Annotated in this window: 41 protein-coding genes and 2 pseudogenes; 15 read left to right on the top strand and 28 right to left on the bottom strand. The window is 73.4% G+C overall.

What is annotated here, in order from left to right; all coding sequences use genetic code 11:
* Positions 1-349: 349 nt before the first annotated feature.
* Positions 350-771: pseudogene (locus tag PV342_RS18625) on the bottom strand (ATP-binding cassette domain-containing protein); the annotation flags it as partial.
* A gap of 353 nt (positions 772-1,124) precedes the next feature.
* Positions 1,125-1,709 carry a DinB family protein gene (locus PV342_RS18620; protein ID WP_400797614.1) on the bottom strand — a complete coding sequence of 195 codons (585 nt, stop codon included), beginning with the start codon at positions 1,707-1,709 and terminating at the stop codon, positions 1,125-1,127.
* 518 nt (positions 1,710-2,227) lie between these two features.
* On the opposite strand from PV342_RS18620, the gene PV342_RS18615 reads away from it, so the two are divergent.
* On the top strand, positions 2,228-4,033 hold the full coding sequence (locus PV342_RS18615; RefSeq protein WP_500317936.1) for an AMP-dependent synthetase/ligase: 1,806 nt from the start codon (positions 2,228-2,230) through the stop codon (positions 4,031-4,033).
* Here PV342_RS18615 and PV342_RS18610 read toward each other — a convergent pair.
* From PV342_RS18610 to betA, 13 genes and pseudogenes are all read right to left on the bottom strand, one after another.
* The gene (locus PV342_RS18610) at positions 4,012-4,551 is read right to left on the bottom strand and encodes an NUDIX hydrolase (protein WP_500317934.1); all 540 of its coding nucleotides are present in this window, start codon (positions 4,549-4,551) and stop codon (positions 4,012-4,014) included. The two genes, PV342_RS18615 and PV342_RS18610, sit on opposite strands and share 22 nt — an antisense overlap.
* A gap of 17 nt (positions 4,552-4,568) precedes the next feature.
* Positions 4,569-5,771, bottom strand: a complete 1,203-nt coding sequence (locus tag PV342_RS18605) for a globin domain-containing protein (protein WP_500317933.1) — start codon at positions 5,769-5,771, stop codon at positions 4,569-4,571.
* 89 nt (positions 5,772-5,860) lie between these two features.
* The gene (locus tag PV342_RS18600) at positions 5,861-6,310 is read right to left on the bottom strand and encodes an RrF2 family transcriptional regulator (protein WP_018560413.1); all 450 of its coding nucleotides are present in this window, start codon (positions 6,308-6,310) and stop codon (positions 5,861-5,863) included.
* Positions 6,311-6,372: 62 nt separating this feature from the next.
* The gene (locus tag PV342_RS18595; RefSeq protein WP_386997341.1) at positions 6,373-6,966 is read right to left on the bottom strand and encodes a sarcosine oxidase subunit gamma; all 594 of its coding nucleotides are present in this window, start codon (positions 6,964-6,966) and stop codon (positions 6,373-6,375) included.
* A complete protein-coding gene (locus tag PV342_RS18590; protein WP_500317931.1) occupies positions 6,959-10,042 on the bottom strand; it encodes a sarcosine oxidase subunit delta in 3,084 nt (1,027 codons plus the stop codon). Before PV342_RS18590 ends, PV342_RS18595 begins: the two co-directional genes overlap by 8 nt.
* A 12-nt stretch (positions 10,043-10,054) precedes the next feature.
* Positions 10,055-11,287: a sarcosine oxidase subunit beta family protein gene (locus PV342_RS18585; RefSeq protein ID WP_386997345.1), complete on the bottom strand. Its 1,233-nt coding sequence runs from the start codon at positions 11,285-11,287 to the stop codon at positions 10,055-10,057.
* Positions 11,288-11,505: 218 nt separating this feature from the next.
* Positions 11,506-11,826 (bottom strand): annotated as a pseudogene (locus PV342_RS18580) (serine hydroxymethyltransferase); the annotation flags it as partial.
* 60 nt (positions 11,827-11,886) lie between these two features.
* A complete protein-coding gene (locus PV342_RS18575) occupies positions 11,887-14,328 on the bottom strand; it encodes a GcvT family protein (protein ID WP_500317928.1) in 2,442 nt (813 codons plus the stop codon).
* Between the two features lie 266 nt (positions 14,329-14,594).
* The gene (locus tag PV342_RS18570; RefSeq protein WP_386997347.1) at positions 14,595-15,602 is read right to left on the bottom strand and encodes an ABC transporter substrate-binding protein; all 1,008 of its coding nucleotides are present in this window, start codon (positions 15,600-15,602) and stop codon (positions 14,595-14,597) included.
* A gap of 19 nt (positions 15,603-15,621) precedes the next feature.
* Entirely contained in the window at positions 15,622-17,607 is a 1,986-nt protein-coding gene (locus PV342_RS18565) for an ABC transporter permease subunit (protein WP_500317926.1), read from the bottom strand.
* Complete coding sequence (locus PV342_RS18560) at positions 17,607-18,707, bottom strand: quaternary amine ABC transporter ATP-binding protein (RefSeq protein WP_500317924.1); 1,101 nt, start codon at positions 18,705-18,707, stop codon at positions 17,607-17,609. Before PV342_RS18560 ends, PV342_RS18565 begins: the two co-directional genes overlap by 1 nt.
* A gap of 20 nt (positions 18,708-18,727) precedes the next feature.
* Positions 18,728-20,197, bottom strand: coding sequence for an aldehyde dehydrogenase family protein (locus PV342_RS18555; protein WP_400797587.1), 1,470 nt, complete (start codon positions 20,195-20,197; stop codon positions 18,728-18,730).
* Positions 20,198-20,337: 140 nt separating this feature from the next.
* On the bottom strand, positions 20,338-22,002 hold the full coding sequence (betA, locus tag PV342_RS18550) for a choline dehydrogenase (RefSeq protein ID WP_500317922.1): 1,665 nt from the start codon (positions 22,000-22,002) through the stop codon (positions 20,338-20,340).
* 209 nt (positions 22,003-22,211) lie between these two features.
* On the opposite strand from betA, the gene PV342_RS18545 reads away from it, so the two are divergent.
* A complete protein-coding gene (locus tag PV342_RS18545) occupies positions 22,212-23,009 on the top strand; it encodes an IclR family transcriptional regulator (protein ID WP_500317921.1) in 798 nt (265 codons plus the stop codon).
* On the opposite strand, the gene PV342_RS18540 is transcribed toward PV342_RS18545, so the two are convergent.
* From PV342_RS18540 to PV342_RS18530, 3 genes are all read right to left on the bottom strand, one after another.
* Entirely contained in the window at positions 22,997-24,130 is a 1,134-nt protein-coding gene (locus tag PV342_RS18540; RefSeq protein ID WP_386997357.1) for an aromatic ring-hydroxylating oxygenase subunit alpha, read from the bottom strand. The genes PV342_RS18545 and PV342_RS18540 overlap by 13 nt on opposite strands.
* Positions 24,131-24,212: 82 nt before the next feature.
* Positions 24,213-25,382 (bottom strand): NAD(P)/FAD-dependent oxidoreductase, encoded by a 1,170-nt coding sequence (locus PV342_RS18535; RefSeq protein ID WP_500317919.1) that lies wholly within the window; start codon positions 25,380-25,382, stop codon positions 24,213-24,215.
* A complete protein-coding gene (locus tag PV342_RS18530; protein WP_500317917.1) occupies positions 25,379-25,741 on the bottom strand; it encodes a bifunctional 3-phenylpropionate/cinnamic acid dioxygenase ferredoxin subunit in 363 nt (120 codons plus the stop codon). The genes PV342_RS18535 and PV342_RS18530 overlap by 4 nt, the downstream gene beginning before the upstream one ends.
* Before the next feature lie 275 nt (positions 25,742-26,016).
* Between PV342_RS18530 and PV342_RS18525 the strand changes: the two genes are divergently transcribed.
* The 3 genes from PV342_RS18525 to PV342_RS18515 all read left to right on the top strand — a co-directional run bounded on the left by PV342_RS18525 (position 26,017) and on the right by PV342_RS18515 (position 30,835).
* Entirely contained in the window at positions 26,017-26,742 is a 726-nt protein-coding gene (locus PV342_RS18525; protein WP_400797573.1) for a response regulator transcription factor, read from the top strand.
* A gap of 196 nt (positions 26,743-26,938) precedes the next feature.
* Entirely contained in the window at positions 26,939-29,722 is a 2,784-nt protein-coding gene (locus PV342_RS18520; protein WP_500317915.1) for a SpoIIE family protein phosphatase, read from the top strand.
* Between the two features lie 75 nt (positions 29,723-29,797).
* Complete coding sequence (locus PV342_RS18515; RefSeq protein WP_500317913.1) at positions 29,798-30,835, top strand: helix-turn-helix domain-containing protein; 1,038 nt, start codon at positions 29,798-29,800, stop codon at positions 30,833-30,835.
* A gap of 67 nt (positions 30,836-30,902) precedes the next feature.
* Here the strand turns inward: PV342_RS18515 and PV342_RS18510 are convergent, their stop codons facing one another.
* Positions 30,903-32,327, bottom strand: coding sequence for a sensor histidine kinase (locus PV342_RS18510; RefSeq protein ID WP_500317912.1), 1,425 nt, complete (start codon positions 32,325-32,327; stop codon positions 30,903-30,905).
* 98 nt (positions 32,328-32,425) lie between these two features.
* Here PV342_RS18510 and PV342_RS18505 point away from each other — a divergent pair, with 98 nt between their 5' ends.
* Complete coding sequence (locus PV342_RS18505; protein ID WP_386997369.1) at positions 32,426-33,370, top strand: D-2-hydroxyacid dehydrogenase family protein; 945 nt, start codon at positions 32,426-32,428, stop codon at positions 33,368-33,370.
* A gap of 183 nt (positions 33,371-33,553) precedes the next feature.
* Here PV342_RS18505 and PV342_RS18500 read toward each other — a convergent pair whose 3' ends face one another.
* From PV342_RS18500 to PV342_RS18480, 5 genes are all read right to left on the bottom strand, one after another.
* Positions 33,554-34,183 (bottom strand): MBL fold metallo-hydrolase, encoded by a 630-nt coding sequence (locus PV342_RS18500; RefSeq protein WP_500317911.1) that lies wholly within the window; start codon positions 34,181-34,183, stop codon positions 33,554-33,556.
* Positions 34,183-35,268: an S-(hydroxymethyl)mycothiol dehydrogenase gene (locus tag PV342_RS18495; RefSeq protein WP_018560434.1), complete on the bottom strand. Its 1,086-nt coding sequence runs from the start codon at positions 35,266-35,268 to the stop codon at positions 34,183-34,185. Before PV342_RS18495 ends, PV342_RS18500 begins: the two co-directional genes overlap by 1 nt.
* Before the next feature lie 204 nt (positions 35,269-35,472).
* On the bottom strand, positions 35,473-37,776 hold the full coding sequence (locus PV342_RS18490; RefSeq protein ID WP_500317910.1) for an ABC transporter permease: 2,304 nt from the start codon (positions 37,774-37,776) through the stop codon (positions 35,473-35,475).
* Positions 37,777-37,781: 5 nt separating this feature from the next.
* Entirely contained in the window at positions 37,782-38,555 is a 774-nt protein-coding gene (locus PV342_RS18485; RefSeq protein ID WP_400797543.1) for an ABC transporter ATP-binding protein, read from the bottom strand.
* Positions 38,552-39,058 carry a PadR family transcriptional regulator gene (locus tag PV342_RS18480; protein WP_026251263.1) on the bottom strand — a complete coding sequence of 169 codons (507 nt, stop codon included), beginning with the start codon at positions 39,056-39,058 and terminating at the stop codon, positions 38,552-38,554. Before PV342_RS18480 ends, PV342_RS18485 begins: the two co-directional genes overlap by 4 nt.
* Before the next feature lie 169 nt (positions 39,059-39,227).
* Here PV342_RS18480 and PV342_RS18475 point away from each other — a divergent pair, with 169 nt between their 5' ends.
* From PV342_RS18475 to PV342_RS18450, 6 genes are all read left to right on the top strand, one after another.
* Complete coding sequence (locus PV342_RS18475) at positions 39,228-40,505, top strand: ABC transporter substrate-binding protein (protein WP_500317908.1); 1,278 nt, start codon at positions 39,228-39,230, stop codon at positions 40,503-40,505.
* 252 nt (positions 40,506-40,757) lie between these two features.
* A complete protein-coding gene (locus PV342_RS18470; RefSeq protein WP_400797536.1) occupies positions 40,758-42,443 on the top strand; it encodes a glycoside hydrolase family 13 protein in 1,686 nt (561 codons plus the stop codon).
* A 52-nt stretch (positions 42,444-42,495) separates the two neighbouring features.
* Entirely contained in the window at positions 42,496-43,827 is a 1,332-nt protein-coding gene (locus PV342_RS18465; protein WP_018560440.1) for an ABC transporter substrate-binding protein, read from the top strand.
* 9 nt (positions 43,828-43,836) lie between these two features.
* Positions 43,837-45,189, top strand: coding sequence for a carbohydrate ABC transporter permease (locus tag PV342_RS18460; RefSeq protein WP_329184317.1), 1,353 nt, complete (start codon positions 43,837-43,839; stop codon positions 45,187-45,189).
* A 92-nt stretch (positions 45,190-45,281) separates the two neighbouring features.
* Positions 45,282-46,112 (top strand): carbohydrate ABC transporter permease, encoded by an 831-nt coding sequence (locus PV342_RS18455; RefSeq protein WP_500318039.1) that lies wholly within the window; start codon positions 45,282-45,284, stop codon positions 46,110-46,112.
* A gap of 173 nt (positions 46,113-46,285) precedes the next feature.
* On the top strand, positions 46,286-47,557 hold the full coding sequence (locus tag PV342_RS18450) for an alpha-L-fucosidase (RefSeq protein ID WP_500317906.1): 1,272 nt from the start codon (positions 46,286-46,288) through the stop codon (positions 47,555-47,557).
* Positions 47,558-47,627: 70 nt separating this feature from the next.
* Here PV342_RS18450 and PV342_RS18445 read toward each other — a convergent pair whose 3' ends face one another.
* The 3 genes from PV342_RS18445 to PV342_RS18435 all read right to left on the bottom strand — a co-directional run bounded on the left by PV342_RS18445 (position 47,628) and on the right by PV342_RS18435 (position 49,844).
* A complete protein-coding gene (locus PV342_RS18445; RefSeq protein WP_500317904.1) occupies positions 47,628-48,239 on the bottom strand; it encodes a DUF3159 domain-containing protein in 612 nt (203 codons plus the stop codon).
* A gap of 106 nt (positions 48,240-48,345) precedes the next feature.
* A complete protein-coding gene (locus PV342_RS18440; RefSeq protein ID WP_329184321.1) occupies positions 48,346-49,422 on the bottom strand; it encodes an adenosine deaminase in 1,077 nt (358 codons plus the stop codon).
* Positions 49,419-49,844, bottom strand: coding sequence for a VOC family protein (locus PV342_RS18435; RefSeq protein ID WP_392617016.1), 426 nt, complete (start codon positions 49,842-49,844; stop codon positions 49,419-49,421). The genes PV342_RS18440 and PV342_RS18435 overlap by 4 nt, the downstream gene beginning before the upstream one ends.
* 269 nt (positions 49,845-50,113) lie before the next feature.
* On the opposite strand from PV342_RS18435, the gene PV342_RS18430 reads away from it, so the two are divergent.
* Entirely contained in the window at positions 50,114-50,596 is a 483-nt protein-coding gene (locus PV342_RS18430; RefSeq protein WP_386997382.1) for a DUF3592 domain-containing protein, read from the top strand.
* On the opposite strand, the gene PV342_RS18425 is transcribed toward PV342_RS18430, so the two are convergent.
* Positions 50,583-51,254, bottom strand: a complete 672-nt coding sequence (locus tag PV342_RS18425) for an ABC transporter ATP-binding protein (RefSeq protein ID WP_500318038.1) — start codon at positions 51,252-51,254, stop codon at positions 50,583-50,585. The genes PV342_RS18430 and PV342_RS18425 overlap by 14 nt on opposite strands.
* Before the next feature lie 302 nt (positions 51,255-51,556).
* Here PV342_RS18425 and PV342_RS18420 point away from each other — a divergent pair, with 302 nt between their 5' ends.
* The gene (locus tag PV342_RS18420) at positions 51,557-54,892 is read left to right on the top strand and encodes an FtsX-like permease family protein (RefSeq protein WP_500317902.1); all 3,336 of its coding nucleotides are present in this window, start codon (positions 51,557-51,559) and stop codon (positions 54,890-54,892) included.
* 1 nt (position 54,893) lies between these two features.
* Positions 54,894-57,668, top strand: coding sequence for a hypothetical protein (locus PV342_RS18415; RefSeq protein ID WP_500317901.1), 2,775 nt, complete (start codon positions 54,894-54,896; stop codon positions 57,666-57,668).
* Positions 57,669-57,671 lie beyond the last annotated feature (3 nt).

Below are 57,671 nucleotides of genomic sequence, written 5' to 3'. Positions count from 1 at the left end.
GCGGTCAGCTCAGTGGTTCGCCCGAGCGTGGTGCGCCGCCCCCATCCCCGACCGGTCCTGCCGAGGCCGGGGGCACAGACAGTGGTCCGGCCTCCTCTGCGGCGGGACGCCCTGGGACACGGACACGGCGTGGGGACGGATATGGCGCTGCGCAATGGGTCTTCTCCGCGACGTCGGGCTCCCGATCGGGGCCGTCAACCCGTCACGCGTCCATGATGCGCGTAGTGCTCCCCCCTACAAAGTGACAGGTAAGTCGCTAACTTTTAATAAGTAGCCTTGACGGATGTGGTGCTGCCCGCGTGCGGGCGCTCCGGTCATCTGATGCCCGAGCGCCGACGATGCGTCCGCCTCAGATGGAGTCGGCGAGGGTGCCGTCGCGCAGTTCCAGGACCCGGTCGGCCAGGGCCAGGAGTTGGGGGTCGTGGGTGGCGACGAGGCGGTGACGCCTTCGCTGTGGACGACGGCGCGCAGGGGTTCCATGACGGCGCGGCCTGTGTCGGCGTCGAGCCGGCCGGTGGGGGCGATGATCAGGGCTGGCAGTTGGCCAGGGCGCGGGCGATGGCCGCGCGTTGCTGATGGCCGCCGGACATCTCGCCGAGGCGCTGGCCGGCGTGGCCTTGCAGGCCGACCAGGGACAGCAGGGGGCGACGCGTTCCCCGCGTTCGTGGCGGGGGTGTTGCGCAGCCGCAGGGGGACGCCGACGTTCTCGGCGGCGGTGAGGAGGGGCAGCAGGCCGAAGGACCGGAAGACGAAGCCCGTCCGGTCGCGGCGCGATCGACCGGGTTCGGCCCCGTCAGCGATCCCCGCTGAGGCGCGAACGGAGGCCGCGCCGACGATCGCCGAGGTCCGGTCCACCTCACCCCGGGCTCGGAGTTCGTCAGCACCACCCGATGCATCCGATGCCACAGCCGACCCCGGTCCGTACCGTGAAGCGGCGATGCGCGGTGGCGGACACGGCCCGCTCGTCGCGCGGAGCGGTACCGCGACCTTGCGGTCGAGCGGCGAACGACGGCGGTAACGGGGCGACCAGCTCCCAGAGCTCATCAAGAACGAGACGCTTGGACAGATCAGCGCTCACGGCCGCCATCATGCCGCTCGAACAGCACGTCACATGGCACAGCCTTCTATGCCGTGACTGATGCGGCCGATCTGGCGGCCTGCTCGATCTTCGCGCAGTAGACGGCACGGGCATCTTCATCGATCTGCATCTCGTGTTCGGGGCGCATCCCGACTCGGCCGTCGACGCCTTCGCGCAGGATGTCGGCGTGCCCGGCGTGCCGGTTGGTCTCACAGAGGACGTGGACCATGATGGCGAACAGGTTCGTGTTGGAATAAGGCTCCGGCCACCACGGCACGTGGCCGGGGGCGTCGAGGGCAAGCCCGTCGATCGTCGCGTCCGAGTGTTCCCACGTGCGCCGGTAGGACTCGATGATCTGATCGCGCGTCTCGTCCTCGGTTGCCCACAGATCGCTGCCGTCGTGGTCCTGCCACCGGGGCAGCGGTTCCGGGGACGGGCGGTCGAAGACCTCGCCGAAGTACCTGGCCTCGACGCTGGCCACGTGTTTGACCAGGCCGAGGAGGTTGGTCCCGGTCCCTGTCAAAGGTCGGCGGGCGTCATATTCGGACAGGCCGTCGAGCTTCCAGAGCAGCGCCTTGCGGTCCCGCCGCAGTCTCCCGTGCAGGTTGTCCTTCGCGAATTCATCGATCATGCGGCGTGAGCCTGCCATGGGCTGCTCGTGGCCTCAAGATCCCGTACGCGGACAGCAAGCGTCCCTGAAGCGAATCGTGTACGGGTGCGGGCAGCGGGTCGGCTTGGCGCATTCGCAGTCCTTGAAGAAGGACCCCATTCCGCGGGCGAGCTCGTCGGGGCACGCATAAGACCTTCCGGGTGGGCTGCGGAGTTGACCCCGGCCGGGTCACCCCCCGGTTTGCTGACCTCATCCCGGCAACCACGCCGTTGACCCGTGCGAATGACCAAGCGTTAGGTCTAGGACTTGGACATGGTGCGCAGCACGGCTCACACTCCTGACGCGAAGGGTCGCGTCCCGGGCGGGGTACGCGCCTGATAGGGCCATGGTGGTCGGCGCGAACCGCACGCCCGGAGGCACCCGTTCACGTCAGTCGCTGCCGTTTCCGCCCCACCTCTAGGCAAGTGGCGCAAACGCCGGATATCTTCCCTGCCTGCCGTCTCGCTGCGGCGGGGCACCGGCTCGCGGAAGGGGGCGTCGTGCGCGAGTTCAGCCTTCCGCCCCGGGCGGCGGAGTTGCGGTCGGGGGGGCTCGCCGACTCGGTGTACGAGACGGCCGACAGGCGCCCGGAAGCGGCCGTGCTGGCCCGGCGCGACGGGGCCGGGGGCGACCGCTGGCGGGAGGTCGGCGCCGCGGCCTTCCGGGACGAGGTGGCCGAACTGGCCCGGGGCCTGGTGGCGGAGGGGATCCGCTTCGGCGAGCCGGTGGCCGTGATGGCCCGCACCCGGTACGAGTGGACGCTGTTCTCCTACGCACTGTGGTCGGTGGGCGCCCGGATCGTTCCGGTGTACCCGACTTCATCGGCCGAGCAGGTCCGATGGATCCTGGCCGACTCGGGGGCGGTCGCGATCGTCGTCGAACACGAGGACCACGCCATGACGGTGGGCGCCGTGTGCGACACGCTGCCCGCGCTGCGCCGGATCTGGCAGCTCGACGCGGGGTGCGTACCGTGGCTGGCGGCGCTCGGCCGGCAGGTCCATCCGGTGCTGCTGGACCAGTTGCGCTGGGCGGTCGAGCCGCAGTCGGTGGCGGTGATCGCCTACACCTCGGGCACCACGGGACCGCCCAGGGGCTGTCTGATCACCCACGCCAACCTCGCCGCGGAGTGCGACACCCTGCTGGCCGGGTACGGCTCGATCTTCGCCCCGGCGGGGGTGCGGCCGTCGGTGCTGGCGTTCCTGCCCATGTCGCACATCTACGGGCTGATGGTGACCACCTGCGCGGTGCGCGGGGGCGTGCTGCTCGGCCACCAGCCCGACCTGGCGCCGGGCGAACTCCTCCCGGCGTTCGGCTCCTTCCGGCCGACGATCCTGCTCGCCGTCCCGTACGTCTACGAGAAGATCATCCAGGGCGCGCGGAACGCCGCCGCCCGCGGCGGCAAGGGCCATGTCTTCGACCGTGCCGCCGATGTGGCGGTGCGCTACGCGGAGGCCGTGGAGCGGCACGCGCTGGGCTCCGGGCCGGGGCCGGGGCCGCTGCTGCGGGCGGCGCACTCGGCGTTCGAGCGGCTGGTCTACGCGCGGATCCGGGAGGTGCTGGGCGGGCGTGTGAACTACACGGTCTCGGGCGGGTCCCCGCTCGGCCGGGAGCTGTCGCTGCTGTTCGCGGGCGCGGGGCTCACCATCCACGACGGGTACGGGCTCACCGAGACCACGGCCGCGGTGACCGCTCAGCCGCTGGGGAAGGTGCGCTTCGGCACGGTGGGCCGTCCGCTGCCGGGCAGCGCGGTGCGGATCGCGCCGGACGGCGAGGTGCTGGTGCGCGGGGCGACGGTCTTCGCGGGCTACCACGCCGACCCGGTCGCGAACAACGAGGTGTGGCGCCGCGGCGGCTGGATGGCGACCGGCGACATGGGCTCGCTCGACCCGGACGGCTACCTGACGATCACCGGACGCAAGAAGGACATCATCATCACCAGCGGCGGCAAGAGCGTGGCGCCGCTGGTGCTGGAGGAGCGGCTGCGGGCGCATCCGCTGGTCTCGCAGTGCATCGTGGTGGGCGACAACAGGCCCTTCGTCGCGGCGCTGATCACGCTCGACCGGGAGGCGGTCCTGCTGCGGACCGCGATGGCCGAACCCGACGTGCACGCCGAGGTGCAGCGGGCGGTGTCGATGGCCAACGCGGCGGTGTCGCGCGCCGAGTCGATCCGGGCGTTCCGCATCCTGCCGCACGAGTTCTCGGTGGAGAACGGAATGCTGACGCCCTCCCTCAAGCTCCGCAGGAACAGCATCGTCAGCGAGTACGCGGCGCAGATCGAGTCGATCTACGCCTCTCCGGCCTCCTGACCGTCTCCGGCCGCGCCGCCCCCGTCGAGCAGCAGGCGCAGCCGGTCCAGGAACGTCCGCTGTGCGGAGAGGATCTTCCCCTGCGCGGCCGGGCCGAGCGGGAACCACGCGGCGCGGTCCACCTCGGGGAACTCACGGACCCGGCCGGAGCCCCGGGGCCACTCCATGGAGAAGGTGCCGGGCACCACGAGGCCGGTGTCGAGGTCGCCCTCCAGCGCCCAGACGGTCACGACCTTCCCGTTGGGCTGCCGGTTGTCGCCGAGCGGCAGCAACTCGCCCGCGGGCACCGGCAGGCCCAGTTCCTCCAGGAACTCACGCCGTGCGGCCGCCTCGGCGGTCTCACCGGGCTCGTACTCGCCCTTGGGGATGGTCCACGCCCCGGCGTCCTTGGACGACCAGAACGGGCCGCCCATGTGGGCCAGCAGCACCTCGGGCGCGTGGCCCGAGGTGCCGCGGAAGAGCAGGATCCCCGCGCTGCGCTTGACCGCCCTATCCGCCTTGTCCGCCTTGTCCGTCACCCGACCAGTGTGGCCGGTCAGTCGCGGGCGAGCCACAGGTCGGGGCCGAAGACCTCGTAGTGCACGGCCGAGGCGGGCACACCGCGCTCCAGCAGCTGGGTGCGGACGGCGCGCATGAAGGGCAGCGGGCCGCACAGGTAGGCCCGCAGGCCGTCGGGCAGCTCGACGCCGGACAGGTCGACCCGGCCGGCGCGGTCGCCGGGAGCGGCGCCGGTGCCCGGGTCCTCGTACCAGAAGTGGGTGCTTCCGCCGGGGAGCTTCTCGGCCAGGGCGCGGTGGTCGGCGGCGTGGGCGTGGTGTTCCGGTGTGCGGTCGCCGTGGACGACGGTCACGGGCGCGGCGTAGCCGTCGCCGGCGAGCCGGTGCAGCATGGCGAGCATCGGGGTGCAGCCGATACCGGCCGAGGCGAGCAGCAGGGGTCCGCCGTCGTCGGCGAGGACGATGTCGCCGTAGGGGGCCGACAGCTCGACGCGGGCGCCCTCGCCCACGTGGTCGTGGAGGTGGGCCGAGACCTCTCCGTCCGGGTCGCCGGCGAGGCCGCGCTCGCGCTTGACGGTGATCTGCCGGGTGGTGTCGCCGGGGGCGCCGGAGAGGCTGTACTGCCGGATCTGCCGGGCGCCGTCGGGGAGTTCGACGCGCACCGAGACGTACTGGCCGGGGCCGAAGTCGGGCAGCGGCAGGCCGTCCGCGGGGCGGAGCCGGAAGGAGACGACGTCCTCGGTCTCCCGCACCTTCCCGGCGACCTCCCAGGGGCGCCAGGCGTCCCCGGCCAGGACGCCGCGCTCGGCGTACAGCCGCTGCTCGATGGCGATGAGGGCGTTCGCCATCAGCCAGTAGACCTCGTCCCAGGCGGCGGCGACCTCCTCGGTGACGGCGTCGCCCAGCACTTCGGCGATGGCGGCGAAGAGGTGCTTCTGCACGATGTGGTACTGGCCGGGGCTGATGCCGAGGGAGCCGTGTTTGTGGGCGATGCGGGAGAGCATCGCGTCGGGCCGCTGACCGGGGTGTTCGACCAGGACGGTGGCGAAGTGGGCGATCGCTCCGGCGAGGGCCTCGCGCTGGGTGCCGGCCGCCTGGTTGCCGCGGTTGAACAGGTCTCGCAGCAGCTCGGGGTGGGCGTCGAAGAGCCGGTCGTAGAAGAGCGCGGTGATCTCGGAGATCGCGCCGCCGACGGCGGGCAGGGTGGCGCGGACGGTCGCTGCGGACTTCTCGCTGAGCATGGACGTGCTCCCTAATTTGGTATCTGGAATTCGCATTAAAGGACGTGCGGAGGCCGCCCTCGACAGGCGGTCGGTGCGGGGTGGCCGGATCAGTCCCGCGGGCCGGGCGGGCCGGAGCCGACCAGCCCCACCAGGACGGGCCCGGTGGGTGCGGCGGTCAGGTCGGCGACCGTCAGCGGGTCCAGGGAGGCGTAGAAGGCCTCCTGCGCCCGGCGCAGCGCGCCGCGCAGCCGGCAGGCACCGGCGAGCGGGCAGGGCGTCTCGCCCTCGCAGTCCACGACGTCGCCGACCCCCTCCAGCTCCCGCACCAGCCGGCCGACCGAGGCCGTCCGTCCGGCGGGGGTGAGTTCGAGGCCGCCGCCGCGGCCGCGGCGGGTCTCGACGACTCCCAGGTGCTGCAGCCGGGCCACGACCTTGGCGAGGTGCGAGTACGGGACCCGCATCGCCTCGGCCACGTCCCGGGCGGTGGACGGCTCGTCCTTGACTGCCAGGGCCATCACCGCGCGGAGCGCGAGGTCGGTGGACTTCGTCAGGCGCATGCCCCGAGGCTAGATAATGCGAAGGGCAGATTCAAGTTAAGAGGGGGTGTGTGCGGCCCACGTCACACGTACTCCGTGGCGGCGTCCAGGAGCCAGTCCGTGAGGTAGCCGGCGAAGGAGGAGTGGACCAGCACCCAGAAGCCCGCCCTCGTCTCCTCCCTGGCCACCAGCACCACCTGGGCGCGGGCCAGGGCGGTCCGCGCGCAGGCGCCGGGGCCGAACACCTCCGGGTGCAGGTCGAGCGAGCAGCCGTGCGCCAGCAGGTCGCGGGCGCGGGGTCCGGAGACCAGCAGGGTGGTGCGCTGGGCGGAGACGTCGGTGACCGAGACGTGCGCCTCGCCCGCGGCCTTGCGCAGACGGGCCTCCAGGTCCTCCTGGGCGCCGGGCGGCCCCACCACGAGCCACTGGTCGGGACCGAGCCACAGGACGGCCAGGTCACCGGTGCGGACGGAGGTGCACGGCTCCAGGGGAAGCGGCGCGCCCAGGGCGAGCCCGGCGGCCTCGGCGGCCGGGCCGCCCGGGTCCAGGCGCAGGTCGATCTGCGCGAGGAAGGGCAGTTCGGCCAGGCGCAGTGCGCCTCCCGAGGCCCGGGTCACGGCGGTGAGGCGGCCGGCCGCGGCCGACAGCGGACTGAGGCGGGTGTCGGTGTCAGCCATCGCGGCGGGCCCCCTCGGGGTCGTAGAGGACGGGGGAGGCGACGGTCACGGGCACCAGGCGTCCGCCGACGGGCGCGTAGAGCCTCTCCCCCACCCGCTCGCGGCCCCCCTTGACCAGGGCGAGCGCGAAGGTGCGGCCGAGGGCGGCGCTGCGGTAGCTGGAGCTGACGTGGCCGAGCGCCGTGACGGGGGGCCGGGGCGGCAGCGGGCCCGCGACGAGGTGGGTGCCCTCGGGAAGCAGCAGCCCCGGGTCCTCGGGCAGCAGCCCGACCAGGTGCTTGCGATCGGGGCGGGCGGTGTCGGCGCGGGTGTGCGACCGCTTGCCGACGAAGTCGCGCTTCTTCTTCGACACGACCCAGCCCATGCCGAGGTCCTGCGGCGTGACCGTGCCGTCGGTGTCCTGGCCGACGATCGGATAGCCCTTCTCGGCGCGCAGCACGTGCATGGTCTCGGTGCCGTACGGGGTGGCGCCGGCGGCCCGCACCGCCTCCCAGAGGGCGGTCGCCCGCCAGGGCAGGACGTTGATCTCGTAGGCCAGCTCCCCGGAGAAGCTGATCCGGCACACCCGGGCCGGCACCCCCGCCACCGTCGCGTCGCGCCAGGCCATGAAGGGGAACTCGGCCCTGCCCACGGCGAGTCCGGGGGCGAGCGCGCCCAGCACCTCGCGGGAGCGCGGGCCCACGAGGGCGACGGTGGCCCACTGCTCGGTCACCGAGGTGCAGTGGACGCGCAGTTGCGGCCACTCGGTCTGCAGCCACTCCTCCATCCAGTCCAGGACGGCCGCGGCGTTGCCCGTGGTCGTCGTGGCCAGGAAGCGGTCCTCCGCGAGGCGGATCACGGTGCCGTCGTCGAAGACCATGCCGTCCTGGCGGCACATGACGCCGTAGCGGATCATGCCCGGGCACAGGGTGGACATCACATTGGTGTAGAGCCGGTCGAGGAACTCCGCGGCGTCCGGGCCCTGCACGTCGATCTTCCCGAGGGTCGAGGCGTCCATGAAGGCGACGTCCTCACGGGCGGCCCGGCACTCGCGCAGGACGGCGGCCGCCATGTCCTCGCCCGCGCGCGGGTAGTGACGGGGGCGCTTCCACTGGCCCACGTCCTCGAAGACCGCGCCGTCGGCGACGTGGAGGCCGTGCAGCGCCGTCACCCGGACCGGGTCGTGGAGCGCGCCCCGGTCGCGGCCCGCGAGCGCGGCAAAGGACACGGGCGCGTACGGGGGGCGGTACGTCGTGGTGCCGAGCGCGGACACCTCCACGCCGAGCAGCCCCGCGACGACGCCCGAGGCCAGGACGCCCGAGGTCTTGCCCTGGTCGTTCGCCGTGCCGGCGGTGGTGTAGCGCTTGGTGTGCTCGACCGAGCGCATCCCGGCCGCCGTGGCGCGCCGCAGGTCGGCCACGGTGACATCCCGCTGCAGGTCCACGAAGCGCGGGCCGGGGGCGGTCACGGGGACGTCGAAGAGGGTGAGCGGCGGGCGGCCGGGTCCCGGTTCCGGTGGCGGGAGGAGGGGCCGGACCGGCGTGAAGCCCTCGGCGGCGAGCGCCCGTGCGGCGGCGGCCACGCCCTCCGCGGGGGTGGCGGCGAACTCCACGGCCTGGTGTGTCGATCCGGGCACCGGGACGAAGGCGCCGCGGGCCTCGTCGTAGCGCACGGCGCCGCCCGCCTGGCCGAAGAGGTGGCCGACGGGGTTCCAGCCGCCCGAGACCAGCAGCAGGTCGGCCTCGATCCGCCGGTCGCCGAGCAGCACGGCCGTCAGCCGGTCCGTCCCCTCGGTGCCGGTGACGTACACGCCGTCGCGGGCGTCGGCGACCGCCGCGATCTCCACGCCGGCGGCCGCCAGGTCGCGGATGACGGCGCCGGTGCTGTCGTTGGTGGTGAACACCACGGCCCTGCGGCCGGGGACGACGCCGTACCGGCGCACGTAGGCGCGGGCCGCGCCGGCCAGCATGACGCCGGGGCGGTCGTTGTCGGGAAAGGCCAGGGAACGCTCGTGCGCGCCGGTGGCCAGCACGACCCGGCGGGCGCGGACGCGGTGGACGCGTTCGCGGGAGACATGGGCGGGGGCGGCGGCGCCGAGGTGGTGGGTGCGGCGCTCCAGGGCGAGGACGTGGTTGTCGTCGTAGTGGCCGAAAACCGTCGTACGGCGCACGACGCGGATCCCGTTCTCCGCGGCGAGGAGGGCCTCGGTCGCGGCGACCCAGTCCAGGTGCCGTCCGCTGCCGAGGAGGCTGCCGCCCGGTTCGGGCTGCTCGTCGGCGAGGATCACCCGTGCGCCGCTGCCGGCGGCCGTGGCGGCGGCCGCCAGCCCGGTGGGGCCCGCGCCGACGACGAGCAGGTCGCAGTGGGCGTGGACGGCGTCGTAGCGGGCCGGGTCGGGACCGGTGGCGAGCCTGCCCTGACCGGGAAGGCCGGTGGCGACGAGTCCGTCGTAGAGCTCCACGGTCGTCGCGGGCATCATCGGTTCCGGGAAGGGGGCCTCGATCTGCACCACGGCGTTGGGCTCCTCGACGCCGGCCGAGAAGACGCCGCGCGGGCGCCCCAGCCTGATGCCGGTACCGGTGGCGATGACGCCGTTGGCGAGCAGCGCGGAGGCGAGGGTGTCACCGCGGTAGCCGGTGTACGCCGTGCCGTCGAAGGTGAACGTCACAGGCGTGGCGCGGTCGATGCGCCCGCCCTCGGCGAGCCGGAAGGGCTGTGCCGGGTCGCGCGCGGGACGAAGGGCGGGGACCGGGGCGGGGGGCCCGGACGGGCCGGGGCGGGGCGCCTCGCCGGCGGGGACGGGCGCGGGGATGGACACGCGGGCGGGCGCGGGGCTGGACGCGGGGGCCGAGGCGCCGGTGACGAAGCGGTTCGTCGCGGTGTCGCGCACCGCGTCGAACCAGCGGCGGCAGCCCGCGGCGTGCATCCAGCGCTCGGCGAAGGGGCCCTTGGGGTTGTCGCGGAAGAAGAGGTGGCGGGCCCACTCCTCGTCCGTCAGGGCGGCCGGGTCCCGCGGGTAGGCGAGGTGCGCCTGACCGCCGTAGTGGAACTCGGCCTCGTCGCGGGGCCCGCACCAGGGGCAGGGGATGAGCAGCATCGATCGGGCTCCTCAGTGGGCGACCGCGGCCGCGCCGTGCTCGTCGACGAGCGCGCCGGTGGTGAATCGTTCGAGCGAGAAGGGCGCGGCCAGGGCGTGCGGGGTGTCGTGGGCGATGGTGTGCGCGTAGACCTGGCCCACACCGGGCGTGGCCTTGAAACCGCCCGTACCCCAGCCGCAGTTGAGGTAGAGGCCGCCCACCGGGGTGAGTCCGACGATCGGTGACGCGTCCGGGCTGACGTCGACGATGCCGCCCCAGGTGCGCAGCAGGTGGGCGCGGGCGAAGACCGGGAAGAGTTCCAGCGCGGCGGCCATCTGCCGCTCGATGACGTGGAACGCGCCGCGCTGGGTGTAGGAGTTGTAGGCGTCGATCCCCGCGCCCATGACGAGTTCGCCCTTGTGGGCCTGGCTGACGTACACGTGCACCGCGTTGGACATGACGACCGTGGGGTGCACGGGCTCCAGCAGCTCGCTCACCAGCGCCTGCAGCGGGTGGCTCTGCAGGGGCAGGTCGAATCCGGCCATGCGCGCCAGCACCGAGGAGTGGCCGGCGGCGCAGAGTGCCACCTTGCCCGCGGCGATGGGCCCGAGGTTCGTACGTACGCCGGTGACCCGGCCGTCGCTGACGTCGATGCCGGTCACCTCGCAGTTCTGGACGAGGTCGATCCCGGCGGCGTCGGCCGAGCGGGCCAGGCCCCAGGCGACGTGGTCGTGCTTGGCGATGCCGGCGCGCGGCTGGTGGGTCGCGCCGAGCACCGGGTACCGCACGTCCGGGGAGGTGTTGACGATCGGGCAGACCTCCTTGACCTGCGCGGGGTCGAGCCATTCGGCGTCGACCCCGTTGAGCCGGTTGGCCTCCACCCGGCGGACGCCCTCCCGCACGTCCTGGAGGCTGTGGGCGAGGTTGAGGACTCCGCGCTGGGAGAAGAGGATCGGGTAGTCAAGCTCCTCCTCCAGCCCCTCCCACAGCTTCAGGGCGTGCTCGTAGATGCCGGCGCTCTCGTCCCAGAGGTAGTTGGAGCGGATGATCGTGGTGTTGCGGGCCATGTTGCCTCCCGCGAGCCAGCCCTTCTCCAGCACGGCCACGTCGGTGATGCCGTGGTCGCGCGCCAGGTAGTGCGCGGTGGCCAGGCCGTGCCCGCCGGCGCCGACGACCACGACGTCGTAGCTGCGCCTGGGCTCGGGCGTGCGCCAGAGGAAGTCCGGGTGCTCGGGGAGCTCGGCCCCCGGGGTGCGGGGGGTCATCGGGCGACGTCTCCGTCCAGCGGCAGGTGCGGGTCGAGCGGGTGCGCGGCGGCCAGGGCCTCGGTGCGGGCGTGCAGCGCCGGCAGGTCGGGCCCGGGGCGCAGGGCGAGCGCGACGGCGTCGGCGACCTCGGCGAAGTCCTCCTCGGCGAAACCGCGGGTGGCCGGCGCGGGCGGGCCGATCCGCGGTCCCGAGATGACCATCGGCGGACGCGGGTCGAAGGGGACGGCGGTGTTGGCCTGGGCGCCCGAATGCGGCTGGACGTTGGCGTGCGCGGCGCCGAAGAGGGCCTTGACCCGGTCGACGGCGAGCCGTTCGGTGACGTCGACGTGCTCGCCGCCGTCGTAGTAGCGGCGGCCGGGGTGGCCCTCGGCGTACTTGTCGGTCGGCATGGAGCCCTGGGCCTCCATGACGGCGGCGGGCGCGAGGTTCTCCGAGGCGATCATCTCCAGGGTGGACCGCTGACGGGCCGATTCGGCGCGCAGCGCGGCGTGCACCTCGGGGTCGAGCGCGGACAGGGGGGCGGTGAGCGGGTTCATGCGCGGGGATTCCTCTCAGCGGCGCCGTCGGAGGTCTCGCGTGGTGCCGTCCGCGCGGTGTCAGCCGCGGAGGCGGGACATGGCCGGGTCGAACAGCGGCTCCGCGGCGACGCGCGCCGCCACGCGCCGGTCGAAGTACCCGATGTCGAGGGCGCGCCCGGGCTCGGAGAGCTCCGCCGGCAGCCACGCGTAGGCGATGCCCTTGCCGATCGTGTAGCCGTAGGCGGCGCTGGTCACATAGCCGACCGGCCGGTCGCCGTCGTACACCGGCTCCTTGCCCATCACCACGTCGCCCGGGTCGTCGACGGTCAGGCAGGTGAGCCTGCGCCGCACCTGCTCGCGGCGCCGGGCGAGCGCGGTCTTGCCGGTGAAGTCGTCCTTGTCCTCCTTGACGGCGAAGGCGAGGCCGGCCTCGTACGGGTCGTGCTCGAAGGTCATGTCGGTGCCGAAGGAGCGGTATCCCTTCTCCAGGCGCAGGCTGTTGAAGGCCCCGCGCCCGGCGGGGACGCCGCCCAGCGGCCGGGCGGCGGCCAGCAGGGTGTCCCAGAGCTTCAGGCCGAGGTCCGCCGTGGTGTAGAGCTCCCAGCCGAGCTCGCCGACGTAGGACAGCCGCATCGCTGTCACGGGCACGGCCCCGACGTGCGCCCGCTTGGCGCGGAAGTACTTCAGGCCCTGGTCGGAGAAGTCGGTGTCGGCGAGCGGCTGCAGGACCTCGCGGGCGAGCGGCCCCCACAGGCCGATGCAGCAGGTGCCCGCGGTGATGTCGCGGACCGCGACGGTGCCGTCGGCGGGCAGGCGCCGGGTGAGCAGGTCCAGGTCGAGGTTGCCGTTGACGCCGACCTGGAAGAGATCGCGGCCGAGGCGGGCCACCGTGATGTCGCTGCGGATGCCGCCGCCGTGGTCCAGGAGCAGGGTGTACGTCACCGAGCCCACCGACTTGTCGACATTGCCGGTGGTGAGCCGCTGCAGGAAGGCGGCCGCGCCGCGTCCGGCGACCTCCAGGCGCTTGAGCGCGGTCATGTCGTACAGGGCGACGGTCTCCCGGGTCGCCTGCGCCTCGGCGCCGACGACCGGCGACCAGTAGCGGGCCGCCCAGTCGTTCGGCGCGGGGATCGAACGCCCCTCCAGCAGCGGGGTGTTGGACTCGTACCACTGCGGCCGCTCCCAGCCGTTCGCCTCCAGGAAGAACGCCCCGAGCTCCTCCTGGCGGGGGTGGAAGGCACTGGTGCGGATCGGGCGCGGGGCCCCGGCGGGCTGGAGCGGGTGGATGATGTCGTAGACCTCGGCGAAGTTGCGGCAGCCGCGGGCGAGCACGTAGTCGGGCGCGAGCTGGTGCGGTTCAAAGCGGTTGACGTCGCACTCGTGGAGGTCGAAGGACGAGCAGTGGCCGTCCACCAGCCACTCGGCCATCGCCCGGCCGACGCCGGCCGAGTGGGTGACCCAGACGGCCTCGGCTACCCAGAACCCCTTCACCCGCGAGGACTCCCCGAGCAGCGGCATGCCGTCGGTGGTGAAGGAGAACAGGCCGTTGATGCCCTCCTCGACCTTGGCGTCGCGGGTGGCGGGCAGCAGGGACCGGGTCTCGGTCCAGGCGTCGGCGAAGTCGCCCTCGGTGAACGCCAGGACGGACGGCATCCCGTCGGTCTCGTCGAACGCGGCGATGTCGTCGGCGGCGACGGGCATGGGGCGGTGGCCGTAGGAACCGATGCCGATCCGGTCGTGGTGGTCGCGGTAGTAGAGGTCGGCGTCCTGGTGGCGCAGGATCGGGCGGACGGCCTCGGCGGTCTGGCCCGCGAGGGCGGGGACGGGGCCGGTCCAGGCGAGCTGGTGGGCGAGCGGGGTGAGGGGCAGTTCCATGCCGGCCATCCGGGCGACCCGGGGGCCCCAGATCCCGGCGCAGCAGACGACGACGTCGGCCGCGAGCTCGCCGCCGCGGTCGGTGACGACCCCGGTGACACGGCCGTCGTCCTGGGTGACGGCGAGGACTTCGTGGCGTTCGAGGAAGCGGACGCCGCGCTCGGCGGCGCGCCGGGTCTGCGCCTCGACGGCGAGAACCGCCTTGGCGAGGCCGTCGGTGGGGACGAAGAGTCCGCCGAGGACGCGCGCGCGGTCCAGCAGGGGGTGGAGCGCGACGCACTCCTCGGGTCCGACGACCCGGGCCTCGACACCCCACGACGTCACCCAGCCGTGCCGGCGGTGCAGTTCGGCCAGGCGCTCGGGGGTGGTGGCCACCTCCAGGCCGCCGACCTGGAGGAAGCAGGACTGTCCGCCGACGTCGAGGGAGCTGAGCTTCTCGACGGTGTAGCGGGCGAGTTCGGTCATGGTCTTGGAGGGGTTGGTCTGGAAGACCAGGCCCGGCGCGTGGGACGAGGAGCCTCCGGTGGCGGGGAGCGGCCCCTGGTCGACGACCGTGACGTCGGTCCAGCCGGCGGCGGACAGTTCGTCGGCCAGCGCCGCCCCCACGACGCCCGCCCCGATGATGACCACGCGGGGTCCCGTCATCGCCAAACCTCCCAGTTGCTGTCAGCGCAACATGATTCAGGTTGCGCAACTCAATGTGCCGGGCGCCGGAGAGGGTGTCAAGAGGCCCGCCGGAGGCGGGAGAAGGGCCTCCGAGGACCGCAGCGAAGGCCCGGAACGGGCGGGCGGCGGGCGGGGAACGACGGTGCCCGGCGGGCTGTCGGAACAGCCCGCCGGGCACGGGGACGGGGTGGAGCGGGGCGCCCTGGGGGCGGGGTGGCAGGAGCCGGGCGGCAGGGGCGGGGGGACTACTCGACCCAGGCGTCGACCTTGCCGGGGTTCGCCTTCACCCATTTCTCGGCGGCGGCCTCCGGCGTCATCTTGTCCACGGCGATGTACTTGGCGACGAGGTTCTGGTCGTCGTTCGTCCAGTTGAAGTTCTTCACCAGGTCGTAGGCCGGACTGCCGGAGTCGGCGAACTTCTTGCTGACGATCTTGTCCAGATCGTAGACGGGGTAGTCGCAGGCGACCTTCTCCGCGTCCGCGTCGCAGCCCGCCTTGTACGGCGGCAGTTCGACCTTGGCGAGGGGCACCTCCGACAGGAACCACTGCGGCTCGTAGAAGTAGCCGAGCAGCCACTGCTTCTTGGCCTCGGCCTGGCGGAAGGCCTGGATCAGCGCCGTCTCGCTGCCCGCGTACACGACCTTGAAGTCCAGTTCGAGGTTCTTCACCAGGGCGGCGTCGTTGGTGACGTACGACGGGTCGCCGTCCAGGAGCTGTCCCTTGCCGCCGGACTCCGAGGTGCGGAACTTGTCGGCGTACTTGTCGAGGTTCTCCCACTTCGTGATGTCCGGGTACTTCTTCGCCAGCCACGGCGGCACGTACCAGCCGATCACGCCCTTGTTGCCGGTCGAACCGGCCTCGACCGCGGTCTTCTGCTCCTCGATGTACTTCTTCTTCAGGTCGTCGTGGCCCCAGTTCTCCACGATGGCGTCGACCTCGCCGGTGCCGAAGCCCTGCCAGGCGATCTCCTCCTTGAGGTCCTTCTTCTTGACCGTGCAGCCCAGCTTCTCCTCGGCGACGTACGCCACGACCGCCGCGTCCGCCTCGTAGCCGACCCACGGGTTGACGGCCAGGTTGAACGTGCCGCACTTGCCGGAGGAGCCGCCGGATCCGCCGGAACCGGCGGAACCGGCGTCCGAGTCGCCGACCTTGGCGCCGCCGCAGCCGGTCAGGACGAGCCCGAGCACCACCGCTCCGGCCGCCCCGGCACGCCATCGCACGGTCCGGCCGGCCGCCGTCGGGTGTGTTGCCATGTGTCTTCCGCCTCCTGCTCTAGCGCCTGCCGGGCACCCTGGTGGTGCGCCCGGCCGCGGCCTGGGTGATCCGGTCGAACATCACGCCGAGCAAGACGATGGCGAGTCCCGCCGCCAGCCCCTTGCCGTACAGCTCGCCCTGCGAGAAGCCGGCCACGACGTCGTATCCGAGGGCGCCCGCGCCGACCAGGCCGCCCACCACGACCATCGACAGCACGTAGATCAGGCCCTGGTTGGTCGCGAGCACCAGGGCGCCGCGCGACATCGGCAGCTGGACCTTGGTGACGAGCTGCCAGGTGCCGGACCCGGCCGCCGTCGCCGCCTCCACGGTCGTGGCCGGCACTCCCCGTACGCCGTCGGCGACGATCTTCATCGTCACGGGCGCGGCATAGACGACGGCCGCGACGATCGCGGTGAAGCGGCTCGCGCCGAACAGCGCGAGGAACGGTACGAGGTACACGAAGGGCGGCATGACCTGCGCCGCGTCCAGGCCGGGCCGGACGATCCGGTCGGCGAGCGCGCTGCGGCCCATCCACACGCCCACCGTGACCCCGAGCAGCATCACGAGCAGGGTCGCCACGGCGGTCGAGGCGAGCGTGGTCATCGCGTCCTGCCACAGTCCGGTGCCCACCAGCAGCCCCACGCACACCGCCGCGGTGGCGCCGGCGCCGATACCGCCGAGGACCGCGCCCAGGGCCATCAGCACGAGGCCGGTCAGCCACCACGGGGAGTCGGTGAGCAGGGTCTGGAAGGGGTTGAGCAGGGTGGTGGTGAGTACGTCGCGGACGCCGTTCGTGAGGCCGGACAGGTGGTCCTGGGCCCAGGTGGTGACGGTGTCGGCGGCGCTCGCCAGGGAGCGTCCCGCTCCGCCCTCGCCGGGGAACTCCGCGGCCCAGACGTAGGTGTGGGACAGCCAGACCGCGACCGCCGCGGCGACCGCGCCCGCGCCGAGCAGCGGTCCGCGCCACCGCCGCCGGCCGCCGGGGTGCCGCGTCCGCTCGGACCTGACGGCGGCCGCGGTGGTGACCCGGTCCAGGACGATGGCCATGACGACGATGGCGAGGCCGGCGTTGAAGGCGGTGCCCACGTCGAGCGACTGAAGTGCCTGGACGACGGACTTGCCGAGCCCGGGGGCGTCGATGAGGGCCGCGATGGTCACCATGGACAGTGCCGCCATGATGGTCTGGTTGACGCCCATCACCACGGTGCGCCGGGACATCGGCAGCAGCACCTTGGTGAGGGTCTGCGCCCGCGTCGAACCCAGCGACTCCGCCGCCTCCACGGTGGTCGCCGGGACCGAGCGGATCGCGTGCGCGGTGATGCGGACGGCCGGCGGCGCCGCGTAGACCAGCGTGGCGATGGTGGCGGAGGCGGGCCCGATGAGGAAGAAGAGGGTGAGCGGGGCCAGGTAGACGAAGGTCGGCATCGTCTGCATGAAGTCGAGCACGGGTGTCACGACGCGGTTGACCCGCGACGACATCCCGGCCCACACCCCCAGCGGGATGCCGACCAGAAGCGCCACCAGCACCGCCGACAGGGTCAGCGCCAGGGTGTCCATGCTCTCCTGCCACAGGCCCTGCAGCCCGAAGAAGGTGAAGCCCGCCACGGCCAGCAGCGCCACCCGCCAGTTGCCCAGCGCCCAGGAGACGTAGCCGGCGACGGCGACGACGCCGAGCCAGCCGATCTGCGGCACCGGGCGGCCGTCCGGCGGCTGCGAGACCAGCGTCTGGACGAAGGTCACCAGGGTGTCGATGACCAGCCGGATCTCGTTGAAGAAGTAGAGGAACAGCGGGTTGCTGTTGCGGTCCGCGCCGATGGTGTCGTTGACGTCGTTGAACCAGCGGTGCAGCGAGGTCAGGTCGGCGGCCGCGAGGGCGAGCGTCTGCCGGCCGCGCAGCAGCGCGAAAAGCACCAGCCACAGCACGACGATGCCCGCCACCACGGCCCGGCGGCGCAGCCGCAGCGGTACGGGCCGTTCCCGCGTCCCGGAGGCGGCGACCGCCATCACGCGCCGCCTTCCCCGCCCGCGACGACGGCGAGGATCTCCTCGTCGCCGACGACGCCGAGCAGCCGGCCCTCCTCGACGACCCTGACCGGCTTCTCGGCGGCGAGCACGGCCCGCGTCGCCTCGCGCACGACGACGCCGGGGCCGAGTTCGGGGCCGTCGAGGGCGTCGTCGGGCCGGGGGTCGCGCATGATCCAGCGGAGCGTCAGCACATCGGCCCGCGGCACGTCCTTGACGAACTCGCGCACGTAGTCGTCGGCGGGGGCGCCGACCAGTTCGTCGCCCGTGCCGCACTGCACCGTCCTGCCGTCGCGCATGATCAGGATGCGGTCGCCGAGCTTGAGGGCCTCGGACAGCTCGTGGGTGATGAAGACCATCGTCTTGCCGACCTCGCGGTGGAGGCGGATGACCTCGTTCTGCATGTCACGGCGGATCAGCGGGTCGAGCGCGGAGAACGGCTCGTCGAAGAAGAGGATGCCGGGGTCGCCGGCCAGTGCCCGGGCGAGGCCGACGCGCTGCTGCATGCCGCCGGAGAGCTGGTCGGGGTAAGAGTTCTCGTAGCCCGCCAGGCCCACCAGTTCGACGACCTCCATGGCCCGTTTGACGCGCTCGGCCCGGCCCGCGCCGCGGATCTCCAGGCCGTACGCGACGTTGTCGACGACCCGGCGGTGCGGCAGCAGGCCGAAGTGCTGGAAGACCATGGAGAACCTGTTGCGGCGCAGTTCGCGCAGCCGTTTTGCGTCGGCGGCGCGGATGTCCTCGCCCTCCAGGACGACCTCGCCCGCGGTGGGTTCGACGAGCCGGGTCAGACAGCGCACCAGGGTCGACTTGCCGGAGCCGGACAGTCCCATCACGACGAAGACCTCGCCGGGCGCGACGTCGAAGCGGACGTCGCGCACGGCCGCGGTGCAGCCGGTGCGTTCCATCAACTCCCGGCGGCCGAGCCCGCGAAGCTCCAGCGACTGCGGCACCTTGTCGGCCTTCGGCCCGAACACCTTCCACAGCCCGCGCACGGAGATGACCGCGTCCCGGTCCCGGCCCTGGTCCTCGTCGTGCGACGCGCCGCGCCGCTGCGGCACATCGGTCGGTGCTGGGGTCACGGTGGGCCTCTCTTCGGCGTTCAGCCGCGGAACCAGTGCTGCGGCGTGGGTCGGATGTTCTGCCAGATGTGCTTGGGCTCGCGGTACTCGTCCAGGCCGGTCGGTCCCAGTTCCCGGCCCACGCCCGAGTGCCCGAAGCCACCCCATTCCGCCTGCGGCACATAGGGGTGGTAGTCGTTGATCCACACGGTGCCGTGGCGCAGCCGGCGGGCGACCCGCTGCGCGCGGCCGGCGTCCCGCGTCCACACCGCGCCGGCGAGGCCGTACTCTGTGTCGTTGGCGATGCGGACGGCGTCGTCCTCGTCGGTGAACCGCTCGACCGTCAGCACGGGCCCGAAGGACTCCTCGTGGACGACGCGCATGCCCTGATCGCAGTCGTCGAGCACGGTCGGCGGGTAGTAGAAGCCCCCCTGGAGGGCTGGGTCCGCGGGGCGGGCGCCGCCGCAGCGCAGCACGGCGCCCTCGGCGATCCCGGCGGCGACGTACGCCTCGACCTTGTCGCGGTGCGCGGCGGAGATCAGCGGGCCGGTCTCGGCCGCAGGGTCGAAGGGGCCGCCGAGGCGGATGCCCGAGGCGCGCCGTACGACCTCGTCGACGAAGGCGTCGTGCACGGTGTCCTGCACGATCAGCCGCGCCCCGGCGGAGCAGACCTGCCCGGAGTGCAGGAAGACGGCCGTGAGCGCGAAATCCACGGCCGTCTCGAAGTCGGCGTCGGCGAAGACCACGTTGGGGTTCTTCCCGCCGAGTTCGAGGGCGACCCTCTTCACCGTCGCGGCGGCCGCGGCCATCACGCGTCTGCCGGTCCCCAGGCCGCCGGTGAAGGAGACCATGTCGACGCCAGGGTGCTCGGCCAGCGGCGCGCCGGCCTCGGGCCCCGCGCCGAGGACGAGGTTTCCGGCGCCCGGCGGGAGTCCGGCCTCCTCCAGGGCCCGCATCAGCAGCACGGAGGTGGAAGGGGTCAGCTCGCTGGGCTTGAGCACGAAGGTGTTGCCCGCGACGAGTGCCGGGGCGACCTTCCAGGAGGCCTGCAGCAGCGGGTAGTTCCAGGGGGTGATCAGGGCGCAGACGCCGACCGGCTCGTACTCGACGCGGCTGACGGCGTCGTCGCGGCCGGTGTCGACGACCCGTCCGGCGGAGGTGCCCGCGATGCCGCCGTAGTGGCGCAGGCAGGCGACGACGTCGGCGACGTCGTACTCGCTCTCTACGAGCCGTTTGCCGGTGTCGAGGGATTCGGCGCGGGCGAAGTCCTTGGCGTCCCGTTCGATGATGCCGGCGGCGCGGAGCAGGAGGGCGCCGCGTTCGCGCTCCGGGGTGCGCGGCCAGGGCCCGTGGTCGAAGGCGGCGCGGGCGGCGGCGACCGCGTCCTGGGCGTCGGCACGCGTCGCCTCGGAGACCGTCGCGACGTGGGCTCCGTCGGCGGGGCAGCGGATCTCCCGGCGGCCTCCGGCCGCCGCTTCACGCCACTCTCCGTCCAGGTACAGGTCTGCCACGCGCGGAGTCCTCGCTTCGTTGCACATAGCGCATCGAATTGCTTGTGGTGGAACACCCTGTCCGACCGGCCACCGGCCGTCAAGGGGTCGCACGGTGTGTACGGCACATCGTGACCGAGTGAACGGAACCGCGCCCGGGGTCAGTTGGGGGCGGCGTCGCGATGCCGGTAGTACTGCGCCTTCGAGGGCGGCAGGGGCTCACGGCCGAGGATCAGGTCGGCCGCCCTCTCGGCGATCATCATCACGGGCGCGTAGATGTTGCCGTTGGTCACATACGGCATCACGGACGCGTCGACCACCCGGAGCCCCTCCACTCCGTGCACCCGCAGGCTCGACGGGTCGACCACGGCCATCTCGTCGGTGCCCATCCGGCAGGTGCAGGACGGGTGGAGGGCGGTCTCGCCCTCCTTGGCGACCCACGCCAGGATCTCCTCGTCGGTCTCGACACCGGGGCCGGGCGAGACCTCGCCGCCGTTGAAGGGGGCGAGGGCGGGCCGGCCGAGGATGTCGCGGGCGACGCGTACCGCCTCGACCCACTCGCGGCGGTCCTGCTCGGTGGAGAGGTAGTTGAAGCGCAGGGCGGGCTTCTCGCGCGGGTCGGTGCTCCGGATCTTCACCGTGCCGCGGGCGTCGGAGTACATCGGCCCCACGTGCACCTGGTAGCCGTGGCCGCCGGCCGGGGCGGAGCCGTCGTAGCGCACCGCGATGGGCAGGAAGTGGAACATCAGGTTGGGGTACTCCACGTCCTCGTTGCTGCGCGCGAAGCCCCCGGCCTCGAAGTGGTTGGTGGCGGCGGGGCCCTTGCGGAAGAGCCACTGCAGGCCGATGAACGGGTAGCGCCACTTGGCCAGGTACGGCTGCATGGAGACCGGCAGCGTGCAGGCGTACTGGACGTACACCTCCAGGTGGTCCTGGAGGTTCTCGCCGACGCCGGGCAGGTCGTGGACGACGTCGACGCCGAGTCCGGACAGCTCCCGCGCGTCGCCGACGCCCGACAGCTGCAGCAGCTGGGGCGAGTTGATCGCGCCGCCGCAGAGCACGACCTCGCGGGCGCGTACCTGCTCGCGGGCGCCCCTGCGGCGTTCGTACTCCACGCCGACGGCCCGCTTGCCCTCGAACAGGACCTGGGTGACCAGGGCCCGGGTCCGCACCGTCAGGTTGGGGCGGCCGCGCACGGGGTCCAGGTAGGCCCGGGCGGCGGAGAGCCGGCGGCCGCGGTGGACGTTGCGGTCGAAGGGCGCGAAGCCCTCCTGGCGGTAGCCGTTGACGTCGTCGGTGAGCGGGTGGCCCGCCTCCTGGACGGCCTTCAGGAAGGCGGGGAAGAGCGGGCTGGAAGCGGGCCCGCGCTCCAGGACGAGCGGGCCGTCGTGGCCGCGGAACTCGTCGTCGGCGTCGGCGGCGAGGCAGTTCTCCATGCGCTGGAAGTACGGCAGGCAGTGGGCGTAGTCCCAGTGCTCCATGCCGGGGACCTTCGCCCAGCGCTCGTAGTCCATGGGGTTGCCGCGCTGGAAGATCATGCCGTTGATGCTGCTGGAGCCGCCGAGCACCTTGCCCCGGGCGTGGTAGATCCGCCGTCCGCCCATGTGGGGTTCGGGCTCGGACTCGTAGCCCCAGTCGTAGAAGCGGCTGCCGATGGGGAAGGTGAGCGCGGCGGGCATGTGGATGAAGACGTCCCACGGGTAGTCCGGGCGGCCCGCCTCCAGCACCAGGACACGGTTGTCCGGATCGGCGGACAGCCGGTTCGCGAGGGCGCAGCCGGCGGAGCCCCCGCCGACGATGACGAAGTCGTACTGCACGGGAGCCATGTCAGCCTCGTCTCACTCGTCTCGCTTGTCTCGCTCGCCTCAAACGCGCGGCCGACAGGCCGACTGGCGCAGCATGCTAGTACGGTGCCGCTATGCGCACCAGGTTGCGAACGGCGCAACTTGGCGTGCGGGTCTGCGCATTGACCTCTTCCCCGGACCCCGCGCGGGCAGACCGCCATGCCGTTGTTTACCGCGCGTATAGTTTCGCTGTGAGCAACTTCAGTGCAGATACCGAGACAAGCGGTTCACAGCCGGGCGGTGTCCAGTCCGTGGACCGGGCCATCAGCGTGCTGGAGATCCTGGCGCAGCGCGGCGAGGCCGGCGTGAGCGAGGTCGCCGCCGAGATCGAGGTCCACAAGTCGACGGCGTTCCGGCTGCTCGGCGCGCTGGAGGCACGCGGGCTGGTGGAACAGGCGGGCGAGCGCGGCAAGTACCGTCTCGGCTTCGGCATCGTACGGCTGGCCGGCGCGGTGACCGGCCGGATCGACATCACGCAGCAGAGCCGGCCGGTGTGCGAGCGGCTCGCCGAGGAGATCGGCGAGACCGTCAACATCGCGGTGATGGAGAAGCACTTCGCGATCAACCTCTACCAAGTGCGCGGACCGGCGGCGGTGACCGCGCACAACTGGGTCGGCCAGCTCACCCCGCTGCACGCGACCTCCAGCGGCAAGATCCTGCTCGCCCACCTGCCGGCGGGGCAGCGCGCGGAACTCCTCACGGAAGCGGGCCTGGAGAAACTGACCCCGCACACCCTCACCTCGCGGACGAAGCTGGAGAAGAACCTCGCCGGGGCCCGGGAGCGCGGGTACGCCTGGACGCTGGAGGAGCTGGAGATCGGCCTGCACGCGATGGCCGCCCCCGTCCGTTCGCGCGACGGCGAGGTCGTCGCCGCCGTCAGCGCCTCCGGCCCCTCGTACCGCTTCACCCAGGAGCGCATGCACGAGCTCGCGCCGCTGCTGGTCGCCGGGGCGGCCGAGATCAGCCAGCGCATGGGCTACCTGGGCTGAGCGGTGCCGAGGCGCTCGTGCACCCAGTCGTGGAAGCCGGCGATGTGGTGCTCACTGGGGACCAGGACCCCGCCCTTGGCGTAGATCCGGGAGCCCATGGCGGGCTGGCAGCGCTCGCAGGCCTCGAAGTCCTGGCGGTTGACCCGGTCGAAGAGCTCGACGGAGCGGCTGAGGTCGCGGCCCCCGGCGACGACCTCCTCCAGGTAGAGCCAGTCGCACTCGACGACCGTGCGGTCGGCGGCGACCGGGTACATGCGGTGGAAGATCACGTGGTCCGGCACCAGGTTGACGAAGACCTGGGGCCTGATGGTGATCGCGTAGTAGCGCCGGTCCTGGGCCGCGGAGACCCCCGGTATGCGATCCAGCCCGGGCGAGCCGTCCACCGTGAAGCCCTCGACGTCCGCGCCGAACTCGGCGCCGTGGCCGACGTAGTACTGCGCGGCGTAGCCGTCGGCGAACTCGGGGAGCACCTCGGTCAGTTCGGGGTGGATCGTGGCGCAGTGGTAGCACTCCATGAAGTTCTCGACGATGAGCTTCCAGTTGGCCCGGACGTCGTAGACGATCCGCCGGCCGACCCTCAGGTCCTCGATGCCGTAGCGCTCCAGGGACGCCACGTCCCCGAGCCGGGTGACGACCGCGCCGACCACCTGCTCCTCGAAGGAGGGCGGGTCCTCGGCCAGGCAGACCCAGACGTAGCCGAGCCATTCGCGGACGTGGACGGGGACGAGCCCGTACTCGGTGCGGCCCACGTCGGGCATCTTGGTGAGGTTGGGCGCCGCGACGAGCCTGCCGTCCAGGTCGTACGTCCAGGCGTGGTACGGGCATTGGAACGCCCGCCTGACCTCGCCGCCCTCCTCGGTGAGCAGCCGGGCGCCGCGGTGCCGGCACACGTTGTGGAAGGCGCGCACCGCGTGGTCCCTGGACCGGGTGACCAGGATGCTCTCGCGTCCGACGTCCACGGTCCTGAAGGCGCCCGGCCGGCCGAGTTCGGAGGAGCGCGCCGCACAGAACCACATCGCCTCGAAGATGCGCTCCTGCTCCTGGGCGAAGATCCCGGGGTCCGTGTAGTAGGAGCCGGGGAGGGTGGCGATCAGGCTGTCCGGCAGACCGGTCGGGGTCACGGGCACTCCTTGCAGGACGTTGTGTAATGAGCAACGGAGTGTGCATTGCGCAACTGCAGCATGTGGCGCCGGTCGGGCGCTGTCAAGACGTGACGGCGGCCAGCCGCTTGCGCCAACGGGTGAACGACCGGGGCCGGTTCATCCCCAGCACGGCCACCGGCACGCCACCCCTGCGGTAGACCGCGAGCACGTCGCGCCCCTCCGGGGCGCCCTCCTCGACCGTGACGGTGTCGGCCCCCGCGGCGCGGCCCGCGAACTGGATGCGCACGCCGTACTGGTCGGACCAGAAGTACGGCGGGCGCGGCACCCGTTGCCCGCCCGGGCCACCGGACAGCAGCGCGGAGACGGCGGCGGCGGGACGCTCCAGGGCGCCCGTCCAGTGCTCCACGCGGTGGTGCGCGCCCGCGGCCGGGTCGTACCAGGCGGCGCAGTCCCCGACGGCGACGACACCCGGCAGGCTCGTGCGGCCGTCCGCGCCGCACAGCACTCCGTCGCCGATCTCGATCCCGGACCCGGCGAGCCATTCGGTGCACGGGCGGGCGCCGACGCCGACGACCACGGTGTCCGCGGGCAGCCTGCGGCCGTCGGCCAGGACCACGGCCGCCACCCGCCCCTCGCCGTCCGTCCCGGTCCCCCGCACCCCCGTGCCGCACAACAGCCGTACCCCGTGGTCGGAGTGGAGGCCCGACACGACGCCGCCCATCGCCTCGCCCAGCGGCCCCGACAGCGGGGTGGGCGCCGCCTCGACGACGGTGACGTCCAGCCCGAGGGCGTACGCGGTCGAGGCGACCTCGGCCCCGATGAAGCCGCCGCCGATGACGACGAGCCGCCCGCCACGCGCCAGGTCGGCCCGCAGCGCGCGGGCGTCGTCCAGGGTGCGCAGGGTGTGCACACCGGACCCGGCCGCCGCGCCGGGCAGCGTACGCGCCGCGGCACCGGTGGCGACGACGACTCCGTCGGCGGTGACGGTGCGGCCGTCCGCGAGCCCGACGCTCCGCGTCCCCGGATCGAGCGCCACGGCCCGGGTGCCCAGCAGCCAATCGGCGCCGAGGTCCTCGCCGTCCGCCTCCAGGGCCAGGGCCGCCTCGTCGGCCTGACCGGACAGGAACTCCTTGGACAGCGGCGGGCGGTCGTACGGCCGGTGCGGTTCGTCGCCGACGACCACCAGCCGCCCGTCGTACCCCTGGGCGCGCAGCGCCCGCGCCGCCGACAACCCCGCCAGGGATGCGCCGACCACCAGGACCGCTCTCACCCGGCTCCCCCGGCGAGCCGGCCGGCCGCGCACGAGGGGAGGCCGGAAGGCGCCGCGGGCGGCCGTACGTGGATCACACCGTCCTCGACCACGACCTCGTGCGTCCGCACGGGCCGCCTGGCCGGGGGTGCGTCCACCGCGCCCGTCCGCAGGTCGAACTTCGAGGCGTGCAGCGGGCACTCGACCTCGCAGCCCTCCAGCCAGCCGTCCGCGAGCGACGCGTCCTGGTGGGTGCAGGTGTCGTCGATGGCGTAGAGCTCGCCCTCCTCGGTGTGGAACACCGCGACGGGCGGGTCGGTCTCGAGCCGGAAGGCCTCGCCACGCGGGAGATCCGCGAGCCGGCACACGGGAATCATCATGACACCTCGGTGCGTATGGCGGAACTGATTGCGATTGACGCAACATCAGTGTGGGGGTGCCCCCCACCCCTGTCAAGGCATCGCCCGGACACCCGGATCCCTGATCTGACGGAGGATCATCCGCGGTCGGCCGGGGGCCGGCGGCGGGACCGCCGCGATTCGGTCACGGGGGTTGTCCGGCTTCAGCCGAATGACATAATCCGTTCCTCTTCTGCACGCACGACAACGGTGCACGACAACGGCCGGGATCCGGCCCGGAGGAAGTGACCCCCGGCATGAACGTGACCATGTCCGCCCAGCAGCCCCGTGTGCTGGTCGTGGAGGACGAGGCGAGCATCGCCTCGATGCTCGCGATGGCGCTGCAGTTCCTGGGCTTCGACGTGGTCACCGCCGGCACCGGCGGCGAGGCGGTGAAAGCGGCCGCCGAGCGCGCGGCCGACGTGATCCTGCTCGACGTGGGACTGCCCGACCTCGACGGTTTCGAGGTCTGCCGCAGGCTCCGCGCCGCCAGGGTCGACGCGCCCGTCCTCTTCCTCACGGCCCGGGACGCGGTGGAGGACAAGATCAGGGGCCTGGCGCTGGGCGGCGACGACTACGTCACCAAGCCCTTCGACATCAACGAGGTCGCGGCCCGGGTGAACGCCCTGCTGCGCCGGGGCCGGGTCCCCGAGCCCGCCGGGCGCCGGCTGCGCGCGGGCTGGGTCGAGCTCGACGCGGACACCCACGAGGTGTGGCGGCACGGCAGGCCCGTCCAGGTCTCGGCGACCGAGTTCGCGCTGCTGCGCTTCCTGCTGGAGAACCCGGACCGGGTGGTCTCCAGGGGCCAGATCCTCGACGCCGTGTGGAGCTGCGGCTTCCAGGGCGAGTCCGGGATCGTGGAGACGTACATCTACTACCTGCGACGGAAGCTCGGCGACACCGACCAGTCGCTCATCCGCACCGTACGGGGGGCGGGCTACCTGGTCCGGGCCGCGCAGGCGGGCGATACGGCTTCGCGCTGACGGTCCCCCGCGCGCGGCGCTATGTTGGCTTCGGAGGAAGAGCCGACGAGAAGAGGGCGAGATCCCGAACGAAGCCGCCGCCCAGGAGCCTGAAGCGCCGCTCGAGCAGCCGGGAGCGGAGCGGCTCCGGCTGCTCCGGACCTCGGGCGACGACCAGGGCGAGCGCGAGGCGCTGCGACTGGGGCTGCAGCAGGCCGTGGCGGCGCTGAACGGCTTGGGCGGACTGGTCCACCTGCGCGGGCAGGAGGCCCGGGGCGGAGTGCCGCTGCGCCTGGCCGCGAGCAGCGGTCTGCCCCGGAACCTCACCCGCGGCTGGCTCTTCCTCCCCCCGCAGGACGGCACGGCGCCCGGCCGTGCGACGACGGACGGCGAACCGGTGTGGCTGCCCGCCACGGAGACGACCCCCGGCCCGCTGCCCGGCGGGTCCGGGCTCGCCGCCGTACCGCTCCCCGGCCCCGACGGCCCGCTCGGCGCGCTCTCGGTGGTGACCGCGGACGCCGTGCCGCCGGCCCCCGGCGAATGGGGGCTGCTGCGGGCGATCGCCGCGTGGGTGTCGGAGCGGCTGGGCCGGACGGCGGCCGTCGAGTCGCGCGAACGCTGGCGCCTGGCGGAGGGCGCTTCCGGCGCCCGGGCCCGGGAGACCCCTTCCGACGTGGGCATCGGCACCTGGGAGTGGAACGTCCGCACCGGCGAGGCCTACCTGGACGAGACCGCGCGCTCCGTCTTCGGGATGTCCCCGCAGATGTACGACGGGCGCTTGGAGACGTGGGTGGAGCTGGTCCACCCCGAGGACCTGCCCTGGGTGATCGCCGACGCCGAGGAGGCCGCCCGGGCGGCCGGCGGCTTCGCCTGGGAGTACCGGGTCCGCCGGCCCGACGGGGGTTTCCGCTGGGTGCAGGCCCGCGGCCGCAGTGTGCTCGGTGCGGACGGCAAGGCGGTGCGGCTGGCCGGTGTGCTGTGGGACAGCACCGAGACCCGGGTGGCGATGGACGCCGCCGGCCGCGCCCTGCGGCACATGACCGACGGTTTCCTGGCGGTCGACGACGACGGCCGCATAGCCTTCGCCAACCCGCAGGCCGAACGGCTGCTCGGCGCGCGGCGTCCGCCGGTCGGCAGGGTGCTGTGGGACCTGCCCGGCGTGCGCGAATCGGAGCTCGAGGCCCACTGCCGCCGGGCGGCGGAAGAGGACGCGACCGTCAGCGCGGACATCGAGTGGAACGGTGGCGAGCGCCACTACCACCTGCGGGTCATGCCGGTGCCCGACGGCCTGACCCTGTACCTCACCGACGTCACCGAACAGCGGCTGGCGGAGGAGGCCCGCGCCGCCGCCGCCCGCGCCACCGCCGACCGCGCCGCGCACATCGGCCGGCTCACCACCGCGCTCGCCGAGGCCGTCACCGTCAGGGACGTCGTCTCCGCGGCCGCCGACCGCGTACTTCCCCTGTTCGACGCCACCGGGCTGATCATCAAGACGCTGGAGGGCGACCTGCTGCGCGTGGTCGGCTTCGTCGGCTACCCCCCGGGCATGATGGAGCGCCTCAGCCGGACCCGTCTCAGCGAGGGCAGCCCCAGCACCGACGCCATCCGCGAGCGCGTGCCCCGCTACATCACCTCGGCGAAGGAGTTCCGCGAGGCGTACCCGCACCGCGTGCGCTTCCAGGAGTGGTCCCAGAAGCACGCCTGGGCCTTCCTCCCGCTGATCGTCTCCGGGAAGGCGGTCGGGTCCTGCGTCGTCTCCTTCTCCGAGCCGCGCCCCTTCAGCGAGGAGGAGCGCACCCTGCTGACCGCGCTCAGCGGGCTGGTCGCCCAGGCCCTGGAGCGGGCCCGGCTGTACGACGCCGAGCACGGCCGGGCGCAGGAGCTGCAGCGCGGTCTGCTGCCGCGCGTCCTGCCCGAACTGCCCGCGGTCAGCGCCGCGGCGCGCTACCTGCCCGCCGTAGAGGGGACGACGGTCGGCGGGGACTGGTACGACGTCATCCCGCTCTCCGCCGACCGGGTCGCGCTGGTCATCGGCGACGTGATGGGGCACGGCATCTCCGAGGCCGTCACGATGGGCCGGCTGCGCACCGCGGTACACACGTTCGCCGGTCTCGAACTGCCCCCCGACGAGCTGCTCGCGCACCTCAACGACCTGGTCAGCGACCTCGGGGACGACTTCTACGCGACCTGCCTCTACGCCGTGTACGACCCCGCGAACCGCACCTTCACCTTCGCCCGGGCCGGGCATCCGCCGCCCGCGCTGGTGCTGCCCGACGGCACCGTGCACTTCGCCGGTCACTCGCCGGACGCCCCGCTCGGCGCGGCCACACCGCCGTTCGCGACCGCGGAGTTGGAGATCCCCGAGGGCAGTCTGCTGGTGCTCTACACGGACGGCCTCGTCGAGTCCTCCCGCCGGGACATCGACACCGGCATGGCCGGGCTGGCGAAGGCCCTCACCGGCGCGCAGGCCGCGGCGCCCGAGCGGCCCGCGGACGGCCGCCGGGGCGAGGTCGAGCGGCTCGGCAGGCTCTGCGAGGAGGTCGCCGCGGCCCTCGACCCCCACCAGCAGCACGCCGCGGACGACGCCGCCCTGCTCATCGCCCGCACACACGCCCTGGCACCCGACGACGTCGCCACCTGGTCGCTGCCCGAGGACCCGCTCTCCGCGGGTCAGGCGCGCGAGCACGTGCGCCGCCGGCTGGACGCGTGGGGCCTGGAAGAACTGGTCATGACCACCGAGCTGATCGCCAGCGAGCTGGTCGGCAACGTGGTCCGGCACGCCCGGGGCCCCATCGGCCTGCGGCTGATCCGCAGCCGCACCCTCGTCTGCGAGGTGTCGGACGGCAGCCTCAGCACCCCCCGGATCCGGCACGCCGGCGACACCGACGAGGGCGGCCGCGGGCTGCAACTGGTGGCCGCGCTCTGCCAGCGCTGGGGCACCCGCTACGTATCCGGCGGCAAGTGCATCTGGACCGAGCAGTCGATCCCCGAACCGCCGTGACGTCCGGCGATACCCAGCGCCAACTCTGATCGGGCTTTGATGTGACTCTGATACTCCGGTGCTTGGCTTGCGCGCATGACCACCCACGCACCGGTGTCCACGGGCCTGGATTCCTGTCTTGACCTGGGGTTCACCGACTCCGGCGGAGGCGAGCCCCCGCTGCGCCGGGAGCTGTTCGCCGCCCTCATCGAGGTCGTCTCCGGCTCGGGGCGGTGGAGCGAGCAGACCGCCGCGCGGATCCGCGGCGAGGGGGTCGCCTGGGCGGCGCGGGGCGGATCGGTGAGCGCGCTGCGGGTCGCCGTCCAGGAGACGACGGAGCACATCCTGGTCTCCAGCGGGCACACGGCGGCCGGCGCCGCCGACGGCCCACGCGACGAGTTCGCGCGGCGCCTGGCGGACGCCGCGCGCCGCGTGGCCCGGGAGCTGAACCGGGGCTTCTTCGCCCAGCCCGGGCGGGAGGCCCCCGCCTCGGTCCCGGAACCGCCTCGGCCCGGTCCGTCCTGCGTCCCGCCCGCCTACGCCGTGATCGCGCTGCGCGCGGCCGGTCGTCCCCTGGGCGAGGTCGAGGCGGTGGCCCGCGCCCACTCCGGCCGCGAGACGGCCGTGCTCACCTCGGCGCGCGGGCTGTACGTGCTCGCCCTCTCTCCGCGCCCCGAGGAGTCCCTCGACCTGGCGGGCCGCATCCACCGGGACCTCGGCGGGACGGCCCGGCTCGCGGTGCACTGGAAGCCGTACAACGAGGTGACGGCCGGTCAGCTGCTGGTGGACGACATCTGCGCGGTGGTGGACGCGCTCGGCTTCGGCCCGGGTGTCTACCAGCTGGACGACGTCCTGGTCGAGTACGCGGCCGCGCAGACGCCCGACATCGCGCAGCGGCTGGTCGGCATGGTGCAGCCGGTCCTGGACGACCGGGTGCTGAGGGAGACGCTGAGCGCGGTGATCTCCGCCGACGGCGACACCGACCTGGCGTGCGAGCTGCTCACGCTCCGCCGCACGTTCTTCGACCGCCGGCTGCGGCGTGTCGAGGAGCTGACCGGCCGGCGCGTCGACGGCCCGCGAGACCTGCAGGTGCTGCGCACGGCCGTGGCCGTCGCCGCGATCATGAGGCAGTGAGCGCCGGACCCGCGCCCGCGCGGGGTGACCGGCCCCGCGCGCCCGGGCGGCGGCCCCGGCATCGCCGTCAGGCCGGCGTGAGCGCCGGCAGCCGCACCCGGAACCACGCACCCGACTCCGAGGCCTCCACCCGCACCGACCCCGAGTGCGCCGCGGCGATCGCGGCGACGATGCTCAGGCCCAGGCCGCTGCCGGGGGCGGGGGTGCCGTCGCGGAGGGCGGGGCGGGCCGGGCCGCCGCCCGCGCGGAAGAACCGCTCGAAGACCCGCTCGCGCAGTTCCTCGGGTATCCCGGGGCCGCCGTCGACGACGTCGACGATCTGCTCGTCGCCCTCGCGGCCGACCCGTACCTCGGCGGGGACGTCGTGCGCGGTGTGCGCGACGACGTTGGCCAGCAGGTTGGTGACCACCTGGCGGAGCCGGTCGGGGTCTCCGGTCACCACATGCGGCCCGGGTTCCACGACGAGGGTCACCGGGCGGTCGGGGGCGGTGACGCGGGCGTCGGCCACGGCGTCGGCGCAGAGTTCGGCCAGGTCCACGGGGCGGCATTCGAGGGGGCGGCCCTGGTCGAGGCGGGCGAGCAGCAGCAGCTCGTCCACGAGGACGGACATTCTGCGGGTCTCGTTCTGCACCCGGCGCATGGCGTCGTCGAGGCGGTCCGGGTCGTCGAGGGCGCCGAAGCGCACCAGTTGCGCGTAGCCGCCGATCGCGGTGAGCGGGGTGCGCAGTTCGTGGCTGGCGGCGCCGACGAAGTCGCGCAGCTGCTCCTCGGCCCTGCGGCGGCGGTTGAACTCCTCGTCGACGCGGCCGAGCATCGCGTTGAAGGCGTCGGCCAGCGCCTCCACCTCGGCCGTCGACACCGGGGCGGAGACCCGTTGCGAGAGTGCTCCCTCGGCGGCGAAGCGGCGGGCGGTGGCGGTGATCTCCTTGAGCGGCGAGATGGTGCGGCGGCTGAAGTAGAGGGCGCCGAGCACGACGCCGGCGATCAGGGGCACGCCCGAGACGGCCTCGATGACCACGAGGTTGTGGACGGTGGCGGTGTCGTCCGCGGTGGACTCGGCGATCACCAGGAAGCCGCCGTCGGGCAGTTTCTCCACGACCGCCCGCATCGAGGCCGGGCCGACCGCCCCCGCCCGCCCGGTGGTCGCCATGCGGTCGAGGTCGGCACCGGACAGCCGGATGACGGCCCGCTCCACCATCGCGCCGGACTCGCGCTGCACGACCCTGCCGATGGCGTCGGTGAGCAGCACCACGGCGGTCGCCCCGGCGGGTTCGAGGTCGGAGCTGGTCTCCAGCTCGTCCAGGCGGTCCTGGCGGATGGAGGCGAGCTGCTGGTCCAGCCGGTTCCGCAGGCCTTCGGCGAGGGCACGGGTGGCGTAGACGTCCGCGGCGGCGACACCGATCGTGGTGATCGCCAGGAAGCCGAGCGCGAGGCGCCCGTACAGCGAGCGGGGCCACCAGCGCAGCCGGCGCCGTCTGCCGGGAGTCTCCACGTGCCCGCCCCTCGTTCGGTTCCGGCCGCTTTCCGAGCAGATACTAGGACAGGCCCCGGACCCATCCGTGCGACCGATCGAGCCGAGGAGACCGCACCATGCGCATCGCCGTCCTGGACGACTATCAGAAGGCGGCGCACCGGTTCGCCGACTGGGACGCGCTGGGCGCGGAGGTGGTGTTCCTCCACGACCACGTCGCCGGCACGGCCGAGCTGGCGCGGGCGCTGGACGGCTTCGACGTGGTGGTCGCGATGCGCGAGCGCACCCCCTTCACCGAGGAGCGCTTCGCGGCGCTGCCGGCGCTGCGGCTGCTGGTGACCACGGGGATGGCGAACGCGTCCGTCGACCTGGACGCCGCCCGGCGGCACGGTGTGACGGTGTGCGGCACGGAGAGCGTCCCGCACGCCACGGCCGAGCTGACCTGGGGGCTCATCCTGTCCCTGGTCCGCCACATCCCCGGGGAGACGGCCGGGATGCGGCGCGGCGAGTGGCAGCACACGATCGGCGGCGACCTGCACGGCCGGACGCTCGGCGTGGTGGGCCTGGGCCGGCTGGGCGCGCGGGTCGCCGGGATCGGCACCGCTTTCGGGATGCACGTCCTGGCGTGGAGCACCAACCTCGACCCGGAGCACGCCGCCGCCTGCGGCGCGCGGGCGGTCGGCAGGCGGGAGCTGTTCTCCCGCTCCGACGTCGTCACCGTGCACTACAAGCTCAGCGAGCGCAGCACCGGTCTGATCGGCGCCGAGGAGCTGGGCTGGATGAAGCCCACCGCGCTGCTGGTCAACACCTCGCGCGGGCCACTCGTCGACACCCCCGCGCTGGTCGCCGCGCTGAGCGAGCGCCGGATCGCCGGTGCGGCGCTGGACGTGTACGACACCGAGCCGCTGCCTGCCGGGGACGTCCTGCGGACCCTGCCGGGCACTCTGCTCACCCCGCACCTGGGCTACGTCACGGAGGCGACATACGAGGTGTTCTACCGGCAGGCGGTGGAGGACATCGCCGCGTTCCGCGACGGCGCGCCGCTGCGGGTGCTGTCGGCCTGAGCGCCGGGCGCGCCGGGGTGCGTTCCCGGTCCGACGGACCGGCCGCTCCTCGGCGCGGCCCCGCCGCCCCGGTGGTGACCGCGCGCGACCACGTCCCCGTGCGGTCGTTCTCACCGCCGCCGAGGCCCGCGGGGGCCGGTGCCGTCGGGCTCCGGTCCCCGCGGGTGCGGCGACCGCCGGGGCTCAGTGGCCGCGGGCGATCCACTCGTCCAGATGCGGGGCCTCGGCCCCGATGGTGGTGCTGTCGCCGTGGCCGGTACGGACGACCGTCTCCGGCGGCAGGGTCAGCAGCCGGTCGCGGATGGAGCCGACGATGGTCGGGAAGTCCGAGAAGGACCGCCCCGTGGCGCCCGGGCCGCCCTGGAAGAGGGTGTCGCCGGTGAAGACGGTGCCGAGGCCGGGCGCGTACAGGCAGACGGCGCCCGGCGCGTGGCCGGGGGTGTGCAGCACCGTGAGCTCGGTGCCCGCCACCGCGATGACCTGACCGTCCGTCAGCTCACCGTCCGGGGCGCGCTCGGGGTGGGTCTGCTTCCACAGCGGCAGGTCGTCGCCGTGCAGCAGGATCGGCGCCCCGGTGCGCGCCGCGAGCGCGGGCGCGGCGTCGATGTGGTCGTTGTGGGCGTGGGTGCTGACGATCGCGACCAGGCGGCGGCCGCCCAGCGCCGCGGCGATGGCGTCGGCGTCGTGGGCGGCGTCGACGACGATCGCCTCGGTGTCGTCGCCGACGATCCAGACGTTGTTGTCGACGTCCCAGGTGCCGCCGTCCAGCGAGAAGGTGCCCGAGGTGACGAGGTGGTCGATGCGGGGGGCCATCACAGGACCACCACCGAGCGCAGCACGTCGCCGTGGTGCATCCGCTCGAACGCCTTCTCCACCTCGTCCAGGGCGATGGTCTCCGTCACGAAGGTGTCCAGGTCCAGCCGGCCCTGCAGGTGGAGGTCGATGAGCATGGGGAAGTCGCGGGAGGGCAGGCAGTCGCCGTACCAGGAGGACTTCAGCGCGCCGCCCCTGCCGAACACGTCCAGCAGCGGCAGTTCCAGCTTCATCTCCGGCGTGGGCACGCCGACCAGGACGACGGTGCCGGCCAGGTCGCGTGCGTAGAAGGCCTGCTTGTACGTCTCGGGGCGGCCGACCGCCTCGATGACGACGTCGGCGCCGAAGCCGCCGGTCAGCTCGCGGACCGCCTCGACGGGGTCGGTCTCCTTGGAGTTGACGGTGTGGGTGGCGCCGAGCTTCTTCGCCGTCTCCAGCTTCCGCGGGTCGATGTCCACCGCGATGATCTTCGCGGCGCCGGCCAGCCGGGCGCCGGCGATCGCCGCGTCGCCGACGCCGCCGCAGCCGATCACGGCGACGGAGTCGCCGCGGCCGACGTTGCCGGTGTTGATGGCCGCGCCGATGCCCGCCATGACACCGCAGCCGAGCAGCCCGGCGACGGCCGGGGAGACGGACGGGTCCACCTTGGTGCACTGTCCGGCGTGGACGAGGGTCTTCTCGGCGAAGGCCCCGATGCCGAGGGCCGGGGAGAGCTCGGTGCCGTCCAGCAGGGTCATCTTCTGCTTGGCGTTGTGCGTGTTGAAGCAGTACCAGGGGCGTCCGCGCAGACAGGCGCGGCACTGTCCGCACACGGCACGCCAGTTCAGGACGACGAAGTCGCCGGGGGCGACGTCGGTGACGCCCTCGCCGACCGACTCCACGACGCCGGCGGCCTCGTGGCCGAGGAGGAAGGGAAAGTCGTCGTTGATGCCGCCCTCGCGGTAGTGCAGATCGGTGTGGCAGACCCCGCAGGCCTGGATCCGCACCAGCGCCTCCCCGGGCCCCGGGTCGGGCACGACGATCGTTTCCAGGCTGACGGGGGAACCCTTCTCCCGGGCGACGACGGCACGGACCTGATGGGCCATGGGGTACTCCTCGGCTGGTACGGATCCCTGAGGCGGGCGTTTCTCATTACGGCACATTTCGCACGTGCCGCAACGCAAGCATCGACGACGGCCGACAGAGCGGTCAAGGACCGCGCAGCCGGGCCGGCCGGCCTGCCTCATTCTTACCGAGGATCATGCCCGGCGGCGCCGTTCGGCGGCGCACCGCGTCCGGTGTCTTCCCCTTCACTGCGCGTTGAGCAGCATCCGCGGGTTCCGGTCCCCCGCCGCGCGCGCGGCGGGCAGGACGGAGACGGCCACCGCCACCGCGACGCACACTCCGACGATCAGGAACAGCACGGTCACGGGCGGCGACTGGGCGATGCCCGCGCCGACGCCGCTGGAGCCGCCCTGCAGGTCGATCAGCCAGTCGGAGGCGAACACCCCCGCGGTGACGCCCACGACGGCGGCGGCCAGGACGACCAGGCCGACGCCGGTGACGACGGTCGCCACGCTCTGCTGGGGCGTCAGGCCCACGGCGCGGTAGGCGCGCATGTCGCGGGCGTGGTCGCGGATGCCGCTGCCGACGGCCGTGGACAGTTCGGCCAGGGCGATCAGCGCGAGCACGCTGACCAGCCCGATGATCACGCCGCGCACCGGGGAGAGCTCGGCGCCGGGGGCGGCGACCTCGCGCACCTCCAGGGCGCCGTGCGACGCCTCGGTGAGGGCACCTCGGACCGCCGCGCGGTCGGCGCCCGGACGCAGCGTCAGGCTGTAGTACGAGGGCCGGACGGAGGCGTCCTGGGCCCGCAGGACGTCGAGCGGGGCGGAGATGACACGTCCCCCGTGCCCGGTCTCGATGCTGCGGCCGACGATGTGCAGGATGTGCGGGGTCCCGCCGACGGTGACCCGGACCCAGTGGCCGACCTCGATGTGGAGCAGGTCGAGCAGGCCCTGCCCGGCGAGGGCCTCGTCGGGGCCGGCGGGAGCGCGGCCCTCGGCGACGGCGAAGGGATAGGGGTCGGCGGTGGTGCCGATCCCCCGCAGGGTGAAGGACTGTGACTGGACCGGGACCAGCGCGGGGAGTTCCACGCCCGGGTGGGCCGCGGCGATCTCGGGCCGGTCCGCGAGCAGTCGCCGGACCGCGTCGTCGGTGAGGCCGTTGGGGCGGGCGGTGAGCGCGCCTGCCTGGCCGAGCTGTTCCGGATGGTGCTCGAAGCGGTCGAGGGTGGCCCAGGTGCCCAGCGCCACGGTGATCATCAGGATCGGCAGCGCGAGCCGGGCCACGGCGGCCGCGGAGCGGGCCGGGCGGTGCAGCACGCCACGGCAGCCGAGGACCAGCGCGGGCGGGGTGCCCAGGCGCAGTGCGGCCCGGACGGCGCCGGACATCCTGCGGCGGCCCGGAACGGCCCCCCGCGCGGCGGGGATCGGCGGCACCCGGCCGGCCCGCCAGGCGGCGAGCACCGTGGCCAGGGCGATGACCAGCACGGTCGCCGCGGCCGTGCCGGGGAGCGCCCAGGTGTGCTGAGGCAGTCCCTGCCACAGCCCCATGGCGTCCCCCATCGGCCCGGGGATGCCCGGCGCGAACGTCTCCGCGGCCACCGATCCGATCAGCACGCCCGCGGTGGCCAGCACCGCGTGCTGCACGAGGAACATCCGGACCACCTGGGCCGGGGTGAAGCCCACCGCCTTCAGGACGGAGATGTCGCGGACGTAGGCCAGCACGCGGGCGGCGATGCCCCCGGTCACCGCGATCGCCGCGGCCAGCAGGGCGGCCAGCCCGAACAGGCCGAGCAGCAGCCCGAGAAGGTGGTTGCCGTCCTCGGCGTCGGCGCGCGCCTCCCGCCAGGTGGTGACGCCGATGACGCGGTCCGGACCGACGGCGTCGACGGCGCGCTGGACGACGAAGTCGGTGTCCGCCGGATCCTCCAGCCGCAGTCCCACGGTCTGCCCCGCCCGCGCCGGGCCGGTGGCGAGGCTGCTCACCAGGGCGGGCGACGCCCAGGCGACCCCCGGGGTGTCGCCCGGGGCGTAGAGCGGTTCGGCGGTCCCGGCGACGCCGACCACACGGACGGAGCTCGGCAGTCCGTCGCGGATCACGCTGATCTCGTCCCCCGGTTCGGCCCACAGCGCGGACGCCACGGACCGCTCCAGCACGATGCCGTCGTTCGCGTCGCCCCGCAGCCAGCGCCCGCGGTCGATCAGCGGCCGGCCCACCTGCGGCGGGCTCGCGCCCGCGGCCCGCAGGTCGACGGCGGCCTTCTCCCGGCCGTGCTGCGCGGTGACGGTGAGGGTGCGGAAGGGCCCGGTGACCGTCACCCCGCCGATCCGGGACAGTGCGGTGGTGTCGGCGGTGCCGTCCGTGCGCAGCCAGACGTGGGCGCCCTCGGTGGCGGTGAACATCCGCTGCCAGGGGTTGGCCGCGTACAGCAGCAGGGCGACGGAGATGAGCAGCGCCGCGGTGATGCCGGCGGTGGCCAGGACGATGGACAGGGCCTGGCCGCGGTGCGTGCGCAGATCGGCGAGGGCCCAGCGGACGGTGGCGCGCACGGCGGTCAGCCCTGCAGCTTCACGACGTCGGCGGCGGCGCGGGAAGGACGCGAGGCGCGGGGCACGGCGTCGAGGGTGATGTCGTCGACGACCTCGCCGTCGAAGAGGCTGATCACCCGGTCCGCGGCGCTGGCCACCTTGGCGTCGTGTGTGACGAGCAGGATGGTCTGCCCGCGTTCGTGGCAGCGGGTCAGCAGCCGCAGCACCTCCCGGGTGCCCTTGCTGTCGAGGCTGCCGGTGGGCTCGTCGGCCAGCAGCAGGGCCGGACGGTTGACCAGGGCCCTGGCGAGGGCGACCCGCTGCTGCTCGCCGCCGGACAGGTCGGCGGGGGTGCTGTCCTCCTTGCCGGTCAGCCCGAGTTCGGCCAGCAGCTCCTGGCGGGCGGCGCGCACCTGGCGGGGGGAGCGGCCGGCGAGCAGGGCGGGCAGCTCGATGTTGTCCGCGACGGTCAGGGTGGAGACGAGGTTGAAGAACTGGAAGACGATGCCGACGCCGCGCCGGCGCAGCACCGCCCAGCGCGCCTCGCTGAGCTGGTCGACCCGCTGCCCGTCCAGCCATATCCGACCCCGGTCGGGTCGTTCGAGGCCGCCGAGCAGGTGCAGCAGGGTGGACTTGCCGGCGCCGGAGGGACCGGTGACGGCAACGAACTCGCCCGGCCGCACCTCCAGATCGACCCCGCGCACGGCCCGGACGTCGCCGCCGTCCACGCGGTGCGTCTTGACCAGGCCCTCGACCCGGAGCATGTGCGGCGCCGCGGGGGGCGGCTCGGCCCTTCTCATTCCAGCTCCTCCTGGCAGCGTTCCAGCCAGTCGAGGTCCGCCTGCAGGTGCAGCGTCGCGCCCTCGATCAGCAGCTGCGCGATGGTGTCGTCCCGGTCCTCCCCCGCGGCGAGCCGGGACATGGCCCGCATGAGGTTGAGGTAGTGGCGGCGCTGCTTGTTGATCAGGGAGACCTGGTCGGCCATGCCGGTGGCCGGGGCGAGGGCGAGCTTCATGAAGAACTCGTCGCGCACCCGCGGCTCGCTGGACGGCTCGTCGAACCAGGCGGCGACCGCCTCCCGCCCGGCGTCGGTGAGTTCGTAGATCCGCTTGTTGGGCCGGCCGGACTGGGTGACGTCCTCGCCCCGGATCAGTCCCGACTTCTCCAGGCGCGCCAGCGTCACATAGATCTGGCCGATGTTCGGCTGAGGATAGGCAGCGCCGAAAAGCTTCTCAAGTGCCGTCTTGAGCTCGTAACCGTGGGCTGGGCCCTTGGCGAGGAGTGCCATGAGAGGAAGGCGCACGCTCGTCCTGCCTCCTCCCCGGCTACCTGCTTGTTAGGGGCCGCTCACCAGCCCGATCATCGGTGAGCAGGCCATCTTGCCGCAGTGGCTAGTATCGCGCATGTCCAACAGGTATACATGTCCCTTCGGACGACGACGCCGTCGCCGGAAGCGGGACCTGGAGGATCGTATGCGCTGGGCGCGGGTCGCGGGCAGGACCCTGCTCGTCTCTGCCCTGCTGCTGACCGGCTACGCCTCCGCGGGGGCCCGTGCCGCCGACGGCCCGCCCGGCACGACGGGCCGCGGCCCGGTGACCCTGGCGACCGGCCGCGACCTGACCGGCTATCTGCAGCACGTGCTGGACGGCTGGAACCGCGCCCACCCCCTGGAGAAGGCGACGCTCGTCGAACTGCCCGAGGCTGCCGACGAGGTGCGTGCGCAGATGGCCGACAGCCTGCGCTCCGGCAGCGACCGCTTCGACGTGCTCAACATCGACGTGGCCTGGACCTCGGAGTTCGCCGGCGCGGGCTGGATCGCGCCGGTCGACCCGCGCGGCCTGCCGATGGACCGGCTGCTGGACTCGGTGAAGGGGACCGCCACGTTCCGCGGACGGCTGTACGCGGTCCCGTACGTCACCAACGCCGGGCTGCTCTACTACCGCAGGGACATCCTCGACCGCGAACGCCTTCAACCGCCGCGCACCTGGGCGGAGCTGGAACGCCAGGCGAAGACCCTCGCCCCGAAGTACCGGATCGGCGGCTACGCCGGGCAGTTCCTGCCGTACGAGGGCCTGACGGTCAACGTGACCGAGGCCGTGCAGTCGGCCGGGGGCGGCATCCTCGGCGGCGAGGGCAGCCGGGTCACCGTGGACTCCGCCGCCGCCCGGGAGGGACTGGGCTTCCTGGTGCGCGGGGTGCGCGAGGGCTGGATCCCGCGCGAGGCGCTGCGCTTCAAGGAGGAGGAGTCCCGGCGGGCCTTCCAGGACGGCCGACTGCTCTTCCTGCGCAACTGGCCGTACGTGTACGACCTCGCGTCGGCACCGGACTCGCAGGTCGCGGGACGCTTCGCGGCGGTGCCGCTGCCCGGCCCGGGCGGGCCGGGGGCGGGCGTGCTGGGCGGGTCCAACCTCGCGGTCAACGCGCACTCGCGGCATCCCCGGACGGCCGCCGACCTCATGGCCTACATGACGGGTGAGTCCGTGCAGCGGCAGGTGCTCACCGAGGGCTCGCTGCCGCCGGTGTGGGCCGACCTGTACCGGGACCCGGGGCTGGTGCGCCGCTACCCGTACCTGCCGGTGCTGGAACAGAGCCTCAAGGCGGCCAGGCCCCGCCCCAAGAGCGCCCGTTACGAGCAGGTGAGTCTGGCGGTGGCGGCGGTGAGCCGGGACGCGCTGGCGCTGCACACCACGCCGGACGAGGCCGTGGCGCGGCTGGACCGCGAGTTGCGGGAGATCGTGCGGGACCGCTGACCCGCGGCACCCCGGCGGGCGCGACGCCTCCATCCCCCTACCTACATGTTAGGTATGCGCGGAGAATCATTCCGGGGTCCGGAACGCCATAGCCGCTACCTGTACCCACATAAAACATCCCAGTAAGCGCCAACTGTTGGCAGCTCCGTTGACACCTTCCTTACACGGCTACTTAACATGCATGCATAACGAGCCACCTCGCGCGGCGTGCTGTCGTGTACGTCCGCGCGCCCGCAGTCAGGATGGTGACGGGTGTTCACTGCCCCTCTGGAGGACGGTTCCTCCACCGCCGCCGCCCCTTCCCCCGCCCTCACCTCCGTCCGCCCCTGGTGGCGCGACGCGGTGGTCTACCAGGTCTACGTGCGCAGCTTCCTGGACAGCACCGGCGACGGTGTCGGGGATCTGGCCGGCGTCCGGGCGGGCCTGCCCTACCTGCGCAAGCTGGGCGTCGACGGGCTGTGGCTGAGCCCCTTCTACCCCTCGCCGCAGCACGACCATGGCTACGACGTCTCCGACTACACGGCCGTCGACCCGCTCTACGGCGACCTCGCCGAGTTCGACCGCCTCGTGGCCGACGCGCACCGGCTGGGCCTGCGCACCGTCGTCGACGTCGTGCCCAACCACTGCTCCGCCGCCCACCCTTGGTTCCGCGAGGCGCTCGCGGAAGGCCCGGACGGCCCGGCCCGGTCGCTGTTCCACTTCGCCGACGGACGCGGCGAGCACGGCGAACTGCCGCCCAACAACTGGCGCGCGATGTTCGGCGGCCCCGCGTGGTCCCGGGTCACCGAACCGGACGGCAGGCCCGGCCAGTGGTACCTGCACCTGTTCACCCCGGAGCAGCCCGACCTCAACTGGCGCGACCCGCGGGTGGGCGAGTCCTTCGAGCACGTGCTGCGCTTCTGGCTCGACCGGGGCGTCGACGGCTTCCGCATCGACGTGGCGGCGGGCCTGTTCAAGCACCCCGCCCTCCCCGACTCCCCCGACCCCGCGGCGGATGAGCGCACCCGCGACTCCGTGAACCCGCTGGCATGGAACCGTCCCGAGGTGCACGGGGTGTGGCGGCGGTGGCGTGCGATCTGCGAGGAGTACACCGCCCGCGACGGACGCGAACGCCTCCTGGTCGGCGAGGTGTCCGTCCCCACTCCGGCCGAACAGGCCGACTACGTCCGCCCCGACGAGCTCCACCAGGCCTTCTTCTTCCACCTGCTGAGCGCGCCCTGGAACGCCGCGGCGTTCCGCACGGCCGTCGCCGAGGCACTGCGCGACATCGCCGGGACCGGGTCCACCGTCACCTGGGTGCTCAACAACCACGACCAGGTCAGGACCGTCACCCGGTACGCGGGCGGCCCCACCGGGCACTTCGGTGCCGCCCGGGCGCGCGCCGCCGCGCTGCTGATGCTGGCGCTGCCCGGGGCCGCGTACGTCTATCAGGGCGAGGAACTGGGGCTGCCCGAGGTCGTCGACCTGCCGGACGAGGTGCTGACCGACCCGATCTTCCGCCGCACCGGCAGCCGCCGGTTCGTCCGGGACGGCTGCCGGGTGCCGCTGCCCTGGTCGGGCCACGTCTCGCCGTTCGGCTTCACCGCCGAGGGCAGCACGGCCCGGCCCTGGCTGCCGCAGCCGGACTGGTTCGCCGAGCACAGCGCCGACCGCGCGCTGCTGGACACCGGCTCCTTCTGGCACCTGTACCGGGAGGCGCTCGGTCTGCGCGCCCGGCTGCCGCAGCTCGGCGAGGGGACCCTGCGCTGGCTGGAGGCACCTCCCGGGGTGCTCGCCTTCGTCCGCGGCGAGGGCCTGGTCTGCGCCGTGAACTTCGGCGACGAGCCGGTCCCCGCCCCCGTGCCGGGACAGCCGCTGCTGTCCAGCACCCCCTGCCCGCCCGGGGTCCTCCCCGGCAACGCCGCCGCCTGGTGGGTCCACGACCCGGCGCTCAGCTGACCGTTCCGCACCACCGCATCGCTCCACCCCATCGAAGAAGGGACACCACCCGATGAAGCGCACCCTCGTCGCGGCCACCGCCCTGTGCGGTCTGGCCCTCGCGACCACCGCCTGCGGCGGTGACACCAAGGCCGCCTCCGACTCCGGCCCGGCGGCCGGCGACCAGAAGCTCAAGGGCCAGACCGTGACCGTCGCGGCCGTCTGGACCGGCGTCGAGCAGCAGAACTTCCAGAAGGTCCTGGACGGCTTCACCGCCAAGACCGGGGCGAAGGTGGCGTACGTCTCCACCGGCGACAACTTCGCCACCGTCCTGGGCAGCAAGATCGAGGGCGGCGACTCACCCGACGTCGCGATGGTGCCGCAGCCCGGCGTGCTCAAGGAGTTCGCGGGCAAGGGCTGGCTCCAGCCGCTCTCCCCGGACGTGAAGGGCGCCGCGGAGAAGAACTACGCCAAGATCTGGCAGACCTTCGGCACGGTCGACGGCACCTACTACGGCCTGTACTTCAAGACATCCGACAAGTCGACGGTCTGGTACAGCCCGCAGGCGCTGGAGACGGCCGGCGTGCAGCCGCCCAAGACGTTCGCGGAGATGCTGGACGCCGCCCGCGCCGTCTCCGACTCGGGCCTGCCCGCCTTCGCCGTCGGCGGCGCCGACGGCTGGACGCTCACCGACTGGTTCGAGAACGTCTACCTCTCCCAGGCCGGCCCGGAGAACTACGACAAGCTGACCCGGCACGAGATCCCCTGGACCGACCCCACCGTCGTCAAGGCGCTCACCAGCTTGTCCCAGCTCTTCGGCGAGGACGACCTGCTCGCGGGCGGCCGCAAGGGCGCCCTGGCCACCAGCTTCCCGGACTCCGTCGCGCACGTCTTCGGCAAGAGCCCCAAGGCCGGCCTGGTCTACGAGGGCGACTTCGTCGGCGGGGTCATCTCCGGCGACCTCGGCGGCAAGGTCGGCGAGGACGCCAAGTTCTTCCCCTTCCCCTCGGTCGACGGCGGCCCGGCACCGGTGGTCGGCGGCGGCGAGGCCGCCGTGGCGCTGAAGTCCGGCAAGAACGCCAAGGCGGCCATGGAGCTGATCGCCTACCTGGCCACCCCGGAGGCGGCGGGGATCTGGGCGAAGGCGGGCGGCTTCCTCTCCCCCAACACCAAGCTGGACCCGGCCTCCTACGCGGACGACACCCTGCGCACGGCCGCCAAGTCGCTGGTCGACGCCGGTGACACGGTGCGCTTCGACATGTCCGACCAGACCCCGCCCGCCTTCGGCGGCACGCCCGGCAAGGGCGAGTGGAAGATCCTCCAGGACTTCCTGCGCGACCCGTCGAACCCGAAGGCCACCGCGGCGAGGCTCGAGGCCGCGGCCGCCAAGGCGTACAAGGGCTGAGGCCGGGTCATGTCCGCCCTCACCCGCAAGGTGCCGTCCGCTCCGGCGGGCGGCACCGCCCCGGCCGCCGTCCGGCGGCGTTCGCGCCGGGCCCGCGTCACCGCGATCGCCTTCGCGCTCCCGGCGCTCGTCCTGCTCGGCGCCCTCGTCGGCTACCCCATCCTCTTCTCGGTCGGCCGCAGCCTGTTCGACGCCGGCGGCGACCGCTTCGTGGGCCTGGACAACTACCAGGAGATGTTCACCGACCCCGCCAGTCTCAAGGCGGTCCGCAACACGGCGATCTGGGTCGTGGCCGCGCCGGCGGTGCTCACCGGCGTCGGCCTGGTCCTCGCCGTGCTCACCGAGAAGATCCGCTGGGCCACCGCCTTCAAGCTGCTGATCTTCATGCCGATGGCCGTCTCCTTCCTCGCCGCCGGCATCACCTTCCGTCTGGTGTACGACCAGGACCCGCAACGCGGCGTCATGAACGCGGTCGCCGTCGCCGTCCACGACACCTTCAACGACTCCTCCGCCTACCCCGGTGCCCGCCCGCGCGGCACGGAGGTGATGAAGGAGTCGGGCAACGGCGGCTTCCAGGCGGTCGCGCAGGTGGAACCGGGCAAGGACGTCACGCTGGGCCTGGTCGGCCTGCCGCCCGCGTCCCTTCCGGAGCAGGCCCGTCCGGCGGCGCCCGCGCCGGTTTCCGACGACGCGGTGACGGGTGTGGTCTACCTGGACTTCGTCCCGGGCGGCGGGGGCACGCCCGGCGCCGTGGACCCCCAGGAACGCGGCCTGCCGCGGATGGCGGTCGAACTGACCAAGGGCGGCGAGGTCGTCGCCACCGCGACCACGGGGGACGACGGTTCCTTCCGCTTCCCGGACGCCGGTGACGGGCCGTACGGCGTTCGGCTGCCCCCGAAGAACTTCGCGGAGCCGTACGCCGGCATCGACTGGCTCGGCCCGACGTTGGCCACCCCGGCGATCATCGGCGCCTACCTGTGGATCTGGACCGGCTTCTCGATGGTCCTGATCGGCGCCGGGCTGGCCTCGCTGCCGCGCGAGACGCTGGAGGCCGCCCGGATGGACGGCGCGAGCGAGTGGCAGATCTTCCGCAGGATCACCGTGCCGCTGCTGGCGCCCGTGCTGGGGGTCGTCTTCGTGACGTTGGTGATCAACGTGATGAAGGTCTTCGACCTCGTCTACATCATCGCGCCGGGCTCGGTGCAGGAAGAGGCCAACGTCCTGGCGCTGCAGATGTGGCTGGTCTCCTTCGGCGGCGGCAACAACCAGGGCCTGGGCAGCGCGATCGGCGTCGTCCTGCTGCTGCTGGTGCTGCCCGTCATGGCCCTCAACATCCGACGCTTCCGCAGGAGCAACCGATGACCGTGCAGACCGCCGCTCCGCGTCCCGCTCCGCCCGCCCCGCCGGGCGGCCCGGCCGGCCGGGCACCCGGGCGTCCCTCCCCGGCGGCACGGCTGGTCGCGGTGCTGCGCGGCGGGCTCGTCCAGGTGCTGCTGACGGTCGTCGCGCTGGTCTGGCTCACCCCGACGGCCGGGCTGTTCGTCTCCTCGCTGCGCGACGCCGACGACAACGCCGGATCCGGCTGGTGGTCCGCGCTGCTCCACCCGGGCTCGCTGACCTTGGACAACTACTCGGCGATCCTCGGCGACAGCGGGATCACCCAGGCGCTCTGGAACACCGTACTGATATCGGTGCCCGCCACCGCCGCCGTCGTGGTCCTCGCCGCGCTGGCCGGATACGCCTTCGCCTGGCTGGAGTTCCCCGGGCGGGACTGGGTCTTCCTGGTGGTCGTCGGCATGCTCGTGGTGCCCGTGCAGATCGGACTGCTGCCGGTGGCCCGGCTGTTCGGCGCGGTCGGACTGTTCGGCACGACCGCGGGCGTGGTCCTCTTCCACGTGGCGTACGGGCTGCCGTTCGCTATCTTCCTGCTGCGCAACTACTTCGCCGAAATCCCGCGCGAGATGCTGGAGGCCGCCCGGATGGACGGCGGCTCGGAGTGGACGATCTTCCGGAAGCTGGTGCTGCCGGTGGGCCGTCCGGCGATCGCGAGCCTGGCCATCTTCCAGTTCCTGTGGGTCTGGAACGACATGCTGGTCGCGCTGATCTTCGCGGGCAGCGACGCGCAGCCGCTCACGGTCGCCCTGCAGTCCCAGATGCGGCAGTTCGGCGCCAACATCGACGTGCTGGCGCCGGGCGCGTTCCTGTCGCTGATCGTGCCGCTGGTGGTCTTCTTCGCCTTCCAGCGGCACTTCGTGGAGGGGGTCATGGCCGGATCGGTGAAGTAGGCCGGTGATCCAGCGGCCGGGGCACCGCGAGCGAGAGCGGGTGCGGCGATACATCGGATGTCTTTCTTGTCAGTCACCTCGATCCCCCTTAGGTTCGGGGCGGAGGACAGGACTCCTCCGACGTATCCCGCACCCGTGGTCGTCCCTCCCGATCCCCCGAGGACCCGTCAGCCATGCCCCTGCAGCCGTGGTTCGCCGACGCCAAGCTCGGCATCTTCGTCCACTACGGGATCTACGCGGTCGACGGCGTGCCCGAGTCCTGGGCCTTCTACAACGGCGACGTACCCCACGAGCGGTACATGCGCCAGCTCGACGGTTTCACCGCCGCCCACTACGACCCCCGGGCGTGGGCCCGGCTCTTCGCGCGCGCCGGCGCCCGTTACGCGGTGCTGACCGCCCGGCACCACGACGGCGTCGCCCTGTGGGACACCGCGCAGGGCGACCTGTCGGTCGTCCGGCGCACCCCGGCCGGGCGCGACCTGGTCGCCCCGTACGCGCGGGCACTGCGCGAACAGGGCCTCAGGGTCGGGCTGTACTACTCCCACTCGGACTGGAACCACCCGGACTACCCCAGCGCCGTCCACCCGGCCCCGCCGCTGGAGGACGTGCTGACGAGCCGCTTCGTCACCCCGGCCGACGGCAAGGAGGACCCGGCCGCCTGGAAGCGGTACCTCGCCTACCGCGACGCGCAGGTCGGGGAGCTGGTCGACCGCTTCCGTCCCGACCTGCTGTGGTTCGACGGCGAGTGGGAGCGCAGCGAGGAGCAGTGGGGCCTGGACGCCCTGGCCGCGCGGATCCTCGCCGGGAACCCGGAGACGGTCCTCAACGCGCGCATGCTCAGCCACGGCGACTACGCCACACCCGAGCAGGGCATCCCCGTCGAACCGCCGTCCGGTCCGTGGGAGCTGTGCCTGACCGTCAACGACTCCTGGGGCTTCCAGCACGACGACCACCGCCACAAGTCGGTGCGCCGGCTCGTCCGCTACTTCACCGAGACGATCGGCGCGGGCGGCAACCTGCTGCTGGACGTCGGCCCCCGCGAGGACGGCACCATCACGCCGGAGCAGACCGCGCGCCTGGAGGGTCTCGGCGACTGGATCCGCGCCCACGCCGACGCCGTGTACGGCACCGTCGCAGGCCTGCCGGCCGGGCACCACTACGGCCCCAGCACCCTGTCCGCCGACCGCCGCACCCTCTACCTGGTGTGCTTCGACGTCCCTCGCGAGGCGGTCGCGGTACGCGGACTGCGCAACCGCCTCCGGCGCGTCTCGGTGGTCGGCAGCGGCGCCGAACTGGCCCACCACGTGACCGGTGGGCTCCACGAGGTCCCCGGGGTCACCTGGATCGACGCCCCCTCCCCCGACGCCCTGGACCCCTGGGCCACCGTCCTCGCCCTCGAACTCGACGGCGAACTCGACCTCTACCGCGGCACGGGCCGCGCCTGACGGAGCTCCGGCACCCTCGCGCCGCCCGTGCGGTGGCCCGTGACGCGGCGCAGGGCCGGTGGGCGCCGTCTCAGACGCCGCGCGCCGCCCCGTCACGGTGGACGCGCTGGTGCACACGCGCCGGGTACCATTCGGTGAAGCGGACCGCGAGCACGAGAAGGGCCACCGGGATCACCCAGTTCAGCCAGTCGGTCCCGGCGGCGACCCGCAGGGCGATCAGTCCCAGGACCGCGGTGACCGCGAAGACCAGGCCCCACACGAGCGTCAGCACCCGGTTGGTACGCCGGAACGCCGGGGTTCCCCAGATCTCGCGGGGCGTGGACTCGCGGGCGTACTGCTCGGTGAAGGGCACGAACGCGAGCGATCCCAGGGCGACGCCGGCGATGACGGCGTTGGCCAGGACCTGGGCGTAGGTCTCCAGCCAGATCAGGTCGTGCCGGTCGAGGAGCAGGCCCAGCAGGGCGATGACGGTGAAGAAGACGATGCCGGTGACGTCCAGCAGCTTCACCGAGCCGTGGGCGACGTCGGGGACGGTGAGCACGACCGAGGCGACGAGCCCCACGAGGGCGGCCAGTTCCCAGGTGCTGGGCCCGGCGACGACGTCGAAGGCGATCCACGGAACGAAGGCGAGGAACACGTTGCCGCGTCCGCGCGGCCGTCCTCCGGACGGGGTCGTCTCCATCGGCGCCTCCGGCATGGCACCTGGCCCGCGCCGGACGGCGCGGGCGCGGTCGGCGCACGTGGGTACCGGGCCGGGAGCCGAGCCGGCCCGGTACCTCCATCGTCGGTCAGCGGCCCGCGCCGAGCACCGTCTCGTAGCCCGGCAGGGCGACGTCACGGATGATCGCGTTCCGCTCGTCGAAGGGGAGGAAGGCGCTTTTGAGCGCGTTGACGGTGACCTCGCGCAGGTCCTCCGCCGTCCAGCCCGCCTCAGTGACGAGCCGTTCCATCTCCCGGGTCATGGTGGTCGCCGAGACCAGGCGGTTGTCGGTGTTGAGGGTGACGCGGAAGCCGAGGTCGCGCAGGAGCGTGATGGGGTGCGCGGCGATGGAGTCCGCGGCGCCCGTCTGGAGGTTGGACGTCGGGCAGACCTCCAGCGCGATGCGGCGGTCGCGTATCCAGCCCGCGAGGCGGCCGAGCTTGCCGTCCACGATGTCCTCGGTGAGGCGGACGCCGTGGCCGATCCGCAGCGCGCCGCAGACCTGCACCGCCTGGTGGATGCTGGGCAGGCCGTGGGCCTCGCCCGCGTGGATGGTGAAGGGCATGTTCTCGCGGCGCAGGTACTCGAAGGCGGCGAGGTGGTCGGCGGGCGGGAAGCCGTCCTCGGCCCCCGCGATGTCGAAGCCGACGACGCCCGCGTCGCGGTGGGCGACGGCGAGGCCGGCCACCTCGCGGCTGCGGTCGGTCATGCGCATCGCGCACAGCAGGGTCCCCACGCGGACCGGGGTGCCCGCGGCGGCGGCCTTCGCCATGCCGGCGGCCAGGCCCTCCTGCACGGTCCCGACGACCTCGGCGAGGGTGAGGCCGCGGTGCACCAGCAGCTCGGGGGCGTAGCGCACCTCCCCGTAGACGACGCCGTCGGCGGCGAGGTCCAGCACGTACTCCTCCGCGACGCGCAGCAGGCCCTCGCGCGTGCCCATCACGGCGATCGTGTGCTCGAAGGTGGCGATGTAGCGGACCAGGTCGCCGGAGTTGGCCGCGTCGTAATACCAGGCGGCCAGCTCTCCGGGGTCGGTGGCGGGCAGCGCGTGGCCGATCCCGGCGGCCAGTTCGACCAGGGTGGCCGGGCGCAGGCCGCCGTCCAGGTGGTCGTGGAGGACGGCCTTGGGGAGCCGGCGTATCAGGTCGGTGTCGAGGGCGGTCACGCGGTGCGCTCCTGGTCGTGGTCGGTGGGGGCGGTGGCGGCGGGCTGGAGGAGGTCCCAGCGGTTCCCGTAGGGGTCCTGGAAGACGACGACCGAGCCGTACGCCTCGTGGCGGGGCTCCTCCAGGAACGTCACCCCCGCGGCACGCATCCGCGCGTGGTCGCCCGCGAAGTCCTCGGTGTGCAGGAAGAAGCCGACCCGTCCCCCGGTCTGGTCGCCGACCCGCGAGAGTTCCGCGTCGTTCTTGGCGCGGGCGAGCAGCAGCCCGCTGCCGGCGGCGCCGGCCGGGCGCACGACGACCCAGCGGCTCCCACCGGGGCGCGGCTCGTCCTCGACGAGCTCGAAACCGAGGGCGCCGGTGTAGAAGGCGATGGCCTCGTCGTAGTCGGGGACGACGAGAGTGACCAGGGCGATACGGGACATGCACGAACGTTATACGTAACACCACGATCCGGGCAAGACGCCCCCACCCGGCCCCGACGCGGCGTCGGGGCCGGCACCGGCAGCACGCGGTGCCGCCGGGCGAGACGGGGTCCGGCCGAGCGTCACCGCCGCCGGCGCGACCTGGTCGGCCGGACCGGCGGACGGGCCCGTACGGCCCTCGTCACGCAGGGCCGAACTCCCTCTCCCCTACGGCCTGGTGGTTCCCGTAAATTGCTGTCATGGGGGCAGCGGGCGCAGGTGACGGACCGGTGCGAGACGGCCGGCGAAGGCAGGGGCACGGCTGCGGCGAGAGTCCCGTCGCGGGTTCCGCCCACCCCCTGGCGCTCTTCCTGGCCGGTGCGGTGTTCCTCGTCGCGGGTGTGTGGCTGCTGACTGCGGCAGCCAGGGACACCCTGTCCGTGCGCTACGGCGTACACACGGTGGGAACCGTCCGCGAGGCCCGCGGCGACTCCGGCGACGGCCGGCTGTGGGTGACGTTCACCGTGGCGGGCGCCGAGGTCACCCACCCGCTGCCGCCGGGCACCAACCGCCGCCAGGCCGGCCACGGGGACCGGCTCCCGATCGTCTACCGGGCCGACCGTCCCGAGCGGGTCGTGGCCCGCCGTGACGTCGGGCACGGGCCGCTGCTGTTCTGGTCGGGGTTCACGGCGGTGGGACTCGTCCTGGTCGGCTGGTCCGGCCTGGCGCTGCACCGCGCCGCCGCTCGGCGCGGAGGTGTCAGTCGGTGGTGAGGATGTGGCCGTCGCGCAGTTCCAGGACGCGGTCGGCCAGGGCCAGGAGTTGGGGGTCGTGGGTGGCGACGAGGGCGGTGACGCCTTCGCTGTGGACGACGGCGCGCAGGAGTTCCATGACGGCGCGGCCGGTGTCGGCGTCGAGTTGGCCGGTGGGTTCGTCGGCGATGATCAGGGCGGGCCGGTTGGCCAGGGCGCGGGCGATGGCGACGCGTTGCTGCTGGCCGCCGGACATCTCGCCGGGGCGCTGGCCGGCGTGGCCTTGCAGGCCGACGAGGGAGAGCAGGAGGTTGACGCGTTCCTCGCGTTCGTGGCGGGGGGTGTTGCGCAGGCGCAGGGGGACGCCGACGTTCTCGGCGGCGGTGAGGATGGGCAGCAGGCCGAAGGACTGGAAGACGAAGCCCATGCGGTCGCGGCGCAGGGCGAGCAGTTCGCGTTCGGCGAGGTCGTTGAGTGTGGTGCCGTCGACGGTGACGGTGCCGGCGTCGGCGCGGTCCAGGCCGCCGATGATGTTCAGCAGGGTCGTCTTGCCCGAGCCGGAGCGGCCCTTGAGGGCCACCAGTTCCCCGCGGGCCACGGAGAAGGACACCCCTCCCAGGGCGTGCACCGCGGTGTCCCCGGTGCCGAAGGTGCGCACCAGGTCCTCGACCACGACCATCGCCTCGGAGGCAGCCCCGTCGCCCGCCGGGCCCTCACGCCGTTCCAGCAGTCCCTCGCTCATGCAGGCCAGCATAAATGCGGTGGCGATATGCCACTGTTCACACAGTGGTAACGAGCACGGGCTCCCGGTTGCAACAACCATCTGATTCCACCCCTCCCTTCACCCCATCGACGGCTGAACGTGGGGACACCTGTGCGATCACGTCGTGACGTGGGCGTAGGGTGTGGCACCAGTCACCGCTTCGAGGTGACGGGTCGACCACTCGCAACACACTGTTACGGGCATCAAGAACGGGGGGCATGGTGCCGGGCTTCGTCTTGCTGCGCCTGCGCGCGCACCGGCTGCTGCTCGCTGCCGCACTGCTGTCTGTCGTCCTGACCACCTGCGCCGTGGCCGCGCTGGCCGCGTTCAGCGGCGCGGTCGGGGACGCGGGGCTGCGGCGCACGCTGCAGGGGCCGTCGGCCGCCAGGACCCAGATCGACGTGACGTCCGACGTGACGGGGCAGGACACCGGACAGGTGGCCTCCCGCGTACGCGAGGCGCTCGCGGGGGCCTACGACGGGCTGCCGGTACGGATCTCGTCCAGCACCCGCTCGGGCGCGTACGGACTGCCGCCGGCCCTGCGCCCGGCCGGCGCAGGATCGGCGGGCAATCCGGACCTGACCCTGCTCGCCACGTTCGACCGCTCCCGGGTGACCATGACCGAGGGGACCTTCCCGGACGCGCCGAAGTCGAAGGGCCCGGTGCCGGTCGCGCTGCCCGACACGGCCGCGGAGGCCCTGGGCGTCCACCCCGGCGACGTGATCACTCTCGCCGACCGGCGGGGCGGGCCGTCCCTGCGCGTGCGGCTGACCGGCCTGTACCGGCCCACCGACCCCGCCGCCCTGTACTGGAGGCTCGACCCCCTCGGCGGTCGCGGCGTACGGACGCTGTCGTTCACCACCTACGGCCCGATGCTCGTGGACCCGCGGACGTTCACGACGGGCGCCGTCCCGGCCGCCGAGATCCAGTGGACGGCGGGATCGGGCTTCTCCGGCATGACCACCGCCCGCCTCGACCGCGTCGGTCAGGACGTCCGCCGGACGGTGGACCGGCTGGACGACAAGCAATTGGCCGGGAAGACGACGGCGAGCAGTGAGCTGCCCGCACTCATGGCCGACCTGGACCGCAATGTGCTGGTCAGCCGCTCGACGCTGCTGATCAGCGCAGTACAGCTGGCACTGCTCGCCGGTCTGGCGCTGGTCCTCGTCGCGGGCCTGCTCGCCGGCGAACGCTCCGAGGAGAACGCCCAGCTGCGCGCCCGTGGCAGTTCCCGGACCCGCATCGCGGGCCTGGCCGCCACCGAGGCACTGCTGCTGGCGCTGCCCGCGGCCCTGTCGGCACCGCTCCTGGCCGGCCCCCTGGTGCGCCTGCTCGCCGGGCACGGGGCCCTGGCGCGGGCGGATGTGCGGCTGGACGTACCGACCACGACGGCCTGGTGGGCCGGTGTGCTGGCCGCGCTGGCGTGCAGCGTCGCCGTGGCCTCGCCGGCGCTGCGCCGCACGGGCACCTACGCGGTCGAACGGCAGGCACGGGCCCGCAAGGGCGCGCTGCCCGGTTCCGTGCAGGCGGGGGCGGATGTCGCGCTGCTGATCGTGGCGGGCCTGGGCTACTGGCAGTTGTCGCGGCGCGGCAACCAGTCGGGCCCCCTGACGACCACCACCACCGGCGCACTGGGAGTGGACCCCGTGCTCGTGGTGGCGCCCGCGTTGTGCCTGCTGGCCGGCGCGGTACTCGCGCTGCGACTGCTGCCGCTGGCGGCCCGGCTCGGCGAGCGGCGGGCAGCCCGGTCGACCGGCCTGCCCACGGCGCTGGCCGGGTGGCAGCTCGCGCGGCGGACCGGCCGTGGCGCGGGCCCCGCCCTCCTCCTGGTCTTCGCGGTCTCGATCAGCATGTTCGCGATCGGCGAGAACGACACGTGGGAGCGGTCCCAGAGCGACCAGGCGGATTTCTCGGTAGGCGCGGACCTCCGCGTGACGGGCACCTCGACACCGCCGTTCGGACAGGGCGGCGTCTACGACCACGTCCCCGGGATCACCACGGCGACTCCGGCGAGCCGCAGCACCGTGCCGCTGCCCCGCGGCCTCGAGGCGACCGTGCTGGCGATCGACACCACCACCGCCCCCCGGGTGACCGCTCTGCGCGACGACCTCGCCGGCCGGCCCTTCCCGGACGAGCTGCGCTCCCTGCGCCCGCAGGACACCGCCGCGCCGGACGCCGGGTTCACCCTCCCCCGCGACACGGCGCGCGTCCTCCTGACCGTCCGCCTGCAGACCGCGGACTTCGGCGGCCGACCGATCGGGAGCGACGTCACCACCCGCCTGTCGGGAACGTTCACGGACCGCTTCGGCCTCCCGTACACGCTCTCCCTGGGCGACGTCCCCGCCGACGGCGGACGGCACGTCGTGGTGGCGGACTTCGGCGCCGAGGCCGGCCGGTCCCCCGGAGCCGGTCCGGCCGGACCGCTGCGCCTGACCGGGCTCAAGGCCGAGTACTCACTGCCCCAGCGGACCGAGTACCACCGGCTCTCCGTCACCGCCCTGCGCGCGGTGTCCGACGACGGCACATCGCACGACGTCACGGTGCCCGCCGGCTCCTCGTGGAAGGCGCGCGCCGTCATGGGCGACCCCGACTTCACCGGGTACGAGGACCACGAGCCCGCCAGGACGGACGCCCCGGACTCCAGCGCGCGGACGCCGCTCACCGTCGAGTTCGACACCGGCCACATGCCCCGCCAGGAGTACGTCCCGGGCGGCTACGACAAGGCGTCCGTGATCCTGACCTCCCAGCCCGACGCCCCGGCGACACTGCCGGCGATCGCCACGGACGCCTACCTGCGGGCGGTCGGCGCGAAGCCCGGCGACTCGGTGCGGGTCCAGCTGGCCGGCGTGAGCGTGCCGGTCCGCGTCACCACGGCCGTGCGCGCCCTGCCCACCGCCGTGCCCAAGACCGACGGCACCGACGGCGGGGCGCTGCTGCTGGACCTGCGCTCGGTCAACGCGTTCCTCAGCGCTGCGGGCCAGGGTTCCCTGGTCCCCGGCGAGTGGTGGCTGGCGGCCGAGCCCGGTGCGTCGGCCCGCGTCGCCTCGGCGCTGCGAGCCCGCGGCGACATCACCTCGCTCCTGGTCCGCGACGAGCAGCGCACCGAACTGCAACGCGATCCGCTCGGCGCCGGGCCGCTGTCCGCACTGCCCGCCGCCGTGGTGACCGCCGTGGTGCTGGCCGCGCTCGGCTACATCGTGGCGGCGGCCGGCGCACTGCGCGACCGCTCCCAGGAGTTCGCGATGCTGCGCGCGCTGGGCACCCCGCGCCGCTGGCTGGCCCGGGTGATCGTCGCCGAACAGGGCCTGGTCATCCTGGTGGCGGTGGGCGTGGGCGCCCTGCTCGGCGGGCTGCTGACCCGACTGGTCGTCCCCTTGATCATCCTGACGGCGGACGCGGAGTCCCCGGTCCCCGAGGTGCGGGTGCACCTGCCCTCAGGCCCGCTCGCCCTGCTGATGCTCACCATCACCGCGCTGCCCCTGCTCGGCGTCATGCTCACCGCGTGGCGGTCCGCCGACCCGGCCCAGGCGCTGCGGCGCCAAGGAGGTGAATGACATGGCCGAGCCCCGTGCCCCGCACAGCGGTGACGTCTCCTGGATCCGCGCCCGGCTGCGCGCCGCCCCTGGCGGCACACTCGCCGTGGCCGCGCTGGTGCTCGTCACGGCGTTCCTGGCGGCCGCGCTGCCGCGGGCCGTCGACGGCTACGAGAACGGCGCACTGCGCGACACCCTGTCACACACGTCGCTGCCGGAGCGCAGCGTCACGATGTCGCTCCAGGTGTCGCGGCTGTCCGTCCCCTTCGGCCCCGAAGCCCTGCTGGCCTCCGACTCGTTGAGGAAGACGGAGAAGGAGTTCCAGAAGCTCGTACGGCCGCCGCTGGCACTGGAGCCGGACCAGACCGTCTATGGCGTGAGTTCCGCGGACACGGACGCCACCGACCCCGGGCTGCCCCGGCTGCCCGGTGATGCCCCGCTCCCCCCGAAGGGCACCCTGGTCGCCCAGCCGGACCTCGCGGCGAACACCCGCCTGATCGAAGGCCGCCTGCCGCGCTCCGGCAACGACGACCGCAGCGCCGAAGCGGTGATCACCGACCGCACGGCCAAGGCCATGAAGCTGCGGACGGGCTCGGCGTTCCACCTCCAGGACGCCCTCGGATCCGTCCTGACCGTCCGGGTCACCGGGATCGTCGCACCCCGGACAGCCGGCGCCGCCTGGTGGAACGCCGAGCCCGACCTGCGCAAGCCCAGTGTTGTCTCGCTGCCGAACCCGGGCGGCGCCCCCATCCCGTACTGGCACTTCACCGCCCTCATCGACGAGGCCGACACGAACGTCCTGCTCGGCCTGCAGGACGGTGCACGGGTCTACTGGCACCACCCCGCGGACATCGGCGCGCTCACCGCACACGACGTCCCCGCACTGCGCGACCGGCTCTCCGCGCTGACGGCGGGCCCGGCCGCGGCACGGCTGCAGACCAAGCAGCGCGGCCTGCACGTCGAGGAACAGGGACTGGCCGAACGCCTCGGTCCCTTCGCCGACGAGCGCACGGCCGCCCAGCCGCTGATCCTGGTCGCCGCCGTCGGCGTGGGCACCGTGGCCGTCGTGGTGCTGCTCATGGCGGCGGGCCTGTCGGCGAACCGGCGCAGGGCCGAGTTCACACTGCTGCGGGCCCGCGGCATCAGCATGAGCTCGCTCACCGGCCGGTTGCTGGCGGAGAGCGCGGTGGTGGCGGGGCCGTCCGCGACCGCGGGGCTCGCCCTGGCGCTGCTCCTGCTGCCGACGGAACGGTCCGGGCTCGCCGTGTGGTCGGCCGCCGCCGTCGCCGTACTGGCCACGGTGAGCCTGCCGCTGCGCGCGGCGGCCACCGCCCGCCGGCCGCGCCCCGGACAGCGTGAGGACATCGTCGCGGCCCGGCCGTCCCGGCGCCGCACCGTGGCCGAACTGGCCGTCGTGGTCGTCGTCGCCGGCGCCGTGGTGGCGCTGCGGCAGCGCGGCACGGCGGACGGCGGCGCTGACGTGCTGACCGCCGCGGCGCCGGTGCTGCTGGCGGTGGTCACCGCACTGATCCTGCTGCGCCTGTACCCCTGGCCCGTGCGGCTGCTGGCCCGGCCCTTCGCACGGCTCAACGGGGCCGTGCTCCACCTGGGACTGGCCCGCGCCGGACGCGCCCCCTCCACCACGGCCCTGCCGCTGCTGGCCGTCCTGGTCGCGCTCACCGTCACCTCCTTCGGCGGGGCCGTCCTGGCCGGAGTGGATGCGGGACGCGACCACGCCGCGGTGACCGCGGTCGGCGCGGACGCCCGGGTCCAGACCTTCGGCGCCCTCCCGCAGGGACTCGACACCCAGGTCCGGAAGGTCCCCGGGGTCCGCGAGGTCACCGGCGTGCGGGTCGAGCCCGGGCAGCATCTGATGAACTCCCGCACCCAGTTCGACCTGCTGGTCGTCGACCCCGAACCGTACGCCCGCCTCGTGGCCGCCACCGGCCTCGGCTCCTCCTTCCCCACCGGCAAGCTGGACTCCGGGACGAAGGAGCCCCTTCCCGCCATCGCCTCCCCGGCGCTCGCGCGGACGTTCGGAAACGGCGCCGGCGGCCCGGAGTCCGTCAGATCATCGGTCGGGCGCGTCATGGTGAAGATCGTGGGCACACAGGACGCCACCCCGGCGGCGCCCAATCACGAGTTCGTCATCGTGTCGCGGGCCGCCCTGGCGAAGGTCGCGCCCGGAACCAAGGAGCCGGCGCACGGGCCCTCGACGCTGTACGCGACGGGCACCGGCATCGACGCGACGGCGCTGCGCGCCGTCGTGGCCAAGGCCGCGCCCCAGGCGTCGGTCACGCTGCGGACCCAGCAGCGCACGACCTACGGCACGACCTCGGCCCTGCAGTCGGGCGCACGGCACGTGTACCTGGCCGCCGTCGCGGCGGGCGCGGGGTACAGCGTGCTGGCGTTGTTGCTGTCGTTGCTGGACAACGCGCCGCAGCGCAAGGCGCTGCTGGCCCGGTTGCGGACGATGGGTATGACGGGACGCGGGCGGCAGTGGCTGGCGGTGCTGGAGATGCTGCCGCAGGTCCTGCTGGGCGCCCTGGGCGGCATCCTGGTCAGTGTGGCCACCGTGCCGCTGGTACGTCCGGGCGTGGACCTGGTGGCGCTCGCCTTCACGGTCCGCACGCCCGCCACGGATCTGTCGGGGGCCGTGCTGCGCACCGACGCCGCCTCACTGCTGGTCCCCGCCACCGCCCTGGTGGTGCTGGCCTGCGTGGTGCTGGCGGTGCAGGCCTGGCTGACAGGACGACGGGGAGAAGGAACCGAACTCCGGATGGGGGAACGATCATGAGTC

The sequence above is a fragment of the Streptomyces sp. PA03-3a genome (assembly GCF_033792735.1).
In the GTDB taxonomy this organism is placed as follows: Bacteria; Actinomycetota; Actinomycetes; order Streptomycetales; family Streptomycetaceae; genus Actinacidiphila.
This window is presented reverse-complemented; position numbering and strand designations above follow the sequence as displayed.

Coding starts and splice junctions, on each gene's coding strand:
- PV342_RS18450 (WP_500317906.1), top strand. CDS start 46,286: ATGCCCCTGCAGCCGTGGTTCGCCGACGCCAAGCTCGGCATCTTCGTC.
- PV342_RS18500 (WP_500317911.1), bottom strand. CDS start 34,183: ATGGCCCCCCGCATCGACCACCTCGTCACCTCGGGCACCTTCTCGCTG.
- PV342_RS18495 (WP_018560434.1), bottom strand. CDS start 35,268: ATGGCCCATCAGGTCCGTGCCGTCGTCGCCCGGGAGAAGGGTTCCCCC.
- PV342_RS18505 (WP_386997369.1), top strand. CDS start 32,426: ATGCGCATCGCCGTCCTGGACGACTATCAGAAGGCGGCGCACCGGTTC.
- PV342_RS18435 (WP_392617016.1), bottom strand. CDS start 49,844: ATGTCCCGTATCGCCCTGGTCACTCTCGTCGTCCCCGACTACGACGAG.
- betA (WP_500317922.1), bottom strand. CDS start 22,002: ATGGCTCCCGTGCAGTACGACTTCGTCATCGTCGGCGGGGGCTCCGCC.
- PV342_RS18595 (WP_386997341.1), bottom strand. CDS start 6,966: ATGGCTGACACCGACACCCGCCTCAGTCCGCTGTCGGCCGCGGCCGGC.
- PV342_RS18585 (WP_386997345.1), bottom strand. CDS start 11,287: ATGACCCCCCGCACCCCGGGGGCCGAGCTCCCCGAGCACCCGGACTTC.
- PV342_RS18420 (WP_500317902.1), top strand. CDS start 51,557: ATGGTGCCGGGCTTCGTCTTGCTGCGCCTGCGCGCGCACCGGCTGCTG.
- PV342_RS18570 (WP_386997347.1), bottom strand. CDS start 15,602: ATGGCAACACACCCGACGGCGGCCGGCCGGACCGTGCGATGGCGTGCC.
- PV342_RS18475 (WP_500317908.1), top strand. CDS start 39,228: ATGCGCTGGGCGCGGGTCGCGGGCAGGACCCTGCTCGTCTCTGCCCTG.
- PV342_RS18530 (WP_500317917.1), bottom strand. CDS start 25,741: ATGATGATTCCCGTGTGCCGGCTCGCGGATCTCCCGCGTGGCGAGGCC.
- PV342_RS18415 (WP_500317901.1), top strand. CDS start 54,894: ATGGCCGAGCCCCGTGCCCCGCACAGCGGTGACGTCTCCTGGATCCGC.
- PV342_RS18575 (WP_500317928.1), bottom strand. CDS start 14,328: ATGACGGGACCCCGCGTGGTCATCATCGGGGCGGGCGTCGTGGGGGCG.
- PV342_RS18525 (WP_400797573.1), top strand. CDS start 26,017: ATGAACGTGACCATGTCCGCCCAGCAGCCCCGTGTGCTGGTCGTGGAG.
- PV342_RS18605 (WP_500317933.1), bottom strand. CDS start 5,771: ATGCTCAGCGAGAAGTCCGCAGCGACCGTCCGCGCCACCCTGCCCGCC.
- PV342_RS18600 (WP_018560413.1), bottom strand. CDS start 6,310: ATGCGCCTGACGAAGTCCACCGACCTCGCGCTCCGCGCGGTGATGGCC.
- PV342_RS18515 (WP_500317913.1), top strand. CDS start 29,798: ATGACCACCCACGCACCGGTGTCCACGGGCCTGGATTCCTGTCTTGAC.
- PV342_RS18620 (WP_400797614.1), bottom strand. CDS start 1,709: ATGATCGATGAATTCGCGAAGGACAACCTGCACGGGAGACTGCGGCGG.
- PV342_RS18460 (WP_329184317.1), top strand. CDS start 43,837: ATGTCCGCCCTCACCCGCAAGGTGCCGTCCGCTCCGGCGGGCGGCACC.
- PV342_RS18425 (WP_500318038.1), bottom strand. CDS start 51,254: ATGGTCGTGGTCGAGGACCTGGTGCGCACCTTCGGCACCGGGGACACC.
- PV342_RS18565 (WP_500317926.1), bottom strand. CDS start 17,607: ATGGCGGTCGCCGCCTCCGGGACGCGGGAACGGCCCGTACCGCTGCGG.
- PV342_RS18590 (WP_500317931.1), bottom strand. CDS start 10,042: ATGCTGCTCATCCCCTGCCCCTGGTGCGGGCCCCGCGACGAGGCCGAG.
- PV342_RS18485 (WP_400797543.1), bottom strand. CDS start 38,555: ATGAGAAGGGCCGAGCCGCCCCCCGCGGCGCCGCACATGCTCCGGGTC.
- PV342_RS18445 (WP_500317904.1), bottom strand. CDS start 48,239: ATGGAGACGACCCCGTCCGGAGGACGGCCGCGCGGACGCGGCAACGTG.
- PV342_RS18465 (WP_018560440.1), top strand. CDS start 42,496: ATGAAGCGCACCCTCGTCGCGGCCACCGCCCTGTGCGGTCTGGCCCTC.